The organism is Martinezella rhizogenes, assembly GCF_000799715.1.
Lineage (GTDB): Bacteria > Pseudomonadota > Alphaproteobacteria > Rhizobiales > Rhizobiaceae > Rhizobium > Rhizobium rhizogenes_C.
In genome coordinates, this window is sequence record NZ_JUHG01000016.1 from 1 (window position 1) to 56,995 (window position 56,995).

Genomic DNA, 56,995 nt, shown 5'->3' on the forward strand with positions numbered 1-56,995 from the left:
TAGACGCCGGCCGGACAGTAGCGGGTCGACGGACCGGCAAAGATATCGTGTTCCGAATTCCTCTGCAGGGCCATGTCCTTGACCTTGAGATGAACCGGCTGGTCCTCCTCATGATTGGTGTTCGACAGGAACACCGAAGAGAGACGGTCGAAGGTGAGCACGCCGTCCGGTTTCGGATAGGCGATCGGCTTATGCTTGGCCGCCGGCTCCAGCGACTCGGCATCGGTCTTGCCGTGCTTCAGCGTGCCGAAGAAGGAGAGACCGAGGAGCTGGTTCGTCCACATGTCGAGGCCGCCAAGGGCCACGCCGATCGCCGTGCCGAACTTCGACCACAGCGGCTTGACGTTGCGCACGCGCTTCAGGTCCTTGCCGATATCGCCAGAACGCCATTCGTTCTCGATCTCGATCACTTCGTCATTGGCGCGGCCGGCCGCGATCGCATCGGCGATCTTCTCGGCAGCGAGCATGCCCGAGAGCACGGCATTGTGGCTGCCCTTGATGCGCGGCACATTGACGAAGCCGGCCGAACAGCCGATCAGCGCACCGCCGGGGAAGGAGAGTTTCGGCACCGACTGGTAGCCACCCTCGGTGATGGCGCGAGCGCCGTAGGAGATGCGCTTGCCACCCTCGAAGGTGCCGCGAATGGCTGGATGCGTCTTGAAGCGCTGGAATTCCTCGAAGGGATAGAGATAGGGGTTCTTGTAGTTGAGGTGCACGACGAAGCCGACGGCAACCAGATTGTCCTCGAGATGATAGAGGAAGGACCCGCCGCCGGTCTTCATGCCGAGCGGCCAGCCGAAGGAGTGCTGCACGAGGCCCTGTTTGTGGTTCTCGGGCTTGACCTGCCAGAGCTCCTTGATGCCGATGCCGAACTTCTGTGGCTCGCGATCCCTCGACAGGTCGAACTTGGCAATGAGCTGTTTGGCGAGCGAACCGCGCACGCCTTCGCCGATCAGGACATATTTGCCGAGCAGCTCCATGCCGCGGGTATAGTTCGGGCCGGGCTCGCCATTCTTCTCGATGCCCATGTCGCCGGTGGCAACACCGATGACGGCGCCGTCGTCATTATAGAGCACTTCGGTTGCGGCAAAGCCGGGATAGATATCGACGCCAAGGGCCTCGGCCTTTTCGGCGAGCCAGCGACAGACGTTGCCGAGCGAGACGATATAATTGCCGTGGTTGTTCATCAGCGGCGGCATGGCAAAGTTCGGCAGACGGATGGAACCAGCGGGGCCGAGCAACATGAAGTGATCGGCTGTCACCTCGGTCTTGAAGGGATGCCCCTCCTCCTCGCGCCAGCCGGGCAGCAACCGGTCGATGCCGATGGGATCGACGACGGCGCCCGACAGAATATGCGCGCCGACCTCGGCACCTTTCTCAAGCACGACGACGCTCAAATCCGGATTGACCTGCTTCAAACGGATCGCCGCCGACAGCCCGGCAGGGCCCGCGCCGACAATCACAACGTCGAATTCCATGCTCTCGCGTTCAGGCAGCTCGCTGGCGTCAGTCATTCACTCTCTCCGATTGGCCAGACATCCGATTGAAGCGGATGCGCGGCCTTGTCCCCTTTTGGGCGTCTTCCCCGTTTCGATTATCTCTTCTCAAAACGAGAGAGGATTGTCGAGCCGGGAAGCGACAGGCAATCCTCCAATTCACCCAATGCGTCAGTGAAGTTAAATGACGCTTACGTTAACGTCAATATTTTAACCCATATTTCGCGATCGTTTCGTGGCATTCAACTTTCAAAAGCGGTTTGCAGCGCTCTATAAATTCCGCCTGGAAGACTCAAACACTATGAAGGATGAACAGGATGGATCTCGGCATCAAGGGAAAGCGGGCGCTGGTTCTCGCCTCGTCCAAGGGATTGGGTCACGGCATCGCGGTGGCGCTGGCGCGCGAGGGGGCGAATGTCCTGCTTTGCGGCCGCAGCGGCGAGAGGCTGGAAGCCAATTGCAGGGCCATCAATGCCGAGGGCAAGGGCCGGGCCGACTGGATCTGGGCCGATCTCAACGATGACAACTTCGTCGATGTTGTCAGCAAGGCGGTTGGCGACAAGCTCGGCGGCCAAGACATTCTCGTCAACAATAGCGGCGGGCCGACGCCGGGGACGACGGAGGATATGACCGCCGACCGGCTGGAGACCTATTTCCTGTCGATGGTGGCGCGGATCATCACGTTGACCAACACGCTGTTGCCGGGCATGAAGACGCGAGGATGGGGACGCATCCTCACCGTTGCCTCCTCCGGCGTCATCGAACCGCTCTCCAATCTGGCGCTGTCCAACACGCTGCGCCCAGCACTCGCCGGCTGGAGCAAGACATTGGCGACAGAAGTGGCGGCGCATGGCATCACCGTGAATATGCTGCTGCCGGGCAGCATCGCCACCGATCGGCTCGCCGATCTCGACAATGCGGCGGCCAAACGCAGCGGCAAGAGCCTGGAGGACATCAGCGCCGAGCGACAGCAGCGCATTCCGGCCGGCCGCTACGGCCGCGTCGAGGAATTTGCCGCCACGGCCGCCTTCCTCTGCAGCGAACCCGCAAGCTATGTGACCGGCTCGATGATCCGCTGCGACGGAGGCGCGGCGCGGTCGCTCTGAAGAACAACTTTCACGCGCTAGAAGACACGCTCTGAAACCGGGCAAGACAACACAATTGCGTGAGTAACGGCGAGTCTCGTCACCGCGACCAGACTCGTCGTCTCAAGATAAACTCAGCAAAAGTCGGCTTCGCCTCGCTTTTATTACATGGCGGCAATCAAAAAATAGTCATTTCGATCATTTGCTGCGCTGCGAGAAGCGCTGCACCGGCAAAGCTTTCCAACCTTTAATTTTTCACCTCGCCGAACTGTGGTAAATTGCGGCGGAATGGCGTTCATGAATTCGCGTTATAGGGACAGAATAACCGAACGTTAGCGGTAACGGCGATGTGAGGAGTTGCAGCGAAATCCGTCCTTGTTTGCGCCGCAATAAATCCACTTCGAAGTCATCGCATTTCCCGCAACTCGCCTCGACCGGTTCTTAAATATGAAGAAATTCTGGCTCTCTCTCGGCCTTCTCGTTATTGCCGCCTTTGCAGTATGGAGCTACCGCGACCGTATCCCCTTTATGTCTGCTTTCGTTGACAAGGCGTCCGCCAAGACCGAGGATAGCACAAAGACGACGGATGCAGGCAGCCATGGCAAACGCCAGGCTGCTCCCCAGGTCGTCAAGACCATGGCCGTCACGAAAACGACGCTGGCCAACGACGTCACCGCCACCGGCTGGGCCGATGCGCAGGATACGACGACGATCGCGGCGCAGGAGTCCGGCATAATCGTCTCGATCGAGGCTCAGGACGGTGCCATGGTCAAAGCCGGCGACCTCATCGCCAAGCTCGATCCGCGCACGGCCCAGGCCTCGGTCGACAAGGACCAGGCGACACTGGCCAAGGACCAGGCAACCCTGACCCAGGCAGAATCGGCCCTCACGCGCGCCAAAAGCCTGTTGAACGGCGCGGGCACGCAGCAGACATTGGACCAGGCCGTCGCGGCGCGCGATACCGCGGCGGCGACGGTCAACGGCGACAAGGCGCAGCTGGCGTCCGATCAGGTTCTGCTGGAGAACACCCAGATCCGCGCGCCCTACAACGGCCGCCTTGGCGACGTCGCCCTCAGCGTCGGCGCCTATGTAAGCCCCGGCATGGCGATCGTATCGATCGCGCAGTACGATCCGATCTACGTCAAATTCCATCTGCAGGAGAGCCATCTTCGCGAACTGGAAGAAGCGATGAAAACCGGCTCCGTGCCGGTCAGCACCGTGCCCCGGTCGGAACAAGGCAAGGCGCGCCAAGGCGCGATGAGCTTTTATGACAATCAGGTCGACGCCGCCTCCGGCACCATCCTCGCCAAGGCCAAGTTCGAGAATGCCAATGGCGCCATCTGGCCCGGCCAGTCGGTCAATATCGTCATGCATTTCAACGACAGCCAACCCGTGCTCGTCGCGCCCACCGTGGCGATCAGCCCCGGTGCCGAGGGCTTTTACGCCTTCGTCGTCAAGGACAACAAGATTCATATGACGCCGGTCACCGTCGCTCGCCAGAATGGCGGCTTCACCGCCGTCGCCACGGGTCTTTCGGAAGGCGACCATGTCGTGGTCGAAGGTCAGGTGCAGCTCAACGATGGCCAGAGCATTGTCGAGCAGTTCAACGACGGCAAGTCTCAGAATGTCGCCTCGGCTGATGACCCATCGGGTCAGAAGACTGAAACGATTACGGTTGGAGCGCAGCAATGATCCCCAATTTCTGTATCCAACGGCCGGTTGCGACGACACTTCTGGCCCTGGGTGTAGTCATGGCCGGTCTGGCCGGCTATCAGCTCGTGCCTGTGGCGGCCCTGCCCCAGGTCGACTTTCCGACGGTCAACGTTACCGCACAGCTGACCGGTGCTTCCCCGCAGACCATGGCAACCTCGGTTTCGACCCCGCTGATCAAGCAGTTCGAAACCATCCCCGGCATCAGCGAAATCTCGTCGACTAACTCGCTCGGCAATACGAGCATCGTTCTGCAATTCGACCTCAGCCGCGATATCGATGCCGCCGCCGCCGACGTCCAGGCGGCAATCTCGAATGCCACGCGCCAGCTGCCCGACAATCTGACCGTGCCGCCAAGCTATCGCAAGACCAACCCGGCCGATGCGCCGGTCCTGCTCTTGGCCGTACAAAGCGATACGATGCCGCGCAGCAAGCTCGATGAAATCGCCGAAGACATTATCTCGCCGTCGCTGTCGACCATCTCCGGCGTCGCCCAGGTGACTGTCTATGGCGCGCAGACCTATGCCGTGCGGGTCGAGGTCGATCCGAACAAGCTGCAGGACCGCAGCATCGGTATCGATACCGTCAATACAGCGCTCGCCAACGCCAACAGCCAGGTTCCTATCGGCACTCTACAGAACAAATCGCAGAGCATGACGGTCAATGCCAATACGCAGCTGCTCAATGCCCAGCAGTTCCGCACCCTCGTTATCGCCAATCCCAATGGGGCGCCGATCCACCTGAGCGATGTCGCCGATGTCCAGGACAGCGTGGAGAATACCAATACGGGCTCCTGGTATGACGGCAAGCGGGCGATCATTCTCGCCGTTCAGCGTCAGCCGGACGCCAACACCGTCGACGTGGTGGATGCGATCAATGCCAAGCTGCCGCAATTGCATGCGGAAATCCCGGCTTCGGTCAAAACGAGCATCATGAACGATTCGGCTCAGCCGATCCGCGACGCTATTTCCGACGTCAAATTCACGCTGATGCTGACGATCAGCCTTGTCGTCCTGGTCATCTATCTCTTTACCGGCAAGCTGATGGCAACGATCATTCCGGGTCTTGCCGTGCCCCTGTCGCTGATCGCGACATTCGGCATGATGTATGTACTCGGATACAGTGTCGACAATATCTCGCTGCTAGGATTGACGCTCGCGGTCGGCCTTGTGGTGGACGACGCCATCGTCATGCTTGAAAACATATTGCGGCATGTCGAGGACGGCATGCCGGTGCTGCAGGCGGCGATCAAGGGCTCGGCGGAAGTCAGCTACACCATCATCTCGATGTCGATCTCGCTGATCGCCGTCTTCATTCCGATCCTGCTGATGGGCGGCGTGGTCGGTCGTATCTTCAACGAATTCGGTATGGTGGTCGCCATCGCCATCGTGTCGTCGGCGATCGTCTCCCTGACCGTCACGCCGATGCTCAGCTCCCGGCTTTCCAACGACCACCGCCCGCCACCGCTGCCGGTGCGCCTCTTCAATATCGGCTTCGACTGGGTCCAGAACGGCTACGACAGGGGTGTCGCCTGGTGTCTGCGCAACCGTGGTATCGTTCTTCTCTGCTTCGCCGGCTCGATCGGTCTCTCCGTGTACCTGTTCATGGTATTGCCGGCGAGCTTCTTCCCGACGGAAGATATCGGCCGCTTGCAGATATCCACCCAGGCCCGCCAGGATATTTCCTATACGGCCATGCGCGACCTGCAAAATCAGGCGGCGGCGGCCATCAAGCAGAATTCCGCCGTCGCGCATGTCATGTCGATCGTCGGCGGCAATGCGCGCCAGCCGTTGAACAACGGTACGATGTTTGTCGAGCTGAAGCCGAAGGATCAGCGCGAGCCTCTGGACACGACGTTGCGTGAACTGCGCGCCAGTATCGGCAAGATCGCTGGTATCAAGGCCTTCATCACGCCCCAGCAGAGCCTGCGCTTTGGTGGCCGCCAAACGGCCAGCCAGTATCAGCTCGTCGTCCAGGCGCTCAGCGCCGACCAGACCAACCTCTGGGCTAACAAGATCGAAGACAGCATGCGGCGCGATCCGCGCTTTACCGATGTGACGTCGGACGAGCAGAATAACGCGCTCCAGGCCAATATCGTCGTCGACACCGAAAAGGCGGCCGCCTACGGCATCAACAACAACCAGTTGCGCACCACGCTGGAAGAGGCGTTCAGCAGCTACGAAGCCGCGCAGATCCAATCCACCGGCGATAGCTACGACGTCATCGTCGAATTCGACACCAGCAAGCCCTGGGATGACCAGAAGCTTCAGGAGATCCAGATCGCGTCTGCAAGCGGCGCCCTCGTTCCGCTGTCGAACTTCGCGCATGTCGAACGCACGACGGGTCCGGTCACCATCAACCAGACCGGACAGCTCGTTTCGACCACGGTGTCCTTCAACTTGCCGGCCGGCGAGGCGCTCGGCGATGCCACCGCTCAGATCGAACAGATCAAGAAGGACCTCAATGTGCCGGCGGACGTCTTCACGTCCTATGGCGGCACCGCTCAGATCTTCCAGCAGTCGCAGGGCAGCACGCCTTACCTGATCCTTGCCGCCGTGCTGACGATCTATGTGGTGCTCGGCGTTCTCTATGAAAGCTTCATCCACCCGCTGACCATTCTGTCCGGTCTGCCGGCCGCCGCCCTCGGCGCGCTGCTCGCCCTGAAGCTCTTCGGCTTCGACCTGTCGATCATCGCGCTCATCGGCCTCTTGATGCTGATCGGTATCGTCAAGAAGAATGCGATCATGATGATCGACGTAGCGTTGGAAACGCTGCGATCGACCAGCGGCATATCGCCGGCGGCGGCGATCCATGAAGCCTGCGTGCGCCGTTTCCGCCCGATCATGATGACGACCTTTTGCGCCCTGCTCGGCGCGCTACCGATCGCCATCGGCGGTGGCGCCAGCTCGGAGCTTCGCCAGCCGCTCGGTATCGCCGTCGTCGGCGGTCTCGTCGTCTCGCAGATCCTGACGCTGTTCATCACGCCGGTCATCTTCCTCGAGATGAACCGCCTGAACGACTTCGTCGGCCGCCTCGGCAAGCGCAAGGACAAGCATCCGCACGAAGAGGAAGCGCCGACCGCCATTGCGGCGGAGTGACAGACAACGGGCGCCGAAAAGGCGCCCGTTTTGCTTCGGCAAGTCTTGCACTCGCAATCCAGTCATGCCATGACGCGCCCTCTTTACGACAGGGGCGCGTCTCGCGTTCGATGAGGGGGCGCTGCCCCATTCCAGAAAATTTCGACAGAAGGGAGTGCGGGCATGGCTCGGGCGCTTGGTCTTGACTTCGGCACAACGAATACGGTTCTGGCTCTGGCCGACGGTCCGGCGACGCAATCGGTCGCCTTCACCAGTGCGGCCGGCACGGCGGACAGCATGCGCACGGCACTATCCTTCATGAAGGATCCAGGGCTGGGTGCCGCCGCCCTGAAGGTCGAGGCGGGACATGCCGCCATCCGCCAGTTCATCGACAATCCGGGCGACTGTCGCTTTCTGCAATCGATCAAGACCTTTGCGGCCAGCGCACTCTTTCAGGGCACGCTGATCTATGCCAAGCGCCATACGTTCGAGGATCTGATGGAGATCTTCGTGCGCCGGCTGCGCGCCTATGCCGGCGATGGCTGGCCGGCGGAGGTCGGCCGCATCGTCGCTGGCCGGCCGGTGCATTTTGCCGGTGCCAATCCTGATCCGTCGCTTGCCACCGCACGCTACAACGAGGCCCTGTCCCGGTTCGGCTTTCCGGAAATCCACTACGTCTACGAACCGGTGGCGGCCGCCTTTTACTTTGCCCAGCATCTGAAGACGGATGCGACCGTGCTGGTTGCCGACTTCGGCGGCGGTACGACGGACTATTCGCTGATCCGCTTCGAGAGCCATGCCGGCCGGCTGACGGCGACGCCGATCGGCCATTCCGGCGTCGGCATCGCCGGTGACCATTTCGACTTCCGGATGATCGACAACATCGTCTCGCCCGAGATCGGCAAGGGCAGCTACTTCAAGAGCTTCGACAAGCTGCTGGAAGTGCCCACCTCCTACTATGCCAATTTTGGCCGCTGGAACCAGCTTTCGATCTTCAAGACCTCGCGCGAATATGCCGACCTGAAGAAACTGGTGCGCAGCAGCGTGGAGCCGGACAAGCTGGAGACCTTCATCGACCTCGTCGAGCATGATGAAGGCTATCCGCTCTATCAGGCGGTGTCGGCGACGAAGATGGCGCTGTCGGCCGAAGAAGAGGCGGAATTCAATTTCCCGCCGCTTGGCAAGGCCGGCCGCAAGACGGTGCGCCGCGCCGATTTCGAGCGCTGGATCGCCGACGATCTCGCCCGTATCGAGGGCGCGCTGGATGACGTGCTAACGACGACCAACACGTCGCCGGATACCATCGACAAGGTGTTCCTGACCGGCGGCACCTCTTTCGTGCCGGCCGTGCGCCGCATCTTCACCGAGCGCTTCGGCCAGGAGCGGATTGAGACCGGTGGCGAATTGCTGTCGATCGCCCATGGTCTCGCCCTGATTGGCGAGCGCGACGACATCAGCCAGTGGACGGCGTGAGGGTAGTTAGCTCCCTGCCCTTTTGTTCTGTCGCGGCTTTGGCTAGAGTTCGCCGATGATCTCAGCCAACGACCTCTCACCAGCCGAACTTGCCGCCCTTCTGCATTTTCATGCGGATGCCGGCGTGGAGTGGCTGCTGGAAGAGGAGGCCGTCGACCGTTTCGCCGAGTTCGAAGCGATGAAAGCCGCTCGCCAAGGCGCACGGGCGGCCCAACCGCGTGTCGAGGCACAGCAACCCGCAGCACGGCCGACACCGCAACCGGAGCGCCGTCAGGCCGCGCCAAAAGCGACCGCTCCTGCAGCCGCGCCCCGCAGCGCGCCCGCCATTCCCGACGAACAGGCCGTCGAACAGGCCCGCTTTGCGGCCGAAAGCGCGCGGTCGCTCAGTGAACTCAAGACGGCGCTTGAGGCTTTCAACAGCTGTAATCTGAAAAACAGCGCCCGCTCGACCATCTTCGCCAGCGGCACCCCCGAGGGCCGGATCATGGTGATCGGCCCGATGCCGACTGCCGATGACGACCGCGAGGGCGCGCCCTTTGCCGGACGGACGGGACAGTTGCTCGACAAGATGCTCGCCGCCATCGGCCTCAAGCGCGACGATATCCTGCTGACCAATGTCATTCCCTGGCGGCCGCCGGGCAATCGCGCGCCGTCCGCGCCGGAAATCGAGATTTGCCGTCCCTTCATCGAGCGACAGATCGCGCTCGCCGAACCGAAGGCCCTGCTGTTGCTCGGTAATTTCACGGCTCGCCACTTCTTTGCAAGCAACGAAACGATCCATGGCCTGCGCGGACAATGGCGGGACGTGACAATCTCCGGTCGAGCGATACCGGCGATCGCCAGCCTCCACCCCCAGGAATTGCTCACCGCCCCAATCAACAAGCGATTGGCCTGGAACGACCTGTTAGCCTTTAAAACGCGCATCGACGGCGAAGCTTGAGGCTAATTTTTTAGCAAGGATGAACGGAATATGAAAGCTGCCATGCACACACTGCATAGCAGCACTCCAATTGCGTGCATTGCGAAATCAATGTTGCACTGCAATATATAGGGCGTGTCTTGGGAGGAACTTTAAAAGGAACCAAGGCCGTGACGGCACGTTTTCGACCTATCCATTGCGGGTTTGATACCCTGCGCCGCGCCATTGAACCTATGCGCGCCACCAACGGCCATCGCAGCGTCGGCATTGCCGCTAATGAGCAGATGACTGCTCGCGGCACGGGGATTTCCGCGCGCATTGCCCGCCCGACCGCCATATTCGCCGATTTTCGTCAGTGCTGAAGAGGGATCATCTCATGTCTGCAGGATTTCGTTCCCTCTTTACCCTCCTCGATACCGTTGGGCATATTGGCTCGGCGGTGCGCGCGGCGGAGGAATTCGAGCGCTCCCGCGGCCTGCATAAGGTCACGAAGCGCGAAATGAGCCCCGCATTTGCAGCGGCGGCCGGCATTCCCCTGTAAGTTTGAAAAAGGGCGGGATCGATGATCCCGCCCTTTTTCGTTTTGGATTTTTATTATCAATTTTCATGAAGCGCACGCCGGGCCTAGCCCGGCGTTTTTTTTCTTCGGATTATTCCTTCGGCGCGGTGCCCGCAACAACGGCTTGCGCCCATTCGAAACCCTCGTCCACAGCCGCGAATTTCACGGCCTGCCAGCTGCAATATTCGTCGAGAAAGCCGCGCGACATCCACAGCCGCGTCTTCTTCGGCTCGTCGTACCAGCCAAGGCAGCCGTGATCGGCGGCCTTGCGCAAAAGGCGCTGCAAATGGGTGCGCGACATCATGAACTGCGTAGCGATCGCACGCGTGTCGATACGGCCAAGATCAATGCGACCGTCGGCCTCCGCGCCCGGGTCCAGCCGGGACATCAGATTATCGACCACGAGGCCGCCAGCCTCCGTCCATAGAAACATACCGACGCGCTCCGGCGGCTCGCGCCAGGCCGTCTCCTCCAGACAGCGGCGCGCCATCCGTGGCTGCGCCAGATCGAACAACCCCGGATGGGCAGCAAGCGTCACAGCGCGACTGCCATTATCGAGCATGTCGAGAGCAGCAAGATTGGCGAGAAACCAACTGAACATCGCTGCGTGACTGACCTCCGCCGGCTCGTAACGCCGCGGACGCCGCACGAGACCGGCGGCGGGAACGAGGAAGCGATAGGTCAGCAACTCCTCGATGTAGGTCAGCACGGTATTGCGGCTCGCCACGCGATGTTGCGTGATGAGATTGCGAAGCTCGACGGCTGTCAGGCCGGAGCCGGGTATGGCAGGATCGTATTCCAGATGAAGCGCATAGGCCGTCTGGGTCAACAGCCAGCGCTGTTGGGAAGCCAACAGCCGCGCGATCCGCGGTCCGCTGTCGTAACGGTTCCGCAGCGCCTCCGCCAGAAAGCGCAAGGAAGATACGAATTCGGGATGGCGAGCAAGTTGCTCGGCGGGAAAACTCAAGCGGGCCTCCTTATGGCGCCCTTCTTAAATATCAATAGGGAAGGAAATTTTCTAATTCTTACACGAATTTGCGGTCACCATGTATCATATTGGCACAACATAGCATGCTATAAATGCTGTTGATGCAAGAGGTTAAACAAAAAAAATACCATTCTGACATTTCCGTCGCCTATCTCTTCCATATCAGCGGGCGACCGAAGACAGGAACAACCATCCGCGTCACACAGCGTCGCGATTGATCACGCATTATTGCCGGGGTAGACCAAGATGCGCGGCAGCAATCGACGCGCTCCTCAACCCAATCCACCGGAATCCCGCTCCAATGCTGGCCAGCCTCGTCTCGATCGCCAGTCTGATGTTGTCAACATTGTTGATGATGGTCGGCTATGGCCTGATGAATTTCGTCGTCCCTATCCGCTCCGTGGCAGAGGGATGGTCGACCTTCACCATCTCGGTGATCGCCACCGGCTACACATTCGGCTTCACCATATCCTGCATCATCACACCGCGCTTCGTGCGGCGGGTGGGGCATGTGCGCGTGTTCGGCGCACTGATCTCGCTGCTCAGCATCGGCATCCTGCTTTGTGCCCTGATGGTCGATTGGCGTGCCTGGCTCGCCTTCCGCTGCATCAGCGGCTTTGGCATTGCCGGCGCCTATCTCATCATCGAGAGCTGGCTGAACGAGCGGGTCAACAATGAAAACCGCGCGACCATCTTCTCGGTCTACATGATCACCTGCCTGGTCGGCTCCATCGGCGGGCAATACCTGGTGCCGCTCGGCGACCCCAGCAACACGTCGCTCTTCATCCTGTGCGGCATCATCTTCGCGCTCGCCATGCTGCCGACGGCACTCTCGACCGCCAAATCGCCGACGCCGATCCACGAAGCCAAGTTCGACCTGCCGAAACTGTACCGGCTGTCGCCCATCGCCTTCATCGGCTCGCTGCTATCGGGCGCCCTCTCCGGCACCTGGAGCAGCCTTGGCGGCGTCTACACCCAGAATGTCGGCATGAATACCGCCGAGGGCGCGACGCTACTTGCCTGCGTACTCGCCGGCGGCGCGGTATCGCAAATGCCGATCGGCCGCATCTCCGACCTCATAGACCGGCGCTACGTCATGATCGTCTGCGGTGGCATCGGCGTTCTCGCCTGCATCATCATGACCTTGTTCGACGTGCATGCGCAGATGACGCTCTATGTCGCCGGCTTCTTCATCGGCACCGTGCTCTATCCGATCTATGCGCTCAATGTTGCGCACGCCAACGACCGCGCGGCACCCGACGAATATGTCACCATTTCCAGCGGCATCATGCTGCTCTACGGGCTCGGCACGGTCTCCGGCCCGCTGGTCGGCGGCGCGATGATGGAATTCGCCGGCCCATCCGGCCTTCTCTGGTTCCTGGCACTCGCCTTCGCACTTTATGCCGGCTACGCCGGGTGGCGCATCGCCAAGCGCAAGCCGAACGAAGGACGTATCGAGAAGACCGACTTCCAATCCATTCCGCTTCCCGTGCGCGGCGGTGAGCCACCCGCCCCTCCGGCGCCGTCGACAGTCGATTGACCGGCTAGGCCCTTGGCCAAGACTTTTTTTGGGTAAAAACAATATGTCTACTTCATAGCAGGCCATATTAACCTTTTAAAAACCATAGTATTTCAACTTCATTTCACCGCAACTCAATAATTTCTGCGGCGCAACATGTATTTCTAATAACTACTTCAGCTTTTACTGTTTACGAGGTCTACGTCCGATGACAGCAGCCCCATCGATGAAACGGAGCTCCCAGCAGCATGCGGTAACACCGCGCTCGATGCGAGTCGTGACCGATGGCATCGGCAAGGACCTCGAGCAGTTCAGCACCGACAACACCCATGTCGTCAAGCAGATCAAGCTTCTGGCGATCAACGCACTGATCGAGGCTGCCCGTGCCGGCGAAACCGGCAAGGGCTTCGCCGTGGTCGCCAACGAGGTGCAGCGCCTGGCGCAGATCGCCACCGATATCGCAAGCAAATTTCAGGATAACGTGCTCAGCCGTATCGGCGTCAGCCGCAACATGGCTGAAGCGCTGGTGGAGGAGATGGAGGGCGTTCGCCTGACCGATCTCGCCCAGACGCTGGTCCAGCTTATCGTCCGCAATCTCTTCGAGCGCACCGCCGACGTCCGCTGGTGGGCGACCGACACGGCGCTATGGGAAGCGCTTCAGGACCCCCAGCCGCAACGCATCGCCTTTGCCGCCGAACGGCTCGGCGTCATCAACCGCTTCTATACGGTCTATCTCGATCTGGTCGTGACCGACATGAAGGGACAGGTCATCGCCTCGGCCAATCCCACCTATCAGCGCAAGCTCGCCGGCACCAATCTTTCCTCGGATCCCTGGTTCAGGGCGGCAGCCAACTGCCGATCGGGCGACGACTATATCGTCGACGAGGTTCGGCCGAGCGAATGTCACGACCGGCGAAACGCGCTCGTCTACGCCACAGGCATTCGCGAAAGCGGGCGGTCGGACGGCAAGCAGATCGGCACGCTCGGTGTCTATTTCGACTGGCAGAACCAGGGACAGGCGATTGTCGACAAGGAAGCCAACCTGCCGCCGCAGGTCGCCGAAAAGACCGTGGTGATGCTGCTTGACGGCAAGAAACGCGTGATCGCCTGCAGCGATCCGAAACTCATGTTCTCGCATTTCGCGCTTGCCAATCCCGAGAGCACGACGCGAGGAAGCTATTACGACAACAACGGCGCCATCATCGCCTACGCCAAGACGCTCGGCTATGAGGATTATGACGGCCTCGGCTGGTATGGCGTCGTCGTGCAACAGACTGAAGCCGACGATGCGATCAAGGCGGCTTTCAACCTGAAATGAAGCCTAGCCTTGTTGATCAAATACTTTCGCCGTCGTCACAAATTGCAGTGACGCGATGATATGACTTTAACTTTGGTTCAGATTTCGATGTAATGATGCGGCGGATTTTCCTTCGGAGCGTTGCTCCGGATCAACGCCCGCCGCAGTTATCAGCCCGATCAGGATAGACCATGCGAACAGACACCGGCCAGATCGTTCATCTGGCAGACTATCGTCCCACCGACTTCGTACTGGAACGCGTGGACCTTACCTTCGATCTGCACCCGACGGAGACCAAGGTCGAAGCCCGGCTGATCTTTCACCGTCGCGAGGGCATCGATCCCAAGGCACCGCTGATACTAGACGGCGACGAGCTGGTCCTTTCGGGGCTGCTGCTCGACCAGGCCGAACTTCCGGCCGAACACTATACGGCAACGCCCGACAGCCTGACGGTCAAGGACCTGCCGGAAAGCGCGCCTTTCGAACTGACGATCACGACGGTCATCAATCCCGAAGCCAATACGCAGCTCATGGGGCTCTATCGCACCGGCGGCGTCTATTGCACCCAATGCGAGGCCGAGGGCTTCCGCCGCATCACTTATTTCCCCGATCGCCCCGACGTACTTGCGCCCTATACGGTCAACATCATCGCCGACAAGGCCGCCAATCCGCTGCTGCTGTCGAACGGCAATTTCCTTGGCGGTGCCGGCTATGGCGAAGGCAAGCATTTCGCCGCCTGGTTCGATCCGCATCCGAAGCCGAGCTATCTCTTTGCGCTGGTCGCCGGCGATCTCGGCGTAGTCGAGGATACGTTCGTCACCGCATCGGGCCGCGAAGTCGCGCTGAAGATCTATGTCGAACACGGCAAGGAGCCGCGCGCGACCTATGCCATGGACGCGCTGAAGCGCTCGATGACATGGGATGAGGAGCGGTTCGGCCGCGAATACGATCTCGACATCTTCATGATCGTCGCCGTCTCCGATTTCAACATGGGAGCGATGGAGAACAAGGGCCTCAACGTCTTCAACGACAAATACGTCCTTGCCGATCCGGATATCGCCACCGATGCCGACTATGCCAATATCGAACGGATCATCGCGCACGAATACTTCCACAACTGGACCGGCAACCGCATCACCTGCCGGGACTGGTTCCAGCTCTGCCTCAAGGAAGGCCTGACGGTCTATCGCGACCACGAATTCTCCGCCGACCAGCGCTCGCGTCCGGTCACGCGCATCGCCGAAGTCCGTCATCTGAAGTCGGAGCAGTTTCCGGAGGATGGCGGTCCGCTCGCCCATCCGGTGCGCCCGACGACCTATCGCGAGATCAACAATTTCTACACGACGACGGTCTATGAGAAGGGCAGCGAAGTCACCAGCATGATCGCCACCCTGCTCGGCCGCGATCTGTTCAAGACAGGCATGGACCTTTATTTCGACCGCCACGACGGCCAGGCCGTGACGATCGAAGACTTCGTCAAATGCTTCGAGGATGTCAGCGGCCGCGACCTCACGCAGTTCTCGCTCTGGTATCACCAGGCCGGCACGCCGCTCGTCACCGCTTCCGGCGCCTATGATGCCGCCGCGAAGACTTTTACGCTGTCGCTCGAACAGATGCAGCCGGCCACTCCGGGCCAGACGACCAAGGAGCCGCTGCATATTCCGCTGCGTATGGCCTTGATTGCCGAGGATGGCACGTTGCTGACGCCGACATCTGTGACCGGTGCGGAGCTGACCGGCGACGTTCTGCATCTGACGGCGCGGACGCAGACGGTCGTCTTTCACGGTATCCCATCGCGGCCGGTGCTGTCGCTCAATCGCAGCTTCTCGACGCCGATCAATCTGCAATTCAGCCAGAGCGCCAGGGATCTGGCGCTGATCGCCCGTTACGAGACCGATCATTTCGCCCGTTGGCAGGCGCTGATCGACCTTGGCCTGCCGAACCTGCTGCAGGCCGCCCGCGACGCTCGCCAAGGCATTCCGGTCACCTGCGATGCCGCCTTCATCGATGCGCTTCTGGCAGCGGCAAGCGACGAGAGCCTGGAGCCCGCTTTCCGTGCCCAGGCGCTGGCCTTGCCGAGCGAGGCCGACATTGGCCGCGAACTCGGCGGCGACAACGATCCCGATGCAATCCACACCGGCCGCCAGGCGATCCTCAAGCAGATCGCCGAGGCCGGGAAGGACATTTTCGCGTCCCTCTACGACAGCATGCAGACACCCGGCCCCTTCAGCCCGGATGCGGCCAGCGCCGGACGGAGGGCGTTGCGTAATGCTGCCCTTACCTATCTCTCGCAGTCGAACGATAGCCCTGTCCGCGCCAAGGCGGCTTACGACGCCGCCAACAACATGACCGATCTCAGCGCCGCGCTGACGATCCTTGCCCACCGTTTTCCCGACACGGCGGAGGCCAAGGCGGCCCTTGAGGACTTCCACGACCGCTTCACCGAAAACGCGCTGGTCGTCGATAAATGGCTCGCCATCCAGGCGGCTATTCCGGGTGCTGCGACGCTCGATCGCATTCAGCGCCTCATGGAGACACCGCTCTTCAAGCATACCAATCCGAACCGCATGCGCGCCCTCGTCGGCACCTTCGCCTTCGCCAATCCGACCGGCTTCGGCCGGGCTGACGGTGCCGGCTATCGCTTCCTCGCACAGGAAATCCTCGATATCGACCAGCGTAACCCGCAGCTTGCCGCCCGGATTCTGACCTCGATGCGCTCCTGGCGCTCGCTGGAACCAGTCCGCGCCGACCATGCTCGCTCCGCTTTGATGCAGATCGAACGCGCCGGGGGCCTTTCGACCGACGTTCGCGATATTGTGGATCGCATCCTCAAGGACTGATTTTCCGCTTGCCATCCGGTGATCGAGGCGGGTGATTTGCACCCGCTTTTTCAGCCAGGACGAGTCTCGGGTGCCCAAGCCCTACCCTTGCGGGTACAAAAAGCGCTGAAATCACTTATGGTTAACAAAGTTTTACCAGACCCTCTGGACAAGGCGAATCACGAGTGATTCATTAAGGCAGATTCGGGCGAGCGGCGCAGCGAATCACACGAGGGACAAGGCTAGAGCGATGGTGGACGTGCGGCGGGCAACCGCGGCCGATGGACGGCTGCGTGTTAATTTCGACGGTCTGAAATCCTGGCATAGCGGTGTTGGCGATCGAGCAGGAGTGCGGGCGGAGACCATTTCGCGCCGCTTTCCGCAAACGGAACATATCCTGAAGCGGGTCATTCCCGTCCTCATCGTCTCCTTTTTGATGGTCGTTGCCGCCTCGCATTTCTTCAGCATGATAACCGAACACGGACGCATGGCAGCCTCGGCCCGCCAGGCGACGTCGCTTTCCATTGCCGCCGCCGCGGCCGCCTTTTCCAACGATGCCAGCCTGTTTCGGGCCGGCGATCGCGATGGAGCGGAAAGGAAGCTTTCGACCTACCTGCCGCAGGACCGGCTCGATACCGGCGCCTTCGTGCTTCTGGTTCAGGCAAGCGGCCGCGTCTTCGGTTCATCGGCCGCTGGTTCCAACTATATCGGCCTGACGATCTCCGATTTCTTCCCCGAGGTCTCGGCCATCCGCAGCTTCGGCGACCATGCCGGCGTGATCGAGACGATGATCGACGGGGCGCCCTACTATGCGGCGATCTCGCTGATCGGCGACAAGGGCGATTTCGTTCTCTCGGCCGCCTCGATGGAGCAGATCGACAAGCTCTGGCGCGATGAACTGACACTCAACGTCACGCTGTTTGCCGGCATTTCTTCCATCCTGCTCGTCATCCTCTATGCCTATTACACCCAGGTGAAACGGACGCGCGACGCCGACGAGATCTTCCTCGAATCCAACCTGCGCGTCGAAACCGCGCTGTCGCGCGGCCGCTGCGGCCTCTGGGATTTCGATTTTTCCAGCCGCGAATTCTTCTGGTCGCGGTCGATGTACGACATGCTTGGTCTGCCGGCCGCCGACCGGCCGATGTCATTTGCCGATGCGGAGCGGCTGATGCACCCCGACGACAACAGCCTGCATACGCTGGCGCGCTCGATCACCCGCGGCAGCGCCGGCCAGGTCGACCAGATCCTGCGCATCCGCCATGCCAAGGGGCATTATGTCTGGATGCGCGCCCGCGCCCAGGTCATCCGCACCAATTCCGGCCGCGTCCACATGATCGGCATCGCCATGGATGTCACAGAGCAGCACCGGCTGGCGCAGCGCTATGCCGAGGCCGACCAGCGTCTGGCGGACGCGATCGAATGTACCTCGGAAGCCTTCGTGCTCTGGGACAAGAACGACCGGCTGGTGATGTGCAACGACCATTTCCAGCAGGCTTACGGCCTTCCGAACGGCGTGCTGGTGCCGGGCACGGAACGCGCCGTGGTCAACGCCGCCGCGGCACGCCCGATCATCGAGCGGCGCATCGTCGATCCAGGCCGCTCCAACCACTCGCAGACGACCGAAGTGCAGCTTGCCGACGAGCGCTGGCTGCAGATCAACGAACGCCGGACCCGCGACGGCGGCCTCGTCTCCGTCGGCACTGACATTACCCAGCTGAAACGTCACCAGGAACGCCTGCGTGAGTCCGAGCGCCGGCTGATGGCGACGATCAACGATCTCTCCGCCTCCCGGCAGATCCTTGAGCGGCAGAAGGCGGAGCTTTCGACCGCCAACACCAATTATCTCGCGGAGAAGGAACGCGCCGAAGCCGCCAACAAGGCCAAATCGGAATTCCTCGCCAACATGTCGCATGAGCTGCGCACGCCGCTCAACGCCATCCTCGGCTTCTCCGAAATCCTGCAGGACCAGATGTTCGGTCCGCTCGGTTCGTCGAGATACAATGAATATGCCAAGGATATCCACGACAGCGGCAAGCATCTGCTGAACGTCATCAACGACATTCTCGACATGTCGAAGATCGAGGCGGGACATATCAAGCTCTCCTGCGAGAAGATGGATCTCGCGCCGCTGATCGAGGAATGCCTGCGCTTCACCTCCATCCCGGCCGCCTACAAGAATATCCTCGTCGAACAACGCATTTGTTCCGGCCTCAAGCTGACGGCTGACCGCCGCGCCATGAAGCAGATCCTGCTCAATCTTCTTTCCAATGCCGTGAAGTTCACCAATGACGGCGGCCGCGTCGCGGTGCGCACCCGCAGGGTCGAGGGCGCCGTGGTGCTGACCATCGCCGATACCGGCATCGGCATTCCCAGATCGGCACTCAGCAAGATCGGCCAGCCCTTCGAGCAGGTGCAAAACCAATATGCCAAGAGCAAGGGCGGCTCAGGCCTCGGGCTTGCCATCTCCCGGTCACTGACCGTTTTGCATCACGGCCGCATGCGCATCCGCTCGCGCGAGGGCATCGGTACCGTCATCGCCATCCGCATCCCCGATCAGGGCTGAATCAGACCTTCACGACCGACTGAAAGACTTTCCGCACCGCTTTCGACAGCCGTTTAAGCTCCGCCTCCAGCGTGCGGATATCCGGGCAATCGCCCGCACGGCAGACCAGCTCGACCAATCCCGAAGGCACCTTGCCCGGATCGAACGGGCCATCGACGCAGAGCCGGATCAGTTGCGACAGCTCGGTGTAGAGATGCAACGCCTCCAGGCAAAGATCGAGATCGTTGCGGTCCATCAGGCTGCCGCCGAGCAACTTCAGCGCCTCGCCGGTGCTCAGACCATTGGCATCGATGCCGACACCGTGCGCAGGCGCGATCAACCTCAGATATTGAGCGATGAATTCGATATCGATCAGCCCGCCGGGGATCAGCTTCAGGTCCCAGATGCTCACCGGCGGCTTTTCCTGCTCGATTAGGCCGCGCATCTCGGCGACATCCCTGGCGATCTTCGGGATATCGCGCTTTGCCGAGAGCACCTCGCCGATGATCCGCTCGGCGATGAGGACAAGGTCCTCATCGCCGCAGATCAGGCGGGCGCGGGACAGCGCCATATGCTCCCAAGTCCAGGCTTCCTCGCGCTGGTATTTCTCGAAGGAGTTGATGCGAGTTGCGACCGGTCCCTTGTTGCCCGACGGGCGTAGGCGCATGTCGACCTCATAGAGCACCCCTTCGGCCGTCGGCGCCGACAGAGCCGCGATCAGCCGTTGAGTGATGCGAGTGAAATAACGGGTGGCGTCGAGCGGTTTTGGACCGGAGGATTCGCCAGCCGTGTCGTCGTAATCGTAAAGCAGGATGATATCGATGTCCGATCCGGCTGTCAGTTCGAAGCTGCCGAGCTTGCCCATACCCATGATTGCGACGTGGCCGCCGGGATAGTCGCCATGCGCCACCCTGATTTCCTTCATCACCGCATTCAATGCCGCCTCCACGATGAGATCGGCAAGATAGGTGAAGGCGCGGGCCGCCATGGCGCCGCCGATCGTGCCCGTCAGCAGGCGGATGCCGATCAGGAAGCGCTGCTCCGAGGCGAAAATGCGCAGCCGGTCCAGCACCTCCTCATAGTGCCGCGCCGAGGCCAGAAAACTGGTGATGCGCTCGGCCAGATAGTCGCGCGTCGGCAACTCCGCCATCAGGCGCGGGTCAAGCATGCCGTCAAAGACATGCGGCTTGGCGGCTATGATCTCGGCAAGCCGTGGCGCCGAGGACATGATGTTGACGATGAGGGAGAGCAGCGCCGGGTTTGTGCTCAGCAGCGAGAAAAGCTGGATGCCGGCAGGCAGGCCGGAGATGAAGCTGTCGAAGCGCAACAGCGCCTCGTCCGCCCGCTTGCTTTCGCCGAAGACCCGCAGCAGCTCCGGGGTCAGTTCCGTCAGCCGCTCGCGCGCCTCGACCGACTGCGTCGCGCGGTAGCGGCCATAGTGCCAGGTGCGGATGACGCGGGAAATGTCGGATGGCCGTTCGAAGCCAAGGCGACGCAGCGTCTCCAGCGTGTCGGGATCGTCGCCCTGGCCGGTGAAGACCAGATTGCCGGTCCCGCTCGAAAGCTTCGTCTCCTGTTCGAACAGACGCGCATAGCGCCGCTCCACCGTCTTCAGCCTGGCGACCAGCGCCTCGGAAAAGCCGGAGATATCGGTGAAGCCCATCAGGAAGGCGACCCGCTTCAGCTCGGCATCCGTTTCAGGCAGCAGATGCGTCTGCTCGTCGCGCACCATCTGGATGCGGTGTTCGACATCGCGCAGGAACCAATAGGCTTCCGTCAGCTCGTCTCGCGTTTCCGCGTCGATCCATTTCGCTTTGGTCAGCTCCGCCAGCGTTTCCTCGGTGGCGCGGGAGCGCAGCTCCGGCATGCGGCCGCCGGCGATCAGTTGCTGCGTCTGGACGAAGAACTCGATTTCGCGAATGCCGCCGCGACCGAGCTTGACGTTGTGGCCCTTGACCGCGATTGCGCCATGGCCCTTGTGCACATGGATCTGCCGCTTGATCGAATGGATATCGGAAATCGCCGCATAGTCGAGATATTTGCGGAAGACAAAAGGCACGAGATCACGGATGAAGGCCTGACCGGCGGCAATATCGCCGCCGACGGCGCGCGCCTTGATGAAGGCGGCGCGCTCCCAATTCTGTCCCCTGCCCTCGTAATAGATCATTGCCGCGTCGACGGGGATGGCAAGCGGCGTCGAGCCGGGATCGGGGCGCAGGCGCAGATCGGTGCGGAAGACGTAACCGTCGGCAGTGCGCTCCTGAAGGATACGCACCAGCCGACGCATCAATCGCGGGAAGATATCGATGGCATCATCGGGATTGGGGACGATACCGGCCATCTCATCGAAGAAGACGACCAGGTCGACATCGGAGGAATAGTTCAGCTCTCCGGCGCCGAGCTTGCCCATGCCGAGCACGATCAGGCCGGAGCCATTGCTCGGCGCGGAGGGATCGCGAATCGTGATCTTGCCGGCCTCATGCGACGACAGCAGCAGATGATCGATCGCCGCCGAAATCGAGGCTTCGGCGAGCGCGCTCAGCCAGCGCGTCGTTATCCTTCCGTCGAAAATTCGAGCGAGATCGGCGAGCGCGATGAGGAAGGCGGCGCGGCGCTTGGCGATGCGCAGGCGGCTCATCACCTCGGATTCGGAGGGAGACGATGTATCACCCTCGCCCGGCAGCCAGGCACGGCGAGCCTCGGCCACCAAAGCCTCGATCTGCGGCGACAGAGGTTTGCTGACGGCCGCGACGAGCAGTGCCGGATCGAGATTGGCGATTTCCCGGAGATAGGGCGAGAGCGTCAGCGCAGCGGCAATAAAGTCGCGCAAGGAGCTGTCGCCATCGAGAAAAGCAGCAATTGCCGGCTCCGATTTGGCAATATCCTTGAGGTCGGCAAGCGCCGCTTTCAGTTCCGTCTGGTTGAGCGGGCGAAGTCGCCCCGGCGGAACATCCCGCAGCAGATCGCTTTCCATCATCGACATCCAGTTTCCTCCCTACCGCGGCGCACGTCCGATTGGACATGCAAAGACGCAGCAATCACCTTGATCGGCATCCAGTCCCGAGCAATCCGATGCAGCAGGATTAACCTATTGTTTCTGCGTGGGGAAGATCATGGTCACGGTGAGACCACGGGCATCGGGGCTGGCCGGGTCGGTATCGGAAAGCTCCAGCTGACCGCCATGCAACTCCATCACCGCCTCCACCAGGGAAAGGCCCAGGCCCGTGCCAGGCTTGGAGCGGCTTTCGTCCAGACGGAAGAAGCGCTTGAGCACCTCGGTCCGCTGGTGGGCGGGAATGCCCGGGCCATGATCCGCAACAGCAAGATTGACGGCGTCCGGCGTCCGCGACAGCTTCAGCACCACCGCCTGCTTGCCGGGGCAGCCGGAGGCGTATTTGACGGCATTGTCGATGAGATTGAAGATCGCCTGGCCGATCAGCTCGCGATTGCCCTGCACCTCGACATCGGGCTCGATTTCGGCGGTCAGAACGAGACCCGCCTCTTCGGCAACCGGCTCATAGAGCTCGGCGGTATCGGCGACGATGGAGGAGAGATCGACGCCGGTCATCTCCGCGGCAACGGAACCGGCCTCGACGCGGGAAATCATCAGCAGGGCGTTGAAGGTGCGGATCAGCTGGTCGGACTCGCCGATAATGCCTTCCAGCGCCACGCGACGGCCATCGCTGTCGGCGTGGTCGAGCGCATCCGCCGCCTTGTTGCGCAGCCGCGTCAGCGGCGTCTTCAGGTCGTGGGCGATGTTGTCGGAGACCTGTCGCAGACCTTCGTTCAGTTTCTCGATGCGCTCCAGCATGGCATTCAGCGATGTCGACATGCGGTCGAATTCATCGCCGGAGCCTCCGACCGGCAGGCGCTGCGACAGATCGCCGGCCATGATCTTGCGGCTGGCGTCGGTCATGCGGTCGATGCGCTTCAGCGCGTTACGGCCAATGCCGAACCAGATGACCAGCGCGCCGAGACCCATGATCGCCAGCGCCAGCATCAGCGCCTGACGCACCAGCACGCGAAAACGCTCCGGCTCGCCGAGGTCGCGGCCGATCAGAATGCGCAGGCCATTGTCGAGGAGGAAAATATTGGCGATCGCCAGATGCCGGCGCTCGGGGTCGACGCCGGAATCCGTGTAGCGCTCATAGACGAAAGGCAGCTCCGTCCAGCCGGCCTGGCCGAGAACGCCGGGCTGCACCGAAGCGACGTTGCCGGCGAGGATATCGCCGGTGGGGCTGGCGATGACATAGAGGTTGGCGCCTGGCTGGCGGGCCCGGCGTTCCATCGTGCGCAGCAGCAGGTTCAGGCCGCCGACATCGTAGGCACGCTTGACCTGGCTGACCTCCTGCTGCACGGCATCGCGGATCTGCCCGGTCAGCAACCGCTCGGACATGGCCGTGACGTAGAAGACGAGCGTGGCGGCGCAGAGCGCAAAGAGAAGGATATAAAGGGCGGAAAGGCGAACTGCGGTGGACTTGAAGAGGACGCGAAAGCGGCTCATCCGTCGTCCTTGATCATGTAGCCGGCGCCACGGATGGTCTTCAGCAACGGCTGGCTGAAGTCTTTCTCGATCTTCGAGCGCAGGCGCGAGACGTGGACGTCGATAACGTTCGTCTGCGGATCGAAATGATAATCCCAGACATTTTCGAGCAGCATGGTGCGCGTCACCACCTGGCCGGCATTCTTCATCAGATATTCGAGCAGGCGGAACTCGCGCGGCTGCAAGGGTATATCCTTGCCGCCACGACGGACCTCATGCGACAGCCGGTCGAGCTCCAGATCGCCAACGCGGTAGAGCACGTCCTGATCCGGCGTCCCCTTGCGGCGGCCGAGGACTTCAACGCGGGCGAGCAATTCACTGAAGGCATAGGGCTTCGGCAGATAGTCGTCGCCGCCGGCGCGAAGGCCGGTGACGCGATCATCGACCTGGCCGAGGGCGGAAAGAATGAGAACCGGCGTATGCACGCCCTTGCGGCGCAACTCGCTGATGACGGAAAGGCCATCGCGACGCGGCAGCATGCGGTCGATGATGGCGACGTCGTAGGCATTTTCCGTGCCCATGAAGAGACCGCTCTCGCCGTCGCTCGCATGGTCGGCGACAATGCCGGCCTCGCGAAACGCCTTGGTGAGATAAGCGGCCGCTTCCAGATCGTCTTCGATAATCAAAATCTTCATGTGGGCAACATTATCCGCCGGCAGTGCTTTAGCACAACCGGAATCGGAGGAGTCCACAGCATGTTGGCCAGAGGTTGTCATCTTGTACCTGCCCTGAAAACGTTGATCGATGAAGGCACTCGGAAACAGTGGAGCCGCGCCAGCCGTGGCCAGCGCGGCTCCCAATTCATTCAATCGGCTGAAAGTCAGCCTGCGTTGATCGGCAAGGCAACGAAGCGGCTGCCGTCGCCAGACTGAATCTGGAACAGCGCGCGGGTGCGGCCGTCCTTCTTCGCCTGGTCGATCACCTTGGCGATATCGCCGGCGCTGGAGATCTCCTGGTTGTTAACCGAGGTGATCTTCTCGCCTTCCTTCACGCCCTTGTCGGCGGCATCGGAGTCCGGATCAACACCGGTGATCGCGACACCCTTGCCGTCGTCAGATGGGCCGACGGTGAGGCCGAGATCGGCAAGCGCCTTTTCGGAAGACGGCTGCTGCGGCTGGGACGGCTGTGAATTGTCGTCGTTCGAAGCCTGGCTCTGTTCGGCCGGCAACGTACCGAGTTCGACGGTGACCAACTGGGACTTGCCGCCACGCCACAGCGAGACATCGACCTTGGCGCCCGGCTGCATCGCGCCGATACGACGGGCGAGATCGCGCGGGTCCTTGACAGGCTCGCCATTGACGGCGGTTACGACATCGCCGTTCTTGATGCCGGCCTTCTGTCCGGGAGAACCGTCCTGCGGGGAGACGACCAGCGCACCGCTCGGCTCGGACAGGCCGAGCGATTCAGCGATGTCCTTGGTGACCGGCTGGATCTGAACGCCGAGCCAGCCGCGTGACACGCTGCCGCTCTTGATCAGGTCGGCCACGACGTCCTTGGCCGTGGTGGCGGGGATGGCGAATGCGATGCCGACGCTGCCGCCCGACTGCGAGAAGATCGCGGTATTGATGCCGACGACCTGACCGTTGAGGTTGAAGGTCGGGCCACCGGAATTGCCCTTGTTCACGGGTGCATCGATCTGGATGTAATCGTCATAGGGACCGGAATGAATGTCGCGGCCGCGGGCCGAGACGATACCTGCTGTCACCGTACCGCCAAGGCCGAAGGGGTTGCCGACGGCGACGACCCAGTCGCCGACACGAACCTTCTGGTCATCAGCCCAGTTGACGTAGGTGAACTTCTTGCCCTTGCCGTCGACCTTCAGCACAGCGAGGTCGGTGCGCGAATCCTTGCCGACCAGCTTGGCGTCGAACTCGGTGCCATCGTTGAGAATGACAACAAAGGCAGCACCATCGGAAACGACGTGGTTGTTGGTGACGATATAGCCGTCTTCCGAGACGAAGAAGCCAGATCCCTGGGCGACGGGGCGCAGATGCCCCTTGCCGTCCTGCGGGTTCTTCTGCTGGTTTTGGCCTTGCTGCTGATTGCGACCCTGCTGCTGCTCGAACTGCTTGAAGAACTTCTTCAACGGGTGATCGTCCGGCAATTCATCGAAACCGCGGCCGAGACCGAAGGAATCGTCCTCATCGGCGACCGGATTGATGCGGGATTCGACGCGAACCGAAACCACGGCCGGAGAGACCGCGTCGACGACATTGGCGAAGCTCGGAACCTGCGGAGCCTGAACATTGACGGCATCGGCGTAGGAACGGCTGACTTCAGCCGGGACACCGGTAGCAAGGGCGGCAACAGCGAGACCGGCGACGACAGAAGCTTTCATAGCGGTGCTACGGGACAAAGTGTCCTTGATATTCCTGAACATATGCGAGTTACCTTTTCTTCTCTCGTCCGTTTTTCTTCCACCGGCGGAACCGGTGATGAAGGCTCATGAAAATGATATAGGGCTTCAGACCTTACAGCGAACTGTCCGACCCATGAAAACTTGGTAATGTAACGAAATATTGTCGACAGGAATAAAACAACGTGCCGTGTAACGTCACTTGTCGAGGATCTCGCTGAGGCGCGCCTCTTCCTCCGGCGTCAGCCGTGTGCCCGTCGGCTTTCCGGCGCGACGTCTCGCGTAAACGACGAGAGCAAGCCCGCCGAAAACAAAGAGCGTCACCGGCGCTCCCCAAAGCAGCAAGGTCTTTTCCGTAAAGCGCGGCTTCAACAGCACGAACTCGCCATAGCGGGAGACGATATAGTCGAGCACCTGCTTGTCGCTGTCGCCATCGGCAAGGCGCTTGCGAACCAGAAGCCGCAGGTCGCGGGCGAGATCGGCGTTGGAATCGTCGATCGACTGGTTCTGGCAGACCATGCAGCGCAGCTCGGCCGAGATCGTGCGCGCCCGGGCTTCCAGCGCCGGATCGGGTAACACCTCGTCCGGATTGACGGCGAAGGCGGGAGCGGCCGCGAGCAGGAGTGCAAGGGCCAGGAGCAACCGCCGGATCATTCCGCCGGCTCCATCGCTGGACTGGGTACCGGCTTCGCCTTGCGGCTCGGCGCGCCGACGCGCAGGCGGCGGTCGCTGAGCGAGATAAAGCCGCCCAGCGCCATGATCACGGCACCGCCCCAGATGCAGAGGATGAAAGGCTTCCACCAGATGCGGACGACCATGCCGCCGTCGTTAGTGGCGTCGCCGAGCGAGACGTAAAGCTGGCTCAAGCCGAGGCTCAGAATGCCGGCCTCCGTCGTCGCTGTGCGGCTGGCGGTGAAGACGCGCTTGGAGGATGAAACCTGCGCGATGGCGACGCCGCCGCGGCTGACGGTGAAGTGGGCGCGATCCTCGGTGAAGTTGGGGCCGACACCCGGCTGCGTATCCTCGAAGCGTAACGTATAGCCGCCGAGCTCGGCCGTACCGCCCGGCTTCATCGTGGTGATATTCTCGGTCTCGAACGTGGTGACCGCAACGATGCCGAGCACGGTGACGCCGAGCCCGGCATGGGCAAGCGCCGTTCCGAAGGCGGAGCGCGGCAGGCCGCTCAGCCGCCGCCAGGCGACATTGCCTTTAACCTTGCCGACGCCAGCGCGATACCAGAGATCGGTCACCGCGCCGAAAACCAGAAAGAAGCCGGCGGCAAGGCCGAGAACGGCAAGCACAGGCCCGCCATGGCGGACATAGAACAGGACGAGACCGGCAATCAGGGCAAGGCCGGCGGCGACATAGAGCCGCTGCAGCACGCCGAGCAGGTCGCCGCGCTTCCAGGCCAGCAACGGCCCGAAAGGAACCGCAATCAGGATCGGCATCATCAACAGGCCGAAGGTCATGTTGAAGAAGGGCGGGCCGACGGAAATCTTGTCGCCGGTCAAGGTTTCCAGCGCCAACGGATAGAGCGTGCCGGTCAGCACCGTGCCGCAGGCGACCGTCAGAATGAGGTTGTTCAGCACCAGTGCGCCCTCGCGCGAAATCGGCGCGAACAGGCCGCCGGCGGAAAGCTTCGGAGCGCGGAAGGCGAAGAGCGACAGCGCGCCGCCGATGAAGATCAGCAGGATGCAGAGAATGAAGATACCGCGCGTCGGGTCGCTGGCGAAGGAATGCACGGAGGTCAGCACGCCGGAGCGCACCAGGAAGGTGCCGAGCAGCGATAGCGAGAACGTCAGGATCGCCAGCAGAACCGTCCAGATCTTCAGCGCGTCGCGCTTTTCCATGACGAGTGCGGAGTGCAAAAGCGCCGTGCCGGCGAGCCAGGGCATGAAGGAGGCATTCTCCACCGGATCCCAGAACCACCAGCCGCCCCAGCCGAGCTCGTAATAGGCCCAGTAGGAGCCCATGGCGATGCCGAGCGTCAGGAAGGTCCAGGCGGCGAGCGTCCATGGCCGGACCCAGCGCGCCCAGGCGGCATCGATACGACCTTCAAGAAGAGCTGCCACCGCGAAGGAGAAACAGACGGAGAAGCCGACATAGCCGAGATAGAGCAGCGGCGGATGGATCGCCAGACCGATATCCTGCAGCACCGGATTGAGATCCTTGCCCTCGGCCGGGGCCGGGTTGAGGCGGATGAAGGGATTGGAGGTCAAAAGGATGAAGACCAGGAAGGCCGCCGATATCCAGGACTGCACGGCAAGCACATTGGCGCGCAGCGTATCCGGCAGATTACGCCCGAACAGCGCAACCAGCGCGCTGAACAGCGCCAGGATCAGCAGCCAGAGCATCATCGATCCCTCGTGATTGCCCCAGACGCCGGAGATCTTGAAGATCAGCGGCATCAGCGAATGCGAGTTCTCCCAGACATTCAGCACCGAAAAGTCGGAGACGACGTAAGCATAGGTCAGCGCGCCGAAGGAAAAAGCGACGAGCGCGAAGGTGACGACGGCGCCGACCGGGGCGATATCCATCATCGACAATTCGCCCCGCCGCGCACCGATCACCGGGATGATTGAGACGATGATCGCGGTCGCGAGCGCCAGCACCAGCGCGTAATGTCCAAGCTCGATGATCATTGGCTTGCTTCCTCGCCCTTCCAGACGCCGTCGGCCTTCAGCCTGTCGGCAACCTGCTTCGGCATGTAGCGCTCATCATGCTTTGCCAGCACGCTGTCGGCAACAAAGACGTCGCTGCCCGGCTCGAATTTGCCTTCGGTCACGACCCCCTGCCCCTCGCGGAAAAGATCAGGCAGGATGCCGTTATACCGAACCTTGATCGCATCGGAACCATCGGTGACGGAGAACTGGACCTGCGTGCCCTCGCCGCGCACGACGCTGCCCTCCCCGACCAGGCCGCCGAGGCGGATCAAGGTGCCGGCACCGATGGGGTTCTTGGCGAGATCGCCGGGCATGTAGAAATAGGCAACCGACTGGCTGAAGGCGAAGAGGACGAGCAGAACGGCGGTGGCGATGAAGCCCATGCCGCCGGCGATGACGGCGAGGCGTTTCTGCTTGCGGGTCATTGCGTCACCTCCACTGGCAGACCCAGTTCCTTCGCCAGCGCCAGAAGCTGCTGCCCCTCGCCGCCATCGGCGGGAAACGCGGCAAGGCCGCGCTTCAGCGCATCGACGGCACGATCCCTGTCGTTCAGCACGGCATAGGAGCGGATCAACCGCATCCAGCCCTCGAAATTGTTCGGATCTTCCCTGAGCTTGGCGTCCATGCTCTCCACCATGCCGCGGATCATCCGCTGACGATCGCCGCTGTTCAAGGAACTCATGGCCTCCACCTGCTCGGGTGTCGGGTTCCCCGGTGCCTTCGCGCCAGCCGACCCTGCCGTGGCCATATCCTCGGCTGTGCCGCTGTTCTTGGCGATATGATCGTTGACCGCAGCCATCCAGGGCGCCTCGGGCGGCGACTGCTCTGCCAATGCCACGAAGGCGGTTCTGGCTTCCGCCGTCTTGCCATCCTGCTCCAGCGCCAACGCGAGATAGAACAGCGCGCGGGGATTGTTGGCATCGAGCGCAAGCGACTGCTGTAGTGTGCTGCGCGCCTCCGCCGTGACGATGCCGCCGGCCTTCATGATCAGCACCTCGCCCAGGCTGCCGAACCGCTCGGCGCTGGGGCCGAGCAGGCGAATGACATTGCGGTAGGCGAGCTCCGCGTCGACAACACGGTTAGTCTTCAAATAGATCGGCGCCAGCACCTCCCAGCCCTTGCCGTCATCAGGGTTCCGCGCCAGATGCTGTTCGACCTTGACGATCGAGATGGCGAGATCATTGCCGGGTTGCTCAAGGCGCGCTTCCAGCGGCTGCGACGGCAGGCCGGGAGCGCCTTTCATGAGATAAAGACAGAGGCCGATGGCCGGCAGGATGAGGATGATGAAGGCCTGCGAGAACCGATAGTGGCCCCGCGTCGCCTCTTTTGCGCTGTTCGACGCCATACTCGAAACGGCAAGCAGGCGCCGGCCGATTTCGGCGCGGGCATAACCGGCCTCTTCGGCCGAAATCAGGCCGCCCGCAAGATCGCGGTCCAGCTCGCGAAGCTGATCGCGGTAGACCGCAACCTCCCCGGCACGGCCGTCATCCGCCACATTTGCTCCGCGCAAAAGAGGATAGAGCAGGACGGCGCCGACAACGGCCGTCAGAACGGCCACGAGAATCCAGAACAGCATAGACGCCCAATACTTTAACCGGGCGCTTATTCCAACCGTCAAAGCCCAGTTGACGAAGATTTGAGGCGTTTGGCCGCGCTTTTCAGACGTGCGGAATCTTAGATAATCGTGCAGCTTGAGGCGGATTCGACTGAGCTTGGTCATAGCGTCGTGTTCATCAACGGTCATGGACGCAAGGAACACCTTGTGGTTTACTGGCGTGGGTGGCTCTATCGCGTGCCATTCGAAGTCGGTGAGGTCATATCGGCTAATTTCAACCTTAAATCAGCCTGCTAGCGCGAAGCGACGGGCAAATCTCATGATCTGGAACATCATTGATCGACGAAACCGCCCATATCGTTGGCAGTGCGTCAATGTGATTATCGAAGGCGTGGAACACGACAACAGTTGTCCCGACGCAGATCAAGCAGACGAGACTTCGCCATCATTGGTGATCGACTACGACAGTCGAGACAACTTATCTGTGCGGGAAGCCATCAAATGGGCCAACCAGCAACGCAGCCCTGTGACCATGTACCTCTACGACGCCGATGACAAAACCATGGCCGTCCATTTTCGAGCCACCGGGAAGCGGTTCTCGCACGATGCCGACGCTGAAACGGCCTAGTTCAACGGCGACCAGGTGCCGTCGTCATTGCGGCAGGCGGCGCCCCTTGCCTGGGTCGGCTTGTCGTCGACGGTGACCGTGTGCCTGTATTGGCGGCAGTTCTGCGAGCCGACCTGATAAGGGGCAGCGGCCACGACTTCGCCACTGATATTCTTGCTCGTCCAGACGACGGGCATACCAAGCGGCGCGGTTTCCAGCGCCCGATACTCCGCTTCCAGTGCCCGCCGCTGGTCATTGTCGCTGAGCTTGATGCCGGTGCGACCGACGATACCGCCCTCCAAAGCAGCAATGTACGGCGTCGAGGCCGGCGGCTTGGCGGTGGACAGGAAACTGACGCCGGGAATTTTACCGCTCGGTGTCGAGCAAGCGGAAAGACCGATCATGGCAAGAAAGGACGGAACGATCAGAAAAAAGGTGCGAAGCTTCATACAACCGAACCAATATCAACGAGCAAACCAGCGGTACTGCAATGCGGCATCATCATGACACGGCACATCTTTTTGGCATCATGCCGCGCATCAAGCAACATCCTTCGTTACTCCCGGCAGAATTAGACTGGCGCGAAGGCCGCCCCAGGGACCGCGAGACAGCTCAAGCCGCCCCTGATATTCGCTGATGATCTCGCTGACAATCGAAAGTCCGAGGCCTGTACCCGGCTTGCTCTCATCAAGCCGGCGACCACGCTTCATCGCCTCACGGATCTGATCCGGCTCCAGACCGGGGCCATCATCCTCGACCACCAGTTCCACCCAATGGCGCCTGGCCGGATCGATGCCCTTGACCTCGGCCGGCGCCTCGTTGGCGGCCACGCGCACCTTATGCTCGGCAAAACGGGCGGCATTTTCCAGGAGATTGCCGACGGTTTCCTCCAGATCCTGCTGCTCCATGGCGAGCGCCAGGTTCGGCGAAACGGAGAGCTCGAATTCCTTGTCGGCATTAAGCCGCCGCATGACGCGCACCAGACGCTCCAGCGCCGGCTCCGCCTCGGTACGGGCCAGCACGGATTCGCGCTGCGCCGCGATGCGGGCGCGGTTGAGATAGGACTGCACCTGTCCCTGCATGGCCTCGGCCTGGCTCTTGACGAGGTCGCCATGCGAGCGTTCCAGCACGCGGGATTCGTTAAGCAGGACCGCAATCGGCGTCTTCAGCGAATGGGCGAGATTGCCGACCTGCATGCGCGCCCGCTCAACGATGCGGCGGTTGCTCTCGATCAGCGCGTTGACCTCGTTGGCGAGCGGCAGGATCTCGCGCGGGAAATCCCCCTGTAGCCGCTCGCTCGCGCCGTCGCGGATGCGCTCTAGAGCCGCACGCGCCTTATCGAGGGGCTTCAGGCCGTAGAGAATAGCGAGCGCGTTGACGATCAAACTACCGACACCGAAGCCGACGAGTGCGAAATAGAGGCTATGGGAGAAATTGCGGACATCGTCTTCCACCACGGCGACATTGCCGGTAACGCGGAAGCGCGCGGCGCGGCCGTCGGTATCGAGCACGACCTCGGTCTCGGCCACCTGCACGCGGTTTCCGGAGGCGTCGGTCACGATGTAATAGCGCTCGTAATTCTTGTCGAAGGGCGCTTCCAGCACCGAGAGAACGGGCAAGGTCGAGGCGCCGAGCGAGGGCGAAACCAGCGGTGTCGCCGTATAGGTGCCGAGCGGCTCCACCATCCAGTACCAGCCGGTCTTTGGCTGGGCGAAACGCAGGTCGCCGAGCTGCGGGCTGCCCGACAGCGCGCCCTGATCACCGATCGTCACGGAGTTGATGACGTTATAGAGCTGCGCTCTCAGAAGATCCTGAAAGCCGCGCTCGGCGCTCTTGCGATAGATGTTCGAGATGACAAGCCCGATCACCACCAGCGCCACGGCGGACCAGAGTGTGGTCAACAGCAGGACGCGAGCGGTGAGTGACTTAATTCGCATTGGTCGGAGCTTGGATGCGATAGCCGAGACCACGGACGGTCTCGATCAGGTCGACGCCCATCTTCTTGCGCAGACGGCCAACGAAAACCTCGATCGTATTGGAATCGCGGTCGAAATCCTGATCGTACATATGTTCGACCAGCTCGGTGCGCGAGACGACTTCACCCTTGTGATGCATGAGATAGGCGAGCAGGCGATATTCATGCGAGGTGAGCTTCAACGGCTTGCCGTCAACGCTCGCCTTCGAGCTCTTGGTGTCGAGGCGCACCGGGCCGCAGATGATTTCGGACGAGGAGTGACCGGCGGCACGGCGGATCAGCGCCCGGATGCGCGCCAGCACTTCTTCGACGTGAAACGGCTTGGCGACATAGTCGTCAGCACCGGCGTCGATGCCGGCGACCTTGTCGCTCCAGCGGTCGCGCGCCGTCAGGATCAGCACCGGCGTTCCCCGGCCCGCACCACGCCATTTCTCGAGCACGGTGATCCCGTCCATTTCCGGCAGGCCGATATCGAGGATGATCGCGTCATAGGGTTCGGTGTCGCCGAGGAAATGCCCTTCCTCGCCGTCGAAGGCGGTATCGACCACATAACCCGCCTCTTTCAAGGCATCGGCGAGCTGTCGGTTCAGGTTGATGTCGTCTTCGACAATGAGAATGCGCATATTCCGACCCAATTTCCCCGGTTCGAGAAACAGTACTGCAAATCAGGTTCGAGTGGAATCCACTTAGCCATAAGATTTTGCGTGAGATTCAAAGCGTTAGAGTGTTCCTTGCGTGTCGGCGTGACAGTGTTTCCACCTACATCGGCACCTTCATGGTCACTTTGCGTGGCCGCTGACCGTTGCCCTGAACGAGGACGGTGACAACGCAACTATCGCCCGACGGCTGCGCGGAGAGGAGCTGCCCTCCGGTCTTGGCGACAACTTCTGCCGCGGCCTCGCTGCAGTCGCTGTTTGCACGCGCCACCAGGGTCGGCGTCGGCGTCGGCAGAACAGTCGAGCCGGCCATGAGCGCGGCCGCTGCTGCTATGCTTATGAATGATGCCATACTCAGACTTCCCACGGGGACATTAACTTGAGCGAATATGTACCCAAACGCGTCTGAATGGCAAATGAATGGGTGGTAATTTTCCACGCGCAAAACGTGCGGCCGAAGTTTTGCCTCTTTTAAGTCCTTGCGTTAATTATACTTATCGTAATCCTTATCTCCAACCCGGCGACGAGCGACCCGCTGAAGCGGCCAAGACCCCGGCCGCATCCGGAAACGGCTGACGAGCCGCGCCAATTACCCCCTCCCGAGTGCCGGAACCAAGCCTGACGCGCCATAGACGTCAGGCATTTTTAATCTTTCTTGATTATCATTACCTGATAGGCGCACCATGACAGGTGACGCATCACGAGGCCGATGCAACTGGCCTTAAAGCGTTTTACGCACGTAAGACGCGTAATTTCCTTGAGTCTTTTGAATCGCTTGCCGACACGTTTTCGCGAGTTGAGTCGTCGGCGAGAGAAGTTGAGTCAGGATCTTCGCACGATGAATCCAGTCATGGCGAAACTGATTCCGCTCCCACACCCAACTATCCGGATTGACTACACTATAGTGCTTTCGCCAACCGTTAAACCGGCTCGCGTACCGCCGCCGTGCTGTCATAGTCCGCCGCGATCCGCATTTCGCGCAGCGGGCGGACCCGCTCGATCGAAAGCTGATAGTTCGGATGCGCCTTATAGGCGGCCAGCGCCGCTTCATCGTCGAATTCGCCATAGACGATGATATCGACATCAGTGCCGAGCTGATCGGTCTTCACATTCGTCCCGATTTCCAGCACCCGCGCATGCGGAATAGCCGTCAGGATCGACAGCCCGGAGCGCACAGCCTCCAGATTGGCGCGATCAGGAACGGTGAAGAAAACGATATGACGGATCACGCGGAGGCTCCCTGTGCATTGGCGAAGGCACCGCGCGATATCATGCGTGGCAGGTCAATTCAACGACGGTCGAGCTTGAGCAGGCTGTCGTTTCGTCGCAGCGTGCCCGGAGAAACGGCAGCCTCCCCTGCAAAGCTCCAACGTGCTATCCTTCCGCATCATGACCGATGACGAGCTCATTGTCTTTGCCCTCGATCTGCCGGAAGCGATGGCAAGTTCACATTTCGGCAATCGGGATTTTCGCGTTCGAGGCAAGATTTACCTCGCGCTTCCCAACTCGGATTTTTGTGTCATCAAGCTTACTCCCGGCCAGCAGCAGATGGCTCTTGCAACCGCGCCGGACCATGTCCTTGCCGTGCCGGGTGGCTGGGGAACGAAAGGCTGGACGCGGCTTTTCCATTTAACCGCGGATGAGAGCACGATACGCGCGCTGGTTCGGCAGGCATGGCGCAACGTCGCACCAAAATCTATCGTTTTGCCGGAGGATTAGGCTGCATCTCGTCTTCCACCGTGAGCGGCCAATCGACGACATAATCCTCGAAATCGTCGACAGCGACTTCGTTCTCGCTGATGGTGCGGCCCCGTGCGGAAACGCCGGCAATATGAACCGTTTCCGGATCGCCGGATACCAGCGGATGCCACCAGTAGAGATCCCGGCCTTCGTCGACGAGACGATAGGCGCAGGTGGGTGGCAGCCACGGCAGATCCGGAACTTTTTCGGGCGTGAGCTGTACGCAGTCGGGCACGAAATCCCAACGGTTCGGATAGCTGGTGCATCGACAGCTTTCGCCATCCATCAGCTTGCAGCGGACCGACGTGAAATAGACGTCGCCGCTATCCCAATCCTCCAGCTTGTTGAGACAACAGAGACCGCAGCCGTCGCAGAGGCTCTCCCATTCGGGTGTGCTCATCTCCGTCAGCAGCTTGCTCTTCCAGAAAGGTCTCTCATCCATGTAGGTCATCCTTGCGGCTCGCAAGGGAAATGCGGGCTGCGGCATGCATGTCTCTTGTTCTTTTCCCTAAATCAACCAATTATTCAATGTGCCAGTCTATGACAGGATAGGCTTTGCGTGTCCCAAGGGAATACGCAATCGAGGCATTGCGGGCGGGAAGTAAAGCGTGGCAGACCCATCCAACCCAGAAAACGGGCCAGAGACCAAGCCCAATGCGCAACTGGAGGCCCAGGCGGAGAAGCGGCCGCGCCGCAAGCGGCATATTCTCCTGCGCATCGATTCCTGGATCGACTCCTCTTTGTGGAACGCTGGTTTTCGCCTTGGCGAACTCTGGGAAGACATTACCATTTTCTTTCGTCGTTTCCGAGCTCGCGGCTGGAAGCGCATCCTGTTCGAACTGCTCGGCGAAGGATTGACCCTTGGCACCGCCGGGTCCGTGGTGCTGATGATGCTCGCCATGCCGGCTTTCGAGGCGACGCAAGGCGACTGGCGCAATCGCGGCAATTTCGCCGTCACCTTCCTGGACCGTTACGGCAATATTATAGGCCATCGCGGCATCATCCATGAGAATTCCGTACCGGTGGACCAGTTGCCGGACTATTTCGTCAAGGCGGTGCTGGCGACCGAGGATCGACGCTTCTTCGACCATTTCGGCATCGACGTCATCGGCCTGTTCCGGGCGTTATCGGTGAACGCCCAGGCCGGCGGCGTCGTTCAGGGTGGCTCGACGCTGACGCAACAACTTGCCAAGAACATCTTTCTCAGCAACGAGCGCTCGATCGACCGCAAGGTCAAGGAAGCTTTCCTCGCGATCTGGCTGGAGGCTAATCTCTCTAAGAAGGAAATTCTGAGCCTCTATCTCGACCGCACCTATATGGGTGGCGGCACGTTTGGCGCTGCCGCTGCGGCGCAGTTCTATTTCGGCAAGAGCATTACCGACGTCAATCTGGCCGAGGCGGCTATGCTGGCCGGCCTGTTCAAGGCGCCGGCGAAATACGCGCCGCATGTCAACCTGCCGGCGGCCCGCGCCCGCGCCAACGATGTTCTGAGCAATCTTGTGCAAAGCGGGTTGATGACCGAGGGGCAGGTGATTGCCGCGCGGCGCAATCCCGCTTCCGTGGTCGACCGCGCCCAGATCGAATCCCCCGATTTCTTCCTCGACTGGGCCTTTGACGAAGTGCAGCGCCTCGCCGCCCGCTTCCCCGAGCGGTCGCTGATCGTACGCACCACCATCGACATGGGGCTGCAGAAGGCGGCGGAAGATTCGGTCGAATCCAGCCTGATGGAATATGGCGAACGCTATCATGCCAAGCAGGGCGCCACGGTCGTCATCGAAAATGGCGGCGCGGTCCGCGCCATGGTCGGCGGCCGGGATTACGGCGAGAGCCAGTTCAACCGCGCCACAAGGGCGCTGCGTCAGCCAGGCTCGTCCTTCAAGATCTACACCTATTCCGTTGCCATGGAGCGGGGGCTGACCCCGACCTCCACCGTCGTCGACGCGCCGATCACCTGGGGCAACTGGAGCCCGCACAATTACGAAAACCGCTATTCAGGCAAGGTGACGCTGGCGACCGCAATCGCGCAGTCGATCAACACCATTCCGGTGCGTCTCGCCAAGGAGAAATTCGGCATCCAGCCGATCCGCGACATGGCCAAGGCCATGGGCGTGGAAACGCCGATCCGCAACGACAAGACCATTCCGATCGGGACATCCGAAGTGACCGTGCTCGACCAGGCGACGGCCTATGCCGTCTTTCCGTCCGACGGCATGCAGTCCCGTCGCCACGGCATCGGGCAGATCGTCGGCTATGACGGCAAGGTGCTCTACGACTTCAGTCATGACGAGGTGCCGGCAAAGCGCGTCCTCACCGAAAAAGCCAATTCCTACATGAACCAGATGCTGATCCAGATCCCGCAGATCGGCACGGGCCGCAGGGCGGCGCTCGATCGCGGCATCCTCGTTGGCGGCAAGACCGGCACGACGCAAGCCTATCGCGACGCCTGGTTCATCGGCTTCACCGGCAATTACACCTGCGCCGTCTGGTTCGGCAACGACGACTACACCTCCACCAACAACATGACGGGCGGCACGCTGCCGGCCATGACCTTCAAGAAGATTATGGACTATGCCCACCAGGGCATCGTGCTGAAGCCCATCCCCGGCATAGACAACCCCTTCCCTGTGCAAAAGCCGCAGCCGGTGGCCAGCAAGAAACCCGCCGATGGAACCGAAAACACCTTGCCGCCGCTTATTCGTCCACGCACGCTATCAGTGGATTCCACCAAGATCCTGCGCGACCTCGGCGAGAAGCTGAAGGCGGCGGCGCCACTCGCGACGCAGAAAGTGGCGACGGCGGAATAAAGCCAGGCCGCCTCCATAATGCAGCGCGTTATAATACGGATTTTGATGCGCAAGTTCGGCAATCGCCCCACTAACCCTTTCCCCTGCCGTCAGAATCAGGGATAAATCGCCACCTGATTGGTCATGAGGACGATCTTAGGGTGTTCCGGGTTCCCCTTCTTGTTGCGGTTTCGCTGATGCTCGCCTTTGGCGGCGGAATCCTGTTCACGCTTTTTGCGCTGGATGCGACGTCCGGCTTCGGCGCGATCAAGCTTGGTGCCTGGCAGGCTTTTCCGGATATGCACACGGGCGATGCGGACCCCTATGCGAAATCGCATCGCGCCCGCGCCGGTCGGTTGCTCTACGGCACCGCGGAGGGATTGTCGTTCATCGCATCCGATGACGATGGCGGCGCTCGGCTGACAGCGGCATGCCGCTATCGCATCAGCGGCCAGACTCCCCCGGCACGGCTGTGGACGTTGTTCATCGCCGGCAATGACGGCGAGCCGCTCGAGCCCGCCCCTGGCCGGCCCTCGGCGATCAATTCCTGGGTGGTGCTGCGTAGTCCCGATTCAAGCTTCAGCATCACCGTTTCACCGGACGCACAAGCCGGCAACTGGCTGGCCCTACCCTCCACTGGCAACTTCCGGCTGGTGTGGACGCTACTGGATACACCGGCCGCCGGCAATTCCGGTCTGATCGATCTATCCATGCCGAAACTCGAGAAAATCGGGTGCGGCCATGTTTAAGACCGTCTTCGCCATCCTGACCGGAGTGCTTGGCGCAGCCCTGCTGCACCTCATCATTATTCTGTCCCTGCCGCATTTTTCCGATCGCGACGCCTATACCCGCGTCGAGGACGAAGGCGATGAAAACCATTTCTATATGCTGGACAACAAGGATGACGATGCGGGGCTTTCCAACAGCGACCCCTATATCCGCAGCGCGGTCTGCGCCTTCGATATCGAATCCCAGCCAATCCGGCTGACTGCCAAGGGCAATGTGCCGTTCTGGTCGCTGTCCGTCTATGACGCCGCGTCCAACGAGGTGTTCAGCATGAGCGACCGAACCTCCGTTGGCGGCGCGCTGGACCTGTTGCTTGCCTCGCCTATCCAGCTCACGGGCATCCGCAAGGCGCTGCCGTCGTCGCTTGCGCAATCGATCCTGGTCGAAGTGCCGCGTGCTGAGGGTTATGTCGTGCTGCGCACCATGGCACCTGAGGCAAGTTTTGACGATGCCGCCCGGAATTTCCTGTCGGAAGCCGGATGCGACGTGTTTGATGGACAGTGAGATTGAGCTGAAAAGCCGAAACTGACCGGAAGGAAGCATATCGTGGCTTGAACCGCGAAGCTGAAAGCCGCCTCGGCGGCTGAATGCCGGCGAAATGCGCCGGCCTATGATCGAACTACTTGCCCTTCGCCCGCTTCGGTCCCGTGCCGGGACGGTGGGAGCTGACGTCGAGGCGCTCGTAGCGCACGCCGGTGAACAGAAGGATCCTCGCCTCAACCGGCTCCTTTTGGGCGCGCCGCGGCAACCGCGATCGTCGGTCCGAAAGGGATATGATCTTTGCCATTCTCGTCTCCATCCACAACCTGAGACGGATGAATTTGCGACTGATTTCACCCTGTCCGCCATCGAGGCGGACCAGCGTGCCCTCTGGACTTTGCCGCTCCCCGCGGCTCCGACAAAGGGCATTCACGCCTTCTCACGGTATTCCCTGAACACCGCGACATGGACGCCCAACTGTGGCTTCCATGCGAACTATCCTGCGACTAAATTCTGCAAATCGCTGTTTTCACCCGAATTCAGACATACTGTAGTTAACAGAATGCTAATCATCGCCGCGCCTTGCCATGAGCTTTCGCGGCCTCCTGAGCAATAAACGCGGAGAGGCCAGATATGGTTTCATATGCGATGTAAAAAAATCGAGAATCGTTTCTCCCATAAAATTCCACAAAATCATACTCTTATAGGAACGAATCCCTCTGCCCGCGAATAGCGTCGCGACGCTACGCGTTGCAGAAAAGTGTCACGCAAATATTATTTGAGGTAACGGCAAATTAACGTATTGTGACGGGTGAAACAGAGGGCGGGCAATGTCAGTGGCGGCCAATTCCTTCTTCTCTCCCGAGGACGTCACCGTCCTGCGGGGCGCACTCGATAAATGGTGCCAGGAGAAGCGGATCGACATCAAAAGCACTGAAGCCCAGTTCGCGGCGACGGCGGCGATCAGCCTGTTTCAATCCGGTTACGATACCTCCGAGAAGCTGCTGGTAGCACTGCGGGAGCATAAAGGGCTCTAAGCCGAACGCCGTTGATATCCAAGCTTCCAGCCACACCTTCGCGCGATTGGCTGGTTCATGCCGCCAAAGCTCTCATAAGTTGAGTTTGACAGCCAGCGCGTCGCGCTGGAACGGCCTCCATGCGGGCCGAGAACCATCAAACACAGCCGATCCGATGCGAATGCCGCGAAAAACCCAACGCAAGCTTAACGCGCAATTTTTATTTGGATTTTAATAAAGTTTTCACCAACCATTAACCCTGCCCACCTTACTCTCCAAGAAAGCCAGATCAGGACGACCGTGTATACGACCGTTTCGACAGCCACCACCGATTGCGCGCAAGAGCCAAGCGCGCTGCGGCTTGGCCGAGGAAAGACGCCTCGTCGCATGTGTTTGATGATCCGGCTCCCGTTCTTTTTGTTTCGCGTATTAGTATGGGTGTTAGCGTGCGTGACCGGTTTCGAGATCTGGAAGAGCCTGCGACAGTTCGCAAGAAGGATGTGGTCCTGATGGCGACGGTCACCAGTTTCGAAGGCATGAATCACCCGTCCAAATCCGAGCTTCGCCAGTTCGCCGAACTTTTCACCCCCCTCTTCCAGGCATCGACCGACGAGGCAAAGCGGCAGGCGGTCGCCGCTCTCTCGCAATGCCCGACCGTGCCAGCAGCCGTCTCTCTTTTCATCGGCTGCCAGCCAATCGCCATCGCCGCACCGTTTCTGACAAGTTCGCAGGCGATAGACGACGACACGCTGATCACCATCGCCCGCACGCAGGGTGCCGCGCATGCCAAGGCCATCGTCCGCCGGCCATCCCTATCTCCTAAAGTCATCGACGCCCTTGTCGGCCTGCATCAGGCCGAACCGGAGCGCGGCATGACCGCATCGGAGATCCTGGTCGTCGAGGCTGCTCCAGCGCCGCGCTTGGAGACGAGCTTGCCCGACCCCGAGGCCGAGCGCATTGCTCGCGAGGAATCGCTGCGGCAGAAGATCAAGCAGGTTGCGCGCCATCTCGGCCGCGACGACAATGACCGGCTGGGCCTTCGCAGTCTTTCCGACACGCAGGAAGCCTTGATGGTGCGTTTCGCCCGGGAACGGGACGCGCAGCACTTTGCCGCCACGCTCGCCGACGCGCTCACCTCCAGCCACTGGCTTGCCGAGCGCATCATGATCGACACCTCGGGCCAGCAGCTGGCGGTAACGCTGGTAAGCCTCGGCATGGGCTTTGCCGACGCCGTCTATGCGCTGGAGCGCTTCTATCCGCATCTTTCCGAGCGTCACGGCAGCGTCAGCCGCGCCTGGCTGGTGCTGGACAGCATCGACGCGGAGGAAAGCCACGCCCGCGTCGAAGCCTGGCGCCGCGCCGACAGCTACACCTACCTGCCGCCGGAACAGAAGACCGCTCCGCAATCGAATGCGCCCCTCTTCGGCAACAGGGAAATTCCGATCCGCGAATTGCGCGTTGTCAGCCGGCGCTAGAGCGCTTCACGGAAGTGCTCTAGCTCATTGTTTCTACGCAATTCCGGACAGAAAACCGCGGCACACTTTTCTTGGAATTGCTCCAGACCCCATCCTCAGTCGAGCGGATTAATGCGCTGGTCGGTCAGCGGCACGATATCGGCGATATCATCCGTCTCCAGCTCGATGATCCAGAGATCAGGATCGAATTTCAACTCGCGATCGAGCATATGCCTGATCGCTTCGGGCTCCTTGCGATCCATACGGATTTCAAACAGGCGCGCGCCGCTTTCCTCATTTTCGAAAAAGCTCTGCGGCGCGGGGGCATAAAGCGTCTCCAGCCCATCGCGAAAACGCTGGCGAATGAAGATCGCTCCGGCCTCCTCCGAGCCCTTGTGCTCGACAGCGGCGAAGTCGCCGCGGGAAAAAAGGCGACGGGTCAGGGCGGAAACGAAGATGTCGCTGCGCAATCTCATGGCTGAGCTATAGCCGCCGGCGAAAGGCGAGGCAATTGACGGCGAGGATCAAAGCGCGCCGATATCCTGCAGTTTCTTCAGGACAGCCAGGTCGGGCTCGCCGGTTTCCGGCAGCCGGTAATGCTTCTGGAAGCGGCGGATAGCGGCCTTGGTCTGCTCGCCGGCAACGCCGTCGACGCTGACATTGCTATAGGCGATGTTGCTCAGGCCCTTCTGGATCTGCATCACCATGTTGACGGTATTGACCGCATCGCTCGGTGCGCTTTTGGGCGTGGTTCCGCTTTTGCCAAGCCCCTTCTCAGCACCCTGGATGGCCGCGGCAACGGGATCGACTGCCGACGCTGTAGAGGAAATATTGATCGGCCGATCCGCCGGGACGGCGGCGACCGTCGGCTTGCTGACCACACGAGTTGCTGGGTTGGCGGTTTGACCCGTGGCGGCCGAAGAAACAGCCTGCTGACCGGAGGCGGGGACACTTTTCGTATCGCCGTCCTGGCGCTCGATGCGGAACGTCGTGACATTGCCGGCATCGGCCTGCTGCCCGCTCAGGAAGGGCTTGCGACCGGGGATCTGATAGGGCGCGCCGGCGTCGCGGGTGCGCAGCAGCGGCGACGGGTGCGTGCCCACCTGATACCAGAGCGCGTTGGCGGTGACGAAACCGAAGACCGCGAAAAAGAGCGCGATGCCGCCGGCCGCCGCCGGATGCCGACCGACAGCGCCGCCAAGCAACCCGGCCAATGCACCGCCGCCGCGCACGCCAAGGCCACCTAGCGCGCCGGCTCCGCGCAGGCCAAGGCTGCCAACGGCAACCGCCCCTCGGGATGCAAGGCCAGGCTGCTTGCGCCTGCCCTTGCCCCTTCCCTTAGGCGATTTTCGCTTTTGCGGGGCCATTCATCTCTTCCTCTTTTCGCTTTCCATTCATCTCCAGATTATGTTTCAGACGTGGCGGAAAATCGACCGTTCGGTTGACATCCACAGGCTGTTGCACCACCGCGCCGGAACCGTCGAGCGGGATAAGGATCGTAATCGCCGTGCCCTCGCCCGGCGCGCTGGCGATGGCAAAGCTGCCGCCGTGCAGCCCGACCAGTCCCTTGACCAGCGACAGGCCAAGGCCGGTGCCGGCGTAACGGCGCGTATAATCGTTCTGGATCTGCACAAAGGGCTGACCAAGGGAGGCGAGCCGGTCGGTCGCGATGCCGATGCCGGTATCGCTGACCGAAAGCTTCAGCATGCCGTCAGCCATCGCCGCGTCGATGGTGATAGCCCCGCCGGCATCGGTGAACTTGATGGCATTGCCGACGAGGTTGATGAGGATCTGCTGGATGGCGCGCTGGTCGGCGACGATATCGCCCAGACCACGCTGCACGCGGCTCGTCAGCGTCAGCCCCTTCTCCTTCGCCTGCAGCGCCAGCATGGCTTCGCAAGCGCCGATGGAGGCTTCGATGGGAAAAGGCTCGAGCAGAAGTTCGTAGCGTCCGGCCTCGATCTTGCTCATGTCGAGCATGGTGTTGACCACGGAGAGCAGATGCCCACCGGATTGGCGGATCAAACCGACATATTCGCGCTGGCGGTCGTTCTCGAGCTTGCCGAAATACTCACCGCTCAGAATATCCGAAAAACCGAGGATGGCATTGAGCGGCGTGCGCAACTCGTGGCTGACGGCGGCCAGAAAGCGCGACTTGGCATCATTGGCCGATTCCGCTTCCGCGGTCTTGCGGGCCGCTTCCTCGCGAAGCTGCTGATCATAGGAAATATCGCGCGACTGGCTGACGATCGTGGTCAACCGGCCTTCGTTGTCACGCCGCGCGCTCATCTCCATGCGGATATGGATGAACTGATTGGTACCCTCGATGACTGCCGAGCGCTCCAGACGCAGATCAACGCCGAGGGCGTCGCGGCCCTGTCGCAGCGTATCGACGGCCTGCAGGAAGAGGATGCGGTCGGAGATATGCACCTGCTCGATGAAGCCCCGGCCGGCAGGATCACGCATCCAGCTCAGGAATTCGGCGCGATCGCGCCCGCCGACAGTGGTGACGCTGCCCTGCGGATCAAACAGGAGCACGAGGCCACTGGCGGCTTCGAGCATCAGGTCGCGATGCTCGACGACGACAGCCTCAACGGCATCGGAAGCGGGCCGCTGGCGCGACAGGGCGATGCTGCCCACGGCGGAAAACAGGAAAGCGGCGCAGACCGTGGCAACGCCGACGGGCAGCGCCACGGCCGGGCTGGTGATGAAGGAAAGTCCTGCCGGAACGGCGACGAGCGCCACGGACGAGGCGAGTGCGAGCCGGCGCAGGATCGCCAATTCCTGTTCACGGACTTCGCCATTCCCGCTTGTCCGGGACAGCCAGCTTTCGCCCGTCCGGTCCACGAGGGCTCCAGCCCTGCCAGCCATGTTACTCAATACGCGCACACCAAAACCCGCACAAACGGTCATTTATCCAGGCCCACAATAGGCTCTGGCGGCTTAAGGAAAGAATAAAGAACAAGCGCGCGGATCGGCCGAAAAAGCCCGAAAATCCCGTTTTGGCGCACTTGGCGAGACCTTTGGGTTTTGTGGTTAACAGCGGGTAAGCAACGGATTTTATTTAGATTTCCGTCGCGTGTTAACTTTTGGAGCATGGCCGGCGCCCGTAATCCCCTAGAGATCAAGCAGATCGGCCGAGACATACTTAACAGCAATCGCTACAATTCAAGCTAAATAGGCTTCAAATTCCGAAAGCTAAAACTTGAATCAAATTTGCCGAAAATACATCCAAGTTTTGAAAAGCGATGTTGTCCTCTGCCGGATAGGGTCTGAGCAACGTCGGATCAACGGATTCGAATCGGTGGCAACACCGAACGAAGCACAGGATGGGCAAGGCAATGTGGTTTCTCATTAGGACAGGGTTCTGGTTTTCGCTGGTTCTCATGTTCCTGCCGATCTTCGCCAAGCCGCAGGGCGATCCCCGACCGGCGGGTGAGCCGCAGGTACAGGTTTCCGACGCACTTTCGGCTGCCTCCGGCGTGATGCAATATGTCGGCTCCATGTGCTCTGAGAAGCCAGAGGTCTGCCTGAAGGGCGGCGAAACGCTGACCGCGCTCGGCTACCAGGCTCGTGACGGCGCCCGCGTTGCCTATGACCTGCTCGGCCAGCATTTCAAGGATCAGAAGCCCGGCGAACAGGCCGCGACGACGCCCGCCGCCAGCCATGAGCAGGCAGCCGCAGAAGCGCAGCCGATGCCTCCGAAGCGCGTGACCGGCACCCAGACTGCGGATGCAGTCATCACCGGCACGGTCAAGCTGCCCTCTTTCATTCCGGTGCCCTTGCCGAAGCCCCGGACCTGATCCATTCGTATCGATGACCGCGCGCCGTGAGCCAGCCCATCGCTCACGGCGTTCTTTTTTTGCCACGGGTTCAAATCATCGGCCATTTCACCTATATGCAAGCAGATAGACAATTGGACCGGCATAATGGCGACGCTTGAGCAGATCATTGAGGATTTCTCCTTCCTGGACGACTGGGAGGATCGCTATCGCTATGTGATCGAGCTCGGGAAGATGCTGCCGGACCTGCCGGAAGAGAAACGGACCCTGGAGAACAAGGTGCAGGGCTGCGCCAGCCAGGTCTGGCTCGTGACGCATGCGTCGGGCGATCCGGAAAATCCGGTGCTGACCTTCGAAGGCGACTCAGACGCTCATATCGTGCGCGGGCTGGTGGCCATCGTGCTCACCACCTATTCCGGCAAGCCGGCCTCGGAGATCGCCGCCCTTGACGCGCTTGACGTCTTCGGCAAGATCGGCCTCGTCGAACACCTTTCCTCCCAGCGTGCCAATGGATTGCGCTCGATGATCCGGCGCATCCGCGAAGAAGCAAGAGTCCGCGCCGCCGCTTAAGTTTCGACGCGCGAAAGCATCATAAAAAAACCCGGCTCGAAGGCCGGGTTTTTTTAGAGTGTCTGTTCGGGAGTTTACCGGCCGCGCTTGCGGCGCTGGCCGAGGCCCATTTCCTTCGCGAGACGCGAACGGGCTTCGGCATAGGCGGGCGCGACCATCGGATAATCGGCCGGCAGATCCCACTTCTCGCGGTATTCTTCCGGAGAAAGACTATGATGGGTCATCAGGTGGCGCTTCAATGACTTGAAGCTGCCGCCGCATTCCAGGCAGGTAATCTGATCGTCCTGTACCGATTTACGAACGGATACGGCCGGCTTCTGCTTTTCAACCACGGTAACGGCGGGTGCCGGAGCCGAAGTGCTGCTCAAGGCGGAATGTACGTCGGAAATCAGATTCGGAAGGTCAGTGACCGGGACTACATGATTGCTGACATAAGCCGCCACGATGTCGGCGGTTAGTTCAACCAGCAAATCCTGGCCAGTGCCAAGGGCCGTATCTGTCATTTTATTCTCCTGTTCATCGGCTTGCTTGCCGCGCTACACCTCCAATGGAGTGCGTAAGACACAGCATTCCTCATGATCCGCGCATAATCCTGCCGAAAACCATTTTGATTTTCTGGGCGTATGCACTGGGCAATCCGCGCAAGCGCGTATCGTCCATATTCGTAGCAGTCATCGGCAAAAAACGGGGCATTACATGCCAAAGTGCCGACAATACGACATCCACCCCTAGACGCCGTACGACGAAACCCGTTTCTATACCGCTTGATGATAGAATCAGTGCTGGCGGAGATAGGTCCGCCAATCCTTGATCGGAAGCAAGTTCTGCCCGCCGTTGCTTGAAAGAAAGATCAGAACATTGGGCACTTAAAACCGGCCGAGACTAATTCAACATCAGAACTCTACTTAAATGTGAATTAGCACTCTTTACCCAAAAGTCCAGTTCTTAATTCTATAACTTTCTAGTAAAATTCTCATCTATCAAAAATAGGTAACTTACAACTAGAATTGTATTCCTTTTCTAGCAATCCTTGCGTTTGTTAGCCTTTCGTTTTGTAAGAATGCCGTACCATCTGATCCTTCACCAACTCGTCGCGCACCGACGGCGGCGTCAGCCGATGACCAGCCTTGTGGGCAGCGCGCGCAAGAAGATGGGCGGCGATTGGCGCGGTCAGGACGAAAAACAGGAAACCGGCCAGCGCCCGCGCCAATATGGACAGGTCCTGCGAGTGGACACCGACCGCCAGAAGCAGCAGGCCCGAGCCAACCGTGCCGGCCTTCGAGGCGGCATGCATCCGGCTATAAAGATCCGGCAGGCGGACGATGCCGATCGCGGCAACGAGCGCGAACAAGGCACCCGCCAGGAGCAGGAAGGCGACGATGACGGCTGCGACCAATTCCATTACCGCCCTCCCTTTTTGCGCCGACCATCCCTGCGCGGCTTTTTGCCTGCGGCCGACTTGACGCCGCCCTCCGCCGTAACCGTCGGCGAGGCCGGTCGCTCTTTTCCGTCAGACGTGTCATGGGTCAGGATGAACCGGGCAAAGGCGACGGTGGCAAGAAAGCCGACAAGACCAAGTGAAATGGCAATATCGATATAAAGGGTGAAACCGGTCTTGATGGCGATCACGGCAATGAAACCGATGGCGACCGCGACCAGCATGTCGAGCGCCAGTACCCTGTCCGGTAGCGTCGGGCCGATCACCACGCGATAGACGGTAAGCAGAAAAGCCAGGCCGAGAATGCCAAGCGCCACCATGGCGGCGGCGGAAACGATGGAAGAGGCGATCATCGGAAAGCCTCCAGTATCCGGCGCTCGAAACCCTCGGCAATACCACGCTTCACCGCCTCCGGATCCGAGCAATCGAGCGCGTGCACATAGAGCGTCTTGCGATCGTCGGAGACGTCGACCGAGAGCGTGCCGGGCGTCAGCGTGATGAGATTTGCGAGCAGCGCGATCTCGAAATCACGATCGACGGTCAGCGGAAAGGCGAAGATGCCTGGCTTCACATCCATCTTCGGGCTCATGACGGTAACCGCGACGGCCCATGCGGATTTCGCCAGCTCGCGCAGGAAAAGAAGAAGCAACGCCAGAATACGCCTGGCACGACCGAGATACAGCACGCCGCCATAGGATTCTCTCACGATGGACAGAGCAAGCGCGGAGAGGACGAAGCCGAACACCAGATTGAGGAAAGAGGCGCTGCCGGTGATTGCGGCCCAGACGATGGCAAGCAGGAGGTTGAAGACGAACAGGATCATTGTGCCCCCACCCCTCCCGGAAAGACCGAATGCAGATAGGCGGACGGATCCTCAAGACCGCTGGCTGCCAGTTGCGTCAGGTGTAGGAGCTGCTCGGGAAACAGGCCGAAGCCTATCACCAGGGCAGCAAGCGCCGCGAGCGGCAAACCAGCCTGCCAGACGATCGGCTCCGGCGCGACGGCAGCATTCGGCGCGGATCTTGGACGCCAATAAGCGAGCAAGAAGACGCGGCCGAAGACAATGGTGGTAAGGAAGCCGGTCAGCAGGATCGTGGCCGCGAGCCACCAGGCGCCGGTGTCGAGCGCTGCCTTCACCAGGATAACCTTGGGCCAGAAGCCGGAAAATGGCGGCAGGCCGCAAGCGGCGAAAAACAGCACCAGCGACAGACCAGCGAACCAGCCGCTTTGTCGATAAAGCCCGCCGAGCGCGGACAGCGAGAAACCGCCGCCGAGGCGCGCCGCCTGACCCGCCAACAGATAGAGCGCCGTCATCAGCACCATGGAATGCAGCGCATAGAAGATCGCGCCGCTGAGGCCGTCGGCATTACCAAGCGCCACGCCCGCCAGCATCGTGCCGATGCCGGAGATGACGACATAGCCGAGCAGGCGGCGAAGATCGCTCGCACCCAGCGCACCCAGCACGCCGGCAAGCATGGTGGCGATGGCGACCGCCGTGGTGATCGGGCCGAGACCGGCGCGCTCGACCGGCAACAGCATAACCAGGACCCGGATCAGCGCGTAGATGCCAACCTTGGTGAGCAAGCCAGCAAACAGTGCCGAAACGGTGATGCGCGGCGTATGATAGGAGGCAGGCAGCCAGAAATTGACCGGGAAGGCCGCAGCCTTCATGCCGAAGGCGAGGAGGAAGAGCCCTGCAAGCGTCATCAGCGGCGCTGAGTTGCCCGGCACCTTCGCCTTCATCGCGATATCGGCCATGTTGAGCGTGCCGAAGATGGCGTAGAGGTAACCGACGGAGACGAGAAACAGCGTCGTGGCGATCAGGTTCAGCACAGCATATTTCAAGGCGCCGTCAATCTGCTCGCGTTCCGATCCGAGGATCAGCAGGCCGAAGGAAGAGATCAGCAGCACCTCGAACCAGACATAGAGGTTGAAGACGTCGCCGGTGAGGAACGCACCGCTGACGCCGGCAAGCAGCAGCAGCAGGAAGGGGAAGAAGCCATAGCGACGGCCGCTCGTGGTAATCTCGCCGAGTGCATAGAGCCCCCCAGCGAGCGCCACGACCGCCGCCGTTAGCGCCATGATCGCGCTGAAGAGATCGACGCTGAAGGCAATGCCGAAGGGCGGGAGCCAGCGACCCATGACCATGGTGATCGGCCCTTCAGTGGCGACCTTGTGGAGCAAGGCCGCATCGATCAGCACCAGCAGGAGCAGGCCGGGAATGGCGATCCAGCCGTGCCATGCCGTGCGGTCGCGCAACATCATCAAGATCGCGCCAAGCCCGATGCACAACACCACCGGCAGGATGACCAGCCAATGCGCCGCCTCTACCGGCGCAGTCACCAGTGCTGCGGAAAGATCGACAGCGGTGTTTGCGGGTGCCGCCATGTCGCTAATACCCCAAGGGCGGCATTGGCCGCTCGTCCGGTTCCGCCACCCGCATCTCGCCGGTATTGTCGGTCTTGAGATCCTGATAGGCCCGGTAGGTGAGCACCAGCAGAAAGGCGAGGAAAGAGAAGGAAATAACGATCGCCGTCAGGATCAGCGCCTGCGGCAGTGGATTGGCCGCGTCCACACCGAGCGTATCGGCACCGGCCGGAATGATCGGCGGCACTTCGCGCGTCACCCGTCCCGCTGTGAACAGCAACAGGTTGACGGCGTTTCCGAGAATGGCGATGCCGAGCATGATGCGGATCGAGAACCCCGATAGCATCAGATAGATCGCGACAGCGAAGAACAGCCCAACGAGGCCAGCAAAGACAGCCTCCATCACTCTCCCTCCCGCTCTTCAAGCGCCAGCGCGATCGAGGTGAATGCGCCGAGGACGACCAGATAGACGCCGATATCGAACAGCATGACGCTGGAGAGCGGCACTTCGACGCCCAGGAGATGCGGATAGATCCACAGCCCCGTCATGAAGGGCACGCCGGAGAAGATCGACAGGAGCCCGGCAGCCGTCGACGCCAGCAAGCCGAAACCGGCAACCGCCAGCGGATGGAAAACGAGGGCGCGGCGCACCGCAGTCACACCGCAGGCAATGCCGTAGATCGCAAAGCCCGAGGCAGCGATCAAACCGCCGATGAAGCCGCCGCCGGGCTCGTTATGGCCGCGCAGCAGTACGAAGACGGAGAAGAGCAGCATCAGGGCGGTCAGAAACGGTGCGGCGGTGCGGAAGATCAACGTGCTCATGGGCGCTCCGTCTCCATCTTCTCTTCCATGTCCGGATCATTGGCCGCGAGCTTGCGTTCGCCGCCGGCGCGGATGCGGATCAGCGCCAGAATGGCGAGGCCGGTGATGGTGACGACGGCAATTTCGCCGAGGGTGTCTGTGCCGCGGAAGTCGACGATGATGACGTTGACCACATTGGTGCCGTGAGCAATCAGCTTCGAATATTGATTGAAGAAGGCTGTCAGCGTCAGGTCGAAGGGCGCTTGCGTCGCCTTCAGCAGCAACAGCCCGAAACCGAGGCCGCAAGCTATGGCAAGCATCGCATGCCATAGCATTTGCAACGGCGGGCGGCGATCGGAGGCGGAAAGGCGCAGTCGCGTCATCACCAGTGCCAGGATGACGACGGAAAGCGTCTCGACCATGAACTGGGTGAAGGACAGATCCGGCGCGCCAAAGAGCAGGAAGATGACGGCGACGGCGAAACCCTGGATGCCAAGTGAAACGATCGCCGTCAGCCGGTCACGGGCCATGACGACGGCGCCAAGGCCGATGATGGCTATCAGGAAGATAGCCGCTTCATGCCATTGTATGTCGGGCCATGAGGGGATGGCCGGCAGTTCGCCATAAATTACCGGCGGCACCAGCAGCATGACCGCGAGGCAAAGGAAAGTCACGGCGATATAGATTTCCAGTCGGCCGGGCTGCAGGAAACGCGAAACGGTATGCGACAGGCGTACCAGCCCGGAGATGAAACCATCGAAACCGCGATCCGGCCCCGGCCCGAGGTGACGCAGGACCACCGACATCAGGAAACGGGCGCGGTCGAGTTTCCAGTAGACGAAGACACCGATCAGCACGGTCAGAGCCGACAGCAGCAAGGGCACACCGATATGCGGAACGAGCGAGACCGATATCTCCATGGCCTTTCCCCCGACCGCACTTGCCATCGGCGAAGAGACATAGGCGTGCCAAAAGCCGGAGAATAGCGCCGCGACCAGGCCGAGAATGGCCAGCACGACCGGACCGAGCCAAAGCAAGGGCGGGGCTTCATGCGGCGGCCTCGGCGTTTCCACGGGGGGGCCAAGAAAGGGCTTCAGTGCTACGGCGAAGGCGATGGCGAACATCAGTGCGTTGCCAGCGACCGCAATGATGGTCAGAGCAATCGACCAAACGGAAGCCTCGGCCAGCGCGACGTAGATTTCCTCCTTGGCGAGGAAGCCAAAGGCGGGCGGCAGCCCGCCCATCGAGATCGCTGCGACCAGCGCCGCCGCGAAGGTCAGCGGCATGGCGGCGCGCAGGCCGCCAAGGCGGGTAATGTCGCGCGTGCCCGTCTCGTGATCGACGATGCCGGCGACCATGAACAGCGCACCCTTGAACAGCGAATGCGCCACCAGATAGAGCACGGCCGCCTCGATCGCATAGTCGGAGCCGAAGCCGGTCAGGAGTACCAGCAGTCCGAGGGAGGAGACCGTCGTATAGGCGAGCTTCAGCTTCAGGTCGGTCTGGCGAATGGCAAGCAACGTGCCCACCAATAGCGTCGTGGCGCCGAAGAGCGGCAGGATCGTCTGCCAGGCCACCGTGCCGCCCATGGCGGGATTGAGGCGCATCAACAGATAGACGCCGGCTTTCACCATGGTTGCGGAATGCAGATAGGCCGACACGGGCGTCGGTGCTTCCATGGCGTTGGGCAGCCAGAAATGGAAAGGAAACTGCGCCGACTTGGTGAAGGCACCGCCGAGGACCAGGATCAGCGCGGCAAGATAGAGTGGGCTTTCGCGCAAGACGCCGCCCGCCTTCAGCAGACCGGACATGTCGGCAGCTCCCGTGATCTGCCAGATCAGCAGCAGGCCCGCCAGCAGCAGCAGCCCTCCCCCGCCGGTGACGACCAGTGCCTGCAGCGCCGCCCGGCGCGCCGCCTCGCGCTGATGATCGAAGCCGATCAGCAAGAAGGAGGTAATTGAGGTCAGTTCCCAGAAGACGAACAGTGTCAGGAAACTGTCCGACACGACGAGACCGAGCATCGACCCCATGAACAGGAAGATGAAGGAGAAGAAGCGCCCGAGGTCGACATGGCCCTTCAGATAGCCACCGGCATAGAGCACGATCAGCGCACCGATGCCGGTGATCAGCAACGCGAAGGTCAGTGACAGGCCGTCAAGCAGCCAGGAAAAGCGCAGGCCCAGGCTCGGCACCCAATCGAAGCCATCCTGGATATTATGTCCGGCAGCAATGGCGGGGAGGAAGCCGGCAAAATGCAGAAAGGCGAGTGCGGGAAACAGCGCAAGCGCCCAGGCCGCATTGTGGCCGAGATAGCGGACAGCGGCGGGCGCGATGATTGCGCCGAGAAAGGGCAGACACAAAGCCAGGAATGTCAGGCCGGTGACACTGGCCATGTCTTCTCCCTGCTGAACGATCGCGCGGAATCCGGCAAAGCCGAAACGTTACCTTGGGATAGGCCAAAGGCCGGACCGCCTCAAGCCCCGCGGGGCAAAACACGGACTTAACCCACTGGAATCATTTTTCAGCACCGCGACCGGGAATTGAAGAATGAGCAGGCCGCGCCACATTATACAGAGGGGTACGTTTCGTATTGTGGGGCAATGGGAAAGGATGGCGCCTATGTCTGAGACGACGACCAGATGGAAAATCGAAAAGACCGATGCCGAATGGCGGCAACAACTGACGCCGGAACAATATCGCATCACCCGGCAACATGGCACGGAACGGGCCTTTACCGGCCCCCATTGGAACTCTTTCGAAACTGGCCTCTATCGCTGCGTCTGCTGCGACGCGCCGCTCTTTCGCTCCGACACCAAATTCGACGCGGGCTGTGGCTGGCCGAGCTATTTCGCACCGGTATCACCGGATGCGGTCAAGGAATATAGCGACGATTCCTACGGCATGGTGCGCACCGAAATTCGTTGCGGCGCCTGCGAAGCCCATCTCGGCCACGTCTTCCGCGATGGCCCGCCGCCGACCGGGCTGCGCTATTGCATCAACGGCCATGCCATGGAGTTCGAGGCGGGACGGTAAACGGCCCACTCAGGCCGTGATGCGCAATTCCATGCAGGTCAGGTCCAGCCAGCGACCAAACTTGGTGCCAACTTCCGAGAACTGTCCTGCAATGCGGAAGCCCAGCTTTTCATGCAGGCGAATGGAGACGGCGTTGCCGGTCTCGATGGCGGCGATCATGACGTGGACATTGCCCTTGGCAGCGCGGGCGACGAGCTCGCGCAGCAGGCCCTCGCCAATCCCGAGGCCGCGATGGTCCTTGTCGACATAGATGGAGTTCTCAACCGTGTGGCGATAGCCGTCAAAGGCGCGCCAGTCACCATAGGAGGCGTAGCCGGCGACCTTGCCGTCCTTCTCGGCGACAACGACCGGGAAGCCCCGTGCCTTGCGCGCCTTGAGCCACTCGATACGGTTGTCGACGTCGACCAGCGTGTCGTTCCAGATCGCGGTCGTGTGCACGACGGCATGGTTGTAGATCTCGCAAATCGCAGGCAGATCGGCCTCGGTGGCATCCCGCAGCAGCACGGCTTGGTCCATAATCATGTCGTCCAGTTGTTTATGAGACAGAATGCGGAATTACTCCGCGATATTGACGAAGTAAATCCGCCATTCCTGCATGGCTCGCAATGAAGCTGTAACGAATTCGCGCTATTTTTCGATCATTCTGAGAATCACTATGGAATTTCTGCTGAAAAATGCGCTATTCATTGTTGGTTTACAGACCCTGCCTCCCGGAAACCGCAATGCTCGCGCGACTGACCGCCCTCCTATTTCTCTCCGTCGCGCCGGCGCAAGCCGCCGACTGGTGGTCCTATGACAATGCGCACTTTGGCTATGCAATTGAACTGCCGTCGGAATTCCGCCTGTCCGCGCGGAGTGACGATGGCAACGGACTGACATTGACACCTGCCGATCAGTCGGCGCGACTGCTGGTTCTCGGCGCCAATACCCTCAACGGCGACTTTTCGGCGGAAGCCAATATCCGTGTCGCGCGCGCCAAGGATGAAGGCTGGCAGATCTCCTATTCGAAATCGACCTCACGCGGCATCAGCTTTTCAGGCACCCGGCAAGGCCACATCATCTATGTACGCGGCGTCGCCCTTTGCAATGGCGCTGCCGCCTTCTTCCAGATGGACTATCCGAAGGCTTCGATGCAGCGCTACGATGCCGTCGTCATGCGGCTGGTGCGCAGCCTGCACCCCACGAAGAAATGCGCGCCGACGACGCAGGTCGTCAAAAGCTTCCCGGTGACAGGCTGAAGCAGGTAAACACCGCTGAATAGTGCACGGCGGCGGCTGAGATGACGAAGCCGTGCCAGATGGCGTTCTGGAAGCGTAGCTTCTCCCAGACGTGGAAGATCACGCCCAGCGAATAGATGACACCGCCGATCACGATCAGCAGCATCGAGGCGGATGGTATGTGCATCGACACCGGCTTGGCGACCAGCACGCCGCTCCAGCCCATGGCGAGGTAAAGCAGGATCGCCAGCCGGTCGTAACGGCCGGGAAAGAAGCATTTGAGCGCGATACCGCAAGCCGCGAAAACCCACATCGCGATCAGCGTGGCAAACAACAGCGGATCGGCGGCGCCACGCTCGAGAAAAGGCGTATAGGTGGCGGCGATCAGCACGAAGATGGCGGAGTGATCGAAACGCCGCAGGAACCACTTCGTCTGCGATACCGGCCAGAGATTGTAGGTAAAGGACATGGCAAGGGTCAGGACAAGGCCGACGCCGTAGATCCAGGCAGCAGCAATCTCGCCGTGGGAACTCCACACGGTCGCATAGAAAATCAGTGCGGTTGCGCCGATCAGGGCAAAGACCACGCCGACACCGTTGACGATACCGTCGGCGATCACTTCATATCGATCATAGGCCCAACGAATGCCTTTGAATTCGGGCATGTGTATACGTTCCAATTCCATATCGGCATCAATCGTTGCATCTCGGAAGCATCGAGGCAACCGCGTTCGACCGGCATATTGGTAAATCTTCGTGAATCGCGAGACATGCTGGTGATGTGCGCTGTCAATGAATTACGAACGCTCAATCCGTAATTTCTAGTCTTCTGTGAACAATCGAAATCCGCCATATACAGCGTCAAGTACAGCAAGCCAGAGGATCTCTAAAGAGGCATATCGACCGGCGAAAGCTATCTGGCCCTGCCATTGGCGGCGTTTTCGCTGCCCGCGCCGGTTCCTCTTTCTTCCGAACATCGAGATTGGAATAAGCTCATGACCGAAACCGCCCCTTCCTATGCGCTGACACGCCCCGCTTATGTCGGCCAGTCACACCTTGTCGTCAGCGACCTGGCTCTGGTGTCGCGCTTCTATCAGGACATGCTGGGCCTGAAGGTCATCGAGAAGACCGCGAGCGGCGAGGTGCTGGGCGTTGCCGGTCAGCCGCTGCTGACGCTGACAACGGATCGCGCCGCCAAGCGCGCGCCGCAGACGGCGGCCGGCCTGTTCCACACGGCCTTTCTGCTGCCCAACCGGGTCGAGCTTGCCCGCTGGCTGCGGCATGCGGCGCAAAACAACGTCGCTCTCGAAGGCGCGTCCGATCATATCGTCAGCGAGGCGATCTATCTTTCCGATCCGGAAGGAAACGGCATCGAGATCTATGCGGACCGGCCGCATGAGCAGTGGAAATTCCACGATGACGGCACGGTGGAGATGGCGACACTGCGGCTCGATCTGCAGAAGCTTTACGAAAGCGCGCCGCAGGATCGCTGGGACGGCATGGCCGATGGTTCGGCGATCGGCCATATCCATCTGCAGGTTGGCGATGTCGAGGAGGCAAATGCCTTCTATCGCGACGTGCTTGGAATGAACATCATGGCGGCGCGCTATCCCGGCGCCACGTTCCTCGCAACCGGCGGCTATCACCATCATCTCGGCGCCAATACCTGGAACAGCCGCGGCGCCGG

General features: G+C 61.0%; 53 protein-coding genes (1 of these 53 cut by a window edge). 23 read left to right on the plus strand and 30 right to left on the minus strand.

Features of this window, described 5'->3' with window-relative positions; all coding sequences use genetic code 11:
• The coding region (locus EX00_RS22260; RefSeq protein ID WP_047463022.1) for an electron transfer flavoprotein-ubiquinone oxidoreductase at positions 1-1,514 on the minus strand (1,514 nt) is incomplete at its 3' end.
• Between the two features lie 299 nt (positions 1,515-1,813).
• Here EX00_RS22260 and EX00_RS22265 point away from each other — a divergent pair.
• The 7 genes from EX00_RS22265 (at position 1,814) to EX00_RS31770 (ending at position 10,301) form a co-directional block, all read left to right on the plus strand.
• The gene (locus EX00_RS22265) at positions 1,814-2,602 is read left to right on the plus strand and encodes an SDR family oxidoreductase (RefSeq protein ID WP_047463025.1); all 789 of its coding nucleotides are present in this window, start codon (positions 1,814-1,816) and stop codon (positions 2,600-2,602) included.
• Between the two features lie 426 nt (positions 2,603-3,028).
• Positions 3,029-4,273 (plus strand): efflux RND transporter periplasmic adaptor subunit, encoded by a 1,245-nt coding sequence (locus EX00_RS22270; protein ID WP_047463028.1) that lies wholly within the window; start codon positions 3,029-3,031, stop codon positions 4,271-4,273.
• Positions 4,270-7,389, plus strand: a complete 3,120-nt coding sequence (locus tag EX00_RS22275) for an efflux RND transporter permease subunit (RefSeq protein ID WP_047463031.1) — start codon at positions 4,270-4,272, stop codon at positions 7,387-7,389. The genes EX00_RS22270 and EX00_RS22275 overlap by 4 nt, the downstream gene beginning before the upstream one ends.
• A gap of 162 nt (positions 7,390-7,551) precedes the next feature.
• Entirely contained in the window at positions 7,552-8,841 is a 1,290-nt protein-coding gene (locus EX00_RS22280; protein ID WP_047463035.1) for an Hsp70 family protein, read from the plus strand.
• A gap of 55 nt (positions 8,842-8,896) precedes the next feature.
• A complete protein-coding gene (locus tag EX00_RS22285; RefSeq protein WP_047463038.1) occupies positions 8,897-9,781 on the plus strand; it encodes a uracil-DNA glycosylase in 885 nt (294 codons plus the stop codon).
• A 149-nt stretch (positions 9,782-9,930) separates the two neighbouring features.
• Positions 9,931-10,122: a hypothetical protein gene (locus EX00_RS22290; protein WP_047463041.1), complete on the plus strand. Its 192-nt coding sequence runs from the start codon at positions 9,931-9,933 to the stop codon at positions 10,120-10,122.
• Between the two features lie 14 nt (positions 10,123-10,136).
• Entirely contained in the window at positions 10,137-10,301 is a 165-nt protein-coding gene (locus EX00_RS31770; protein ID WP_202903752.1) for a hypothetical protein, read from the plus strand.
• 109 nt (positions 10,302-10,410) lie between these two features.
• Here EX00_RS31770 and EX00_RS22295 read toward each other — a convergent pair whose 3' ends face one another.
• Positions 10,411-11,286 carry a hypothetical protein gene (locus tag EX00_RS22295; protein WP_047463044.1) on the minus strand — a complete coding sequence of 292 codons (876 nt, stop codon included), beginning with the start codon at positions 11,284-11,286 and terminating at the stop codon, positions 10,411-10,413.
• A 322-nt stretch (positions 11,287-11,608) separates the two neighbouring features.
• Here EX00_RS22295 and EX00_RS22300 point away from each other — a divergent pair, with 322 nt between their 5' ends.
• From EX00_RS22300 to EX00_RS22315, 4 genes are all read left to right on the plus strand, one after another.
• Positions 11,609-12,847, plus strand: a complete 1,239-nt coding sequence (locus EX00_RS22300; protein WP_047463046.1) for an MFS transporter — start codon at positions 11,609-11,611, stop codon at positions 12,845-12,847.
• Positions 12,848-13,034: 187 nt separating this feature from the next.
• A complete protein-coding gene (locus tag EX00_RS22305; protein ID WP_047463049.1) occupies positions 13,035-14,144 on the plus strand; it encodes a methyl-accepting chemotaxis protein in 1,110 nt (369 codons plus the stop codon).
• Between the two features lie 170 nt (positions 14,145-14,314).
• Complete coding sequence (pepN, locus tag EX00_RS22310) at positions 14,315-16,963, plus strand: aminopeptidase N (RefSeq protein WP_047463051.1); 2,649 nt, start codon at positions 14,315-14,317, stop codon at positions 16,961-16,963.
• A 229-nt stretch (positions 16,964-17,192) separates the two neighbouring features.
• Complete coding sequence (locus EX00_RS22315; protein WP_047463053.1) at positions 17,193-19,508, plus strand: PAS domain-containing sensor histidine kinase; 2,316 nt, start codon at positions 17,193-17,195, stop codon at positions 19,506-19,508.
• A 1-nt stretch (position 19,509) separates the two neighbouring features.
• Here the strand turns inward: EX00_RS22315 and EX00_RS22320 are convergent, their stop codons facing one another.
• The 8 genes from EX00_RS22320 to ccmI all read right to left on the minus strand — a co-directional run bounded on the left by EX00_RS22320 (position 19,510) and on the right by ccmI (position 30,625).
• Complete coding sequence (locus EX00_RS22320; RefSeq protein WP_047463056.1) at positions 19,510-22,470, minus strand: bifunctional [glutamine synthetase] adenylyltransferase/[glutamine synthetase]-adenylyl-L-tyrosine phosphorylase; 2,961 nt, start codon at positions 22,468-22,470, stop codon at positions 19,510-19,512.
• Positions 22,471-22,575: 105 nt separating this feature from the next.
• Positions 22,576-23,991: a sensor histidine kinase gene (locus EX00_RS22325; RefSeq protein ID WP_047463059.1), complete on the minus strand. Its 1,416-nt coding sequence runs from the start codon at positions 23,989-23,991 to the stop codon at positions 22,576-22,578.
• Positions 23,988-24,746, minus strand: coding sequence for a response regulator transcription factor (locus EX00_RS22330; protein WP_047463822.1), 759 nt, complete (start codon positions 24,744-24,746; stop codon positions 23,988-23,990). Before EX00_RS22330 ends, EX00_RS22325 begins: the two co-directional genes overlap by 4 nt.
• 104 nt (positions 24,747-24,850) lie before the next feature.
• Positions 24,851-26,410 carry a Do family serine endopeptidase gene (locus tag EX00_RS22335; RefSeq protein WP_047463062.1) on the minus strand — a complete coding sequence of 520 codons (1,560 nt, stop codon included), beginning with the start codon at positions 26,408-26,410 and terminating at the stop codon, positions 24,851-24,853.
• Positions 26,411-26,584: 174 nt separating this feature from the next.
• A complete protein-coding gene (locus tag EX00_RS22340; RefSeq protein WP_047463065.1) occupies positions 26,585-27,040 on the minus strand; it encodes a cytochrome c-type biogenesis protein in 456 nt (151 codons plus the stop codon).
• Positions 27,037-29,028 carry a heme lyase CcmF/NrfE family subunit gene (locus EX00_RS22345; RefSeq protein WP_047463069.1) on the minus strand — a complete coding sequence of 664 codons (1,992 nt, stop codon included), beginning with the start codon at positions 29,026-29,028 and terminating at the stop codon, positions 27,037-27,039. Before EX00_RS22345 ends, EX00_RS22340 begins: the two co-directional genes overlap by 4 nt.
• A complete protein-coding gene (gene ccmE, locus EX00_RS22350; protein WP_047463072.1) occupies positions 29,025-29,474 on the minus strand; it encodes a cytochrome c maturation protein CcmE in 450 nt (149 codons plus the stop codon). The genes EX00_RS22345 and ccmE overlap by 4 nt, the downstream gene beginning before the upstream one ends.
• The gene (ccmI, locus tag EX00_RS22355; RefSeq protein ID WP_047463074.1) at positions 29,471-30,625 is read right to left on the minus strand and encodes a c-type cytochrome biogenesis protein CcmI; all 1,155 of its coding nucleotides are present in this window, start codon (positions 30,623-30,625) and stop codon (positions 29,471-29,473) included. The genes ccmE and ccmI overlap by 4 nt, the downstream gene beginning before the upstream one ends.
• A gap of 298 nt (positions 30,626-30,923) precedes the next feature.
• On the opposite strand from ccmI, the gene EX00_RS22360 reads away from it, so the two are divergent.
• Entirely contained in the window at positions 30,924-31,232 is a 309-nt protein-coding gene (locus tag EX00_RS22360) for a hypothetical protein (protein ID WP_047463077.1), read from the plus strand.
• Here EX00_RS22360 and EX00_RS22365 read toward each other — a convergent pair.
• The 5 genes from EX00_RS22365 to EX00_RS22385 form a co-directional block, all read right to left on the minus strand.
• A complete protein-coding gene (locus EX00_RS22365; RefSeq protein ID WP_047463080.1) occupies positions 31,229-31,660 on the minus strand; it encodes a membrane protein in 432 nt (143 codons plus the stop codon). The genes EX00_RS22360 and EX00_RS22365 overlap by 4 nt on opposite strands.
• A gap of 90 nt (positions 31,661-31,750) precedes the next feature.
• Positions 31,751-33,148, minus strand: a complete 1,398-nt coding sequence (locus EX00_RS22370) for an ATP-binding protein (RefSeq protein WP_047463081.1) — start codon at positions 33,146-33,148, stop codon at positions 31,751-31,753.
• The gene (locus EX00_RS22375; protein ID WP_007693256.1) at positions 33,138-33,809 is read right to left on the minus strand and encodes a response regulator transcription factor; all 672 of its coding nucleotides are present in this window, start codon (positions 33,807-33,809) and stop codon (positions 33,138-33,140) included. The genes EX00_RS22370 and EX00_RS22375 overlap by 11 nt, the downstream gene beginning before the upstream one ends.
• Positions 33,810-33,945: 136 nt before the next feature.
• Entirely contained in the window at positions 33,946-34,194 is a 249-nt protein-coding gene (locus EX00_RS22380) for a hypothetical protein (RefSeq protein ID WP_047463086.1), read from the minus strand.
• Positions 34,195-34,762: 568 nt separating this feature from the next.
• Positions 34,763-35,071, minus strand: coding sequence for a Dabb family protein (locus EX00_RS22385; RefSeq protein WP_047463087.1), 309 nt, complete (start codon positions 35,069-35,071; stop codon positions 34,763-34,765).
• A 160-nt stretch (positions 35,072-35,231) separates the two neighbouring features.
• On the opposite strand from EX00_RS22385, the gene EX00_RS22390 reads away from it, so the two are divergent.
• Positions 35,232-35,561, plus strand: a complete 330-nt coding sequence (locus EX00_RS22390; RefSeq protein WP_047463824.1) for an MmcQ/YjbR family DNA-binding protein — start codon at positions 35,232-35,234, stop codon at positions 35,559-35,561.
• Here the strand turns inward: EX00_RS22390 and EX00_RS22395 are convergent.
• Positions 35,539-36,024: a YcgN family cysteine cluster protein gene (locus EX00_RS22395; RefSeq protein WP_047463090.1), complete on the minus strand. Its 486-nt coding sequence runs from the start codon at positions 36,022-36,024 to the stop codon at positions 35,539-35,541. The two genes, EX00_RS22390 and EX00_RS22395, sit on opposite strands and share 23 nt — an antisense overlap.
• A 166-nt stretch (positions 36,025-36,190) precedes the next feature.
• Between EX00_RS22395 and EX00_RS22400 the strand changes: the two genes are divergently transcribed.
• From EX00_RS22400 to EX00_RS22410, 3 genes are all read left to right on the plus strand, one after another.
• Entirely contained in the window at positions 36,191-38,386 is a 2,196-nt protein-coding gene (locus tag EX00_RS22400; protein WP_047463092.1) for a transglycosylase domain-containing protein, read from the plus strand.
• A gap of 140 nt (positions 38,387-38,526) precedes the next feature.
• Positions 38,527-39,114 (plus strand): DUF1214 domain-containing protein, encoded by a 588-nt coding sequence (locus EX00_RS22405; RefSeq protein WP_047463095.1) that lies wholly within the window; start codon positions 38,527-38,529, stop codon positions 39,112-39,114.
• Positions 39,107-39,655, plus strand: a complete 549-nt coding sequence (locus tag EX00_RS22410; protein WP_047463098.1) for a DUF1254 domain-containing protein — start codon at positions 39,107-39,109, stop codon at positions 39,653-39,655. The genes EX00_RS22405 and EX00_RS22410 overlap by 8 nt, the downstream gene beginning before the upstream one ends.
• A 115-nt stretch (positions 39,656-39,770) precedes the next feature.
• Here EX00_RS22410 and EX00_RS31775 read toward each other — a convergent pair whose 3' ends face one another.
• Positions 39,771-39,938: a hypothetical protein gene (locus tag EX00_RS31775; RefSeq protein ID WP_202903754.1), complete on the minus strand. Its 168-nt coding sequence runs from the start codon at positions 39,936-39,938 to the stop codon at positions 39,771-39,773.
• A gap of 523 nt (positions 39,939-40,461) precedes the next feature.
• Here EX00_RS31775 and EX00_RS22415 point away from each other — a divergent pair.
• Both EX00_RS22415 and EX00_RS22420 read left to right on the plus strand, forming a co-directional pair.
• A complete protein-coding gene (locus EX00_RS22415) occupies positions 40,462-40,668 on the plus strand; it encodes a hypothetical protein (protein ID WP_047463101.1) in 207 nt (68 codons plus the stop codon).
• A 425-nt stretch (positions 40,669-41,093) separates the two neighbouring features.
• Entirely contained in the window at positions 41,094-42,122 is a 1,029-nt protein-coding gene (locus EX00_RS22420) for a DUF2336 domain-containing protein (protein ID WP_047463828.1), read from the plus strand.
• Positions 42,123-42,217: 95 nt separating this feature from the next.
• Here the strand turns inward: EX00_RS22420 and EX00_RS22425 are convergent, their stop codons facing one another.
• From EX00_RS22425 to EX00_RS22435, 3 genes are read right to left on the minus strand one after another with little or no spacing between them, the layout of a single operon-like run.
• Positions 42,218-42,577, minus strand: a complete 360-nt coding sequence (locus tag EX00_RS22425) for a DUF1491 family protein (protein ID WP_047463104.1) — start codon at positions 42,575-42,577, stop codon at positions 42,218-42,220.
• A gap of 48 nt (positions 42,578-42,625) precedes the next feature.
• On the minus strand, positions 42,626-43,468 hold the full coding sequence (locus EX00_RS22430; RefSeq protein ID WP_047463107.1) for a peptidoglycan-binding domain-containing protein: 843 nt from the start codon (positions 43,466-43,468) through the stop codon (positions 42,626-42,628).
• Complete coding sequence (locus EX00_RS22435) at positions 43,440-44,972, minus strand: sensor histidine kinase (RefSeq protein WP_404944035.1); 1,533 nt, start codon at positions 44,970-44,972, stop codon at positions 43,440-43,442. Before EX00_RS22435 ends, EX00_RS22430 begins: the two co-directional genes overlap by 29 nt.
• 470 nt (positions 44,973-45,442) lie before the next feature.
• Here EX00_RS22435 and EX00_RS22440 point away from each other — a divergent pair, with 470 nt between their 5' ends.
• Both EX00_RS22440 and EX00_RS22445 read left to right on the plus strand, forming a co-directional pair.
• Positions 45,443-45,904 carry a DUF5330 domain-containing protein gene (locus EX00_RS22440; RefSeq protein ID WP_047463832.1) on the plus strand — a complete coding sequence of 154 codons (462 nt, stop codon included), beginning with the start codon at positions 45,443-45,445 and terminating at the stop codon, positions 45,902-45,904.
• Positions 45,905-46,030: 126 nt separating this feature from the next.
• A complete protein-coding gene (locus tag EX00_RS22445; RefSeq protein ID WP_047463110.1) occupies positions 46,031-46,453 on the plus strand; it encodes a SufE family protein in 423 nt (140 codons plus the stop codon).
• Between the two features lie 74 nt (positions 46,454-46,527).
• Here the strand turns inward: EX00_RS22445 and EX00_RS22450 are convergent, their stop codons facing one another.
• The 8 genes from EX00_RS22450 to EX00_RS22485 all read right to left on the minus strand — a co-directional run bounded on the left by EX00_RS22450 (position 46,528) and on the right by EX00_RS22485 (position 53,452).
• Positions 46,528-46,956: a Ros/MucR family transcriptional regulator gene (locus EX00_RS22450; protein WP_047463113.1), complete on the minus strand. Its 429-nt coding sequence runs from the start codon at positions 46,954-46,956 to the stop codon at positions 46,528-46,530.
• Between the two features lie 536 nt (positions 46,957-47,492).
• The gene (gene mnhG / locus EX00_RS22455; protein WP_047463116.1) at positions 47,493-47,855 is read right to left on the minus strand and encodes a monovalent cation/H(+) antiporter subunit G; all 363 of its coding nucleotides are present in this window, start codon (positions 47,853-47,855) and stop codon (positions 47,493-47,495) included.
• The gene (locus tag EX00_RS22460; RefSeq protein WP_047463118.1) at positions 47,855-48,244 is read right to left on the minus strand and encodes a cation:proton antiporter; all 390 of its coding nucleotides are present in this window, start codon (positions 48,242-48,244) and stop codon (positions 47,855-47,857) included. Before EX00_RS22460 ends, mnhG begins: the two co-directional genes overlap by 1 nt.
• Complete coding sequence (locus EX00_RS22465; protein ID WP_047463121.1) at positions 48,241-48,714, minus strand: Na+/H+ antiporter subunit E; 474 nt, start codon at positions 48,712-48,714, stop codon at positions 48,241-48,243. Before EX00_RS22465 ends, EX00_RS22460 begins: the two co-directional genes overlap by 4 nt.
• Positions 48,711-50,279 carry a Na+/H+ antiporter subunit D gene (locus EX00_RS22470; RefSeq protein WP_047463124.1) on the minus strand — a complete coding sequence of 523 codons (1,569 nt, stop codon included), beginning with the start codon at positions 50,277-50,279 and terminating at the stop codon, positions 48,711-48,713. The genes EX00_RS22465 and EX00_RS22470 overlap by 4 nt, the downstream gene beginning before the upstream one ends.
• A 4-nt stretch (positions 50,280-50,283) precedes the next feature.
• The gene (locus tag EX00_RS22475; RefSeq protein ID WP_047463126.1) at positions 50,284-50,661 is read right to left on the minus strand and encodes a Na+/H+ antiporter subunit C; all 378 of its coding nucleotides are present in this window, start codon (positions 50,659-50,661) and stop codon (positions 50,284-50,286) included.
• The gene (locus tag EX00_RS22480; protein WP_047463129.1) at positions 50,661-51,080 is read right to left on the minus strand and encodes a Na+/H+ antiporter subunit B; all 420 of its coding nucleotides are present in this window, start codon (positions 51,078-51,080) and stop codon (positions 50,661-50,663) included. The genes EX00_RS22475 and EX00_RS22480 overlap by 1 nt, the downstream gene beginning before the upstream one ends.
• Entirely contained in the window at positions 51,077-53,452 is a 2,376-nt protein-coding gene (locus EX00_RS22485) for a putative monovalent cation/H+ antiporter subunit A (RefSeq protein ID WP_047463132.1), read from the minus strand. The genes EX00_RS22480 and EX00_RS22485 overlap by 4 nt, the downstream gene beginning before the upstream one ends.
• Positions 53,453-53,678: 226 nt before the next feature.
• On the opposite strand from EX00_RS22485, the gene msrB reads away from it, so the two are divergent.
• Entirely contained in the window at positions 53,679-54,092 is a 414-nt protein-coding gene (gene msrB, locus EX00_RS22490) for a peptide-methionine (R)-S-oxide reductase MsrB (protein ID WP_047463135.1), read from the plus strand.
• Positions 54,093-54,101: 9 nt separating this feature from the next.
• Here the strand turns inward: msrB and EX00_RS22495 are convergent, their stop codons facing one another.
• Positions 54,102-54,608 carry a GNAT family N-acetyltransferase gene (locus EX00_RS22495; protein WP_047463138.1) on the minus strand — a complete coding sequence of 169 codons (507 nt, stop codon included), beginning with the start codon at positions 54,606-54,608 and terminating at the stop codon, positions 54,102-54,104.
• A 206-nt stretch (positions 54,609-54,814) separates the two neighbouring features.
• Here EX00_RS22495 and EX00_RS22500 point away from each other — a divergent pair, with 206 nt between their 5' ends.
• Complete coding sequence (locus tag EX00_RS22500) at positions 54,815-55,330, plus strand: hypothetical protein (protein ID WP_047463141.1); 516 nt, start codon at positions 54,815-54,817, stop codon at positions 55,328-55,330.
• Here EX00_RS22500 and trhA read toward each other — a convergent pair.
• The gene (trhA, locus tag EX00_RS22505) at positions 55,305-55,973 is read right to left on the minus strand and encodes a PAQR family membrane homeostasis protein TrhA (protein ID WP_047463144.1); all 669 of its coding nucleotides are present in this window, start codon (positions 55,971-55,973) and stop codon (positions 55,305-55,307) included. The two genes, EX00_RS22500 and trhA, sit on opposite strands and share 26 nt — an antisense overlap.
• A gap of 330 nt (positions 55,974-56,303) precedes the next feature.
• Between trhA and EX00_RS22510 the strand changes: the two genes are divergently transcribed.
• Positions 56,304-56,995 carry the 5' portion of a VOC family protein gene (locus EX00_RS22510; RefSeq protein ID WP_047463147.1) on the plus strand. Its footprint extends 175 nt past the window's final position, so 692 of the gene's 867 nt are visible here — the first part of the coding sequence; its start codon is at positions 56,304-56,306; its stop codon lies beyond the right edge, outside the window.

Excerpts from the sequence above, each read along its gene's own strand:
- EX00_RS22430 (WP_047463107.1), bottom strand. The coding sequence starts at position 43,468 with ATGGCCCCGCAAAAGCGAAAATCGCCTAAGGGAAGGGGCAAGGGCAGG.
- EX00_RS22265 (WP_047463025.1), top strand. The coding sequence starts at position 1,814 with ATGGATCTCGGCATCAAGGGAAAGCGGGCGCTGGTTCTCGCCTCGTCC.
- EX00_RS22375 (WP_007693256.1), bottom strand. The coding sequence starts at position 33,809 with ATGCGCATTCTCATTGTCGAAGACGACATCAACCTGAACCGACAGCTC.
- EX00_RS22360 (WP_047463077.1), top strand. The coding sequence starts at position 30,924 with ATGATCTGGAACATCATTGATCGACGAAACCGCCCATATCGTTGGCAG.
- EX00_RS22270 (WP_047463028.1), top strand. The coding sequence starts at position 3,029 with ATGAAGAAATTCTGGCTCTCTCTCGGCCTTCTCGTTATTGCCGCCTTT.
- EX00_RS22395 (WP_047463090.1), bottom strand. The coding sequence starts at position 36,024 with ATGGATGAGAGACCTTTCTGGAAGAGCAAGCTGCTGACGGAGATGAGC.
- ccmI (WP_047463074.1), bottom strand. The coding sequence starts at position 30,625 with ATGCTGTTCTGGATTCTCGTGGCCGTTCTGACGGCCGTTGTCGGCGCC.
- EX00_RS22365 (WP_047463080.1), bottom strand. The coding sequence starts at position 31,660 with ATGAAGCTTCGCACCTTTTTTCTGATCGTTCCGTCCTTTCTTGCCATG.
- EX00_RS22390 (WP_047463824.1), top strand. The coding sequence starts at position 35,232 with ATGACCGATGACGAGCTCATTGTCTTTGCCCTCGATCTGCCGGAAGCG.
- EX00_RS22495 (WP_047463138.1), bottom strand. The coding sequence starts at position 54,608 with ATGGACCAAGCCGTGCTGCTGCGGGATGCCACCGAGGCCGATCTGCCT.
- EX00_RS22440 (WP_047463832.1), top strand. The coding sequence starts at position 45,443 with ATGTGGTTTCTCATTAGGACAGGGTTCTGGTTTTCGCTGGTTCTCATG.
- EX00_RS22415 (WP_047463101.1), top strand. The coding sequence starts at position 40,462 with ATGTCAGTGGCGGCCAATTCCTTCTTCTCTCCCGAGGACGTCACCGTC.
- EX00_RS22280 (WP_047463035.1), top strand. The coding sequence starts at position 7,552 with ATGGCTCGGGCGCTTGGTCTTGACTTCGGCACAACGAATACGGTTCTG.
- trhA (WP_047463144.1), bottom strand. The coding sequence starts at position 55,973 with ATGCCCGAATTCAAAGGCATTCGTTGGGCCTATGATCGATATGAAGTG.
- pepN (WP_047463051.1), top strand. The coding sequence starts at position 14,315 with ATGCGAACAGACACCGGCCAGATCGTTCATCTGGCAGACTATCGTCCC.
- EX00_RS22345 (WP_047463069.1), bottom strand. The coding sequence starts at position 29,028 with ATGATCATCGAGCTTGGACATTACGCGCTGGTGCTGGCGCTCGCGACC.
- EX00_RS22460 (WP_047463118.1), bottom strand. The coding sequence starts at position 48,244 with ATGATCGCCTCTTCCATCGTTTCCGCCGCCGCCATGGTGGCGCTTGGC.
- EX00_RS22410 (WP_047463098.1), top strand. The coding sequence starts at position 39,107 with ATGTTTAAGACCGTCTTCGCCATCCTGACCGGAGTGCTTGGCGCAGCC.
- EX00_RS22470 (WP_047463124.1), bottom strand. The coding sequence starts at position 50,279 with ATGGCGGCACCCGCAAACACCGCTGTCGATCTTTCCGCAGCACTGGTG.
- EX00_RS31775 (WP_202903754.1), bottom strand. The coding sequence starts at position 39,938 with ATGGCAAAGATCATATCCCTTTCGGACCGACGATCGCGGTTGCCGCGG.
- EX00_RS22480 (WP_047463129.1), bottom strand. The coding sequence starts at position 51,080 with ATGAGCACGTTGATCTTCCGCACCGCCGCACCGTTTCTGACCGCCCTG.
- EX00_RS22315 (WP_047463053.1), top strand. The coding sequence starts at position 17,193 with ATGGTGGACGTGCGGCGGGCAACCGCGGCCGATGGACGGCTGCGTGTT.
- EX00_RS22475 (WP_047463126.1), bottom strand. The coding sequence starts at position 50,661 with ATGGAGGCTGTCTTTGCTGGCCTCGTTGGGCTGTTCTTCGCTGTCGCG.
- EX00_RS22425 (WP_047463104.1), bottom strand. The coding sequence starts at position 42,577 with ATGAGATTGCGCAGCGACATCTTCGTTTCCGCCCTGACCCGTCGCCTT.
- EX00_RS22380 (WP_047463086.1), bottom strand. The coding sequence starts at position 34,194 with ATGGCATCATTCATAAGCATAGCAGCAGCGGCCGCGCTCATGGCCGGC.
- EX00_RS22330 (WP_047463822.1), bottom strand. The coding sequence starts at position 24,746 with ATGACAACCTCTGGCCAACATGCTGTGGACTCCTCCGATTCCGGTTGT.
- EX00_RS22485 (WP_047463132.1), bottom strand. The coding sequence starts at position 53,452 with ATGGCCAGTGTCACCGGCCTGACATTCCTGGCTTTGTGTCTGCCCTTT.
- EX00_RS22325 (WP_047463059.1), bottom strand. The coding sequence starts at position 23,991 with ATGAGCCGCTTTCGCGTCCTCTTCAAGTCCACCGCAGTTCGCCTTTCC.
- EX00_RS22340 (WP_047463065.1), bottom strand. The coding sequence starts at position 27,040 with ATGATCCGGCGGTTGCTCCTGGCCCTTGCACTCCTGCTCGCGGCCGCT.
- EX00_RS31770 (WP_202903752.1), top strand. The coding sequence starts at position 10,137 with ATGTCTGCAGGATTTCGTTCCCTCTTTACCCTCCTCGATACCGTTGGG.
- ccmE (WP_047463072.1), bottom strand. The coding sequence starts at position 29,474 with ATGACCCGCAAGCAGAAACGCCTCGCCGTCATCGCCGGCGGCATGGGC.
- EX00_RS22370 (WP_047463081.1), bottom strand. The coding sequence starts at position 33,148 with ATGCGAATTAAGTCACTCACCGCTCGCGTCCTGCTGTTGACCACACTC.
- EX00_RS22320 (WP_047463056.1), bottom strand. The coding sequence starts at position 22,470 with ATGTCGATGATGGAAAGCGATCTGCTGCGGGATGTTCCGCCGGGGCGA.
- msrB (WP_047463135.1), top strand. The coding sequence starts at position 53,679 with ATGTCTGAGACGACGACCAGATGGAAAATCGAAAAGACCGATGCCGAA.
- EX00_RS22450 (WP_047463113.1), bottom strand. The coding sequence starts at position 46,956 with ATGACAGATACGGCCCTTGGCACTGGCCAGGATTTGCTGGTTGAACTA.
- EX00_RS22285 (WP_047463038.1), top strand. The coding sequence starts at position 8,897 with ATGATCTCAGCCAACGACCTCTCACCAGCCGAACTTGCCGCCCTTCTG.
- EX00_RS22500 (WP_047463141.1), top strand. The coding sequence starts at position 54,815 with ATGCTCGCGCGACTGACCGCCCTCCTATTTCTCTCCGTCGCGCCGGCG.
- EX00_RS22335 (WP_047463062.1), bottom strand. The coding sequence starts at position 26,410 with ATGTTCAGGAATATCAAGGACACTTTGTCCCGTAGCACCGCTATGAAA.
- mnhG (WP_047463116.1), bottom strand. The coding sequence starts at position 47,855 with ATGGAATTGGTCGCAGCCGTCATCGTCGCCTTCCTGCTCCTGGCGGGT.
- EX00_RS22445 (WP_047463110.1), top strand. The coding sequence starts at position 46,031 with ATGGCGACGCTTGAGCAGATCATTGAGGATTTCTCCTTCCTGGACGAC.
- EX00_RS22435 (WP_404944035.1), bottom strand. The coding sequence starts at position 44,972 with ATGGCTGGCAGGGCTGGAGCCCTCGTGGACCGGACGGGCGAAAGCTGG.
- EX00_RS22465 (WP_047463121.1), bottom strand. The coding sequence starts at position 48,714 with ATGATCCTGTTCGTCTTCAACCTCCTGCTTGCCATCGTCTGGGCCGCA.
- EX00_RS22305 (WP_047463049.1), top strand. The coding sequence starts at position 13,035 with ATGACAGCAGCCCCATCGATGAAACGGAGCTCCCAGCAGCATGCGGTA.
- EX00_RS22300 (WP_047463046.1), top strand. The coding sequence starts at position 11,609 with ATGCTGGCCAGCCTCGTCTCGATCGCCAGTCTGATGTTGTCAACATTG.
- EX00_RS22275 (WP_047463031.1), top strand. The coding sequence starts at position 4,270 with ATGATCCCCAATTTCTGTATCCAACGGCCGGTTGCGACGACACTTCTG.